This is a genomic window from Anaerorudis cellulosivorans (assembly GCF_025943985.1).
Lineage (GTDB): Bacteria > Bacteroidota > Bacteroidia > Bacteroidales > Dysgonomonadaceae > Anaerorudis > Anaerorudis cellulosivorans.
In genome coordinates this window covers 57,672-107,638 of sequence record NZ_JAPCWE010000011.1, presented here as the reverse complement: position 1 = coordinate 107,638, position 49,967 = coordinate 57,672, and the positions used below count along the sequence as shown (strand labels likewise).

The following is a 49,967-nucleotide window of genomic DNA, read 5'->3' as shown; positions in this document are numbered from 1 at the left end:
CTTCAGCATGCAGGATTTTCATAGTGGTGCGGGTTCTGTTTATGAAAATGAAACAGTCACCCATACGAACATCATATCCCATTTGGTTCTGTACAACTCCGCACAGCGAGTTTATCCCTTTGCGCATTTATCCTAACTTACTTTTAATCCTAACATTATAGTGTATACTACTATATATGATTTAAATAATATCCAATAAGTTAGGATTAAAAGTTGCCAATTCTGGATTTACTGTTTGAACATTTCTGAGAGTTTTCCATTATCGTGTTTCCATTTTTTCGGAAGATTTCTAATCCCGTCATCGACAATTGACAACATCGCTTTCTTTATTGCCTGTTCGGATATATCAAGATATTGCATCGTGGTTTCCACGCTTTCATGTCCCAATATTTTTGATAGTTGGACGATGTTCATACCATTGTCCAGCATATGGGTTGCAGCGGCATGACGAAACATATGGCTATGAAGACTTAACGGGACATCCGCACACGTCCTGTTTGCTATCAGGGCATATTGTTTCAAGCGTTTTCCTATTGCTTCTTGGGTAATTTTCTCATTTTTTCCTTTAATCTTGGAAAAGAATAAATACTCGTTGTTATCCGGGTTGTCTCCAAAGAATTTTCTTATATACTTACCAAGATTGTCTGCTAGTCTCTTAGTAATATACAAGGGTCTCATTTTGTTTCCCTTACCAATAATAACAACCTGCGGATTACGCGTGGTAAGTTTTAACTCACCTATTTTTATGGATAGTGCTTCATCAATCCTGCATGCCGTTACATAAAGAAAGGACATTAGTACTGAATCCCGGTATCCGGCTGGAGTTCCGGTATCCGGAGTATTAATGATTGCTTTCACTGCATCAAGACTCATACTCTTGACTTTCTTTTTTTTCGTTTTTCTCTTTTCTATATTTTTTGCATCATAAAGAATGGATTTATACCTTATGTTGTTATTACCAAGATAACCGAGAAAGGCACGTAAAGCGGATAAGCGTACATTGCAGCTTTGAGGCGAACATCCTCGTTTTAAGTTGAGATATTCCAACCAATCGTTAATGGTATTCGTTGAAAACACCTTTTCCGGACAAAACGTGAGGTGATTTATTTTCTTTACCTCCTCTATATATTTCATATATAAATTAATGGATGTTTCATAAGTCTTCACTGTTTCAGGACTCTTGGTCGAGTTTGCTATTCGAAGCCATGAAGTATAGGCCGATACAATCTCCCGGACTTCTTTCGTGTTGTTGTTATGATTCTTTTTCATGTCATTAATCTGGTAAGTTGGGGATTACGTTATCAAAACTTTTTCCATTGTGTTTTTCTATTATGTCTCCGAATGTATCTGCAATGGAGAAGTAATACATCGTGTGCCTTAGACTCGTATGACCCATGCTTCTGCTTAATGCCAATAGTTTATCGTGTACTTCATGCCCCGTGTTAACCCAGTTGTTGATGTTAGAAAAAGCATAGAAGTGACGAAAGTCACCGGCTCTGGTACTTGCTTTATTGTATTTATGCCATGCTTCATTAAATTGTCTGGATACCCATGATTTATGGTGGCACTTATCATCCACGGTGGGAAAAAAGATTTTTCTCGAAGGCATAATTTGCGAAACCGAGTTATCATACTCTATGAGCAGTCTCAGCATGGTATCGTGTAAAACTACACGATGTTCATTGTACCCCTTCGTGTAAATGATAGCAATAACCCCTGTTGACAGGTTTACATTTTCACGCCTGAGCAGCCTGGCTTCCATGGGCCTCATCCCGGTGCTATACAGGAGCCTGAAGAATACCGGAACTTCCATTTTTCTGAGCCAGGAACTTTTGTAACCCAATATATTGATTTCTATTTCCTCGCAGGCATTAAAAAAATTGAAAAGTTCCTCATCGGTAAAAGCATGGGGAATATATGGATCAGGGGAGATTCTTTTAGTGACAGGGATTACAAGATCAATCCATTCTTTTTCAAGAGCATGATGAAGAAAAGCAACTATTGGTCCTATCCTGGCCATATGGCTTGCCGGTCGTTCCGTATCGCGTTTTTCAATCCAGATATCAATCATTTCCTGTGTCAGGTAAGGATTATCAGGGTAGTTTCTCCGACAAGTATTAAAGAAAGTTTTCAGACTTGAAGTACTCCTTTCCTTAAACTTCGAGATCTTCCTGTTTTCAAGGTAGCTATTAAGCATATCCTCAAAGGATCTTTGTCCATTCATTGGAACACCCCCTTTCTGATGGGAAACTTCTCTATGCTGAGTCCGCATTCTTTCAGGCGTATGAGGTCAGAATCCAGATAAGTGTCCAGGGAGTTTGGTGAACTGTGACCCATGGCAGCGGTAATGACTGGTGCGGAAACTCCTTTATTGAGCAGCATGACGCCAAATCTATGGCGAAACAGGTGAAATCCCGTTTTTTCACGATCCGCTATACCGCCCTTGAACAAAATCTTCTCACAAATATGATTAATGTGACGGCTAATATGCCTTACCTTTCTATCATTAATAAGGAATACATGATCTTCTCCGGGTATTTTGGGTCTTTCGAGCAAGATGTAATCGTAAATAGTATTGCCAACTAGCGGGCTAAATGGAAGAATTAAAGGAACTCCCGTTTTCTGCTGCACCACGCTTATTGTTTCTTTCTCCCAGTTAATATCATCAAGCTTCAGAGCTGCAATATCACATGATCGGAGTCCACACAAAAGAGCGAGTAAGCCTATTGCACGGTTCCGGTAACTCAAACCGGAGAACTCGTCCTTAAGTACCGACATAATTTTGGAAGACTCATCCTCTGTAAGATACGGGTAATTTTTCTTTATATTTCTTATCGTTGGCATGTATAGAAGAATTTTCTTATATTCTCCATCAGGGAAATATGAGATACATTCTTTCATGATACGCTTTAAACGGCTGCAAGTTATATAACCTCTAATGTGTTCGTTACCGATAAAAAAATAGCTCATTACCATGTTTTCCGTAACATCTTCATAAGTTTTGGCACCGCAGGAGGATAAATGGCTAAGAAAAGAAACGAAAGTTTCCCTTTTTGTAGCGACAGAGGATTCTTTTAGCCCGGTTTCTTTTATGCACAATTCCCAATTATCCACAATACTCTTGAAATGGGCCGATAGTGTCTCGTAACGGTTTTTTTGAAATAATCTGCAAGGATGGGCTCCGGAAGGATATTTTCCTTGACAGTCGAATTGTTTGATAAGGCCAATGACCTGCCGCCTTTGAGCTAACGCTTTAGGGGATAACCCTTTTGTCAAATAGGAGTTATAATAGTCCTCATAGGACTTGATGTGAGGAATAGTTCCTGTTTCCAGGATTTTTTTAACTTCACTCTTAAAACTCCTGATGTATTTTTCTCTATACCCGTTCTCTTCTAAATATGAAATCAGGTAGGAGTAAACCTGTCTTAAATTATTTACATCCATTTTCTATGATTATTAGTTAAACGGACGCAAGATAAATAATAATCCTAACCTGTCAATAAGTATTAACCTGATTAACAAATGATTAATCGGGCAAGTTGGAATTAAAAGTAAGTTAGGATAAATGCGCTAACCCAAACGTTTGGGTTAGCGCATGTCGGTTTTCCCCGGACAGAGAAAATAGCGCATTGTATCATTTAGACAGAACATGTGAAGAGCAGATTTGAGCGAGTAAATTAATAGCGGCTTCTGTTTGAGTAATGCCTATAAAACTGACCTGGATACCACCCGGAAGTTTTATTCTGATCTCTCCTTTATTATTACCCGATGCAGCAGCTTTACGTGCAGGCTTATTTTCCGGAAGATTAAAGCTGATGGGTGTCAGTTTATCCACAGCAGTCTCACCTGCATGATTATTGTATGGACGGGTTAATCCAAATTTGCTTTTCCGGTAATGAAAACTTGAAACAGTGTACGATTCATTGGAACAAAAATCTTTGATGCTTAAACCACTGCTCTGCTGACGTTCCAGTATCACCATAAATTCTTCTTTACTTATCGGCGTCATATATTGTTATGTTTGCCGGCAAAGATCAAAAATTAAGATGAATACTAAAACGGGAACTTTATCGGGTTCTTACCATTATTCGATATCTCTAAAAATTTATTATAGCCTCGCCTGTTGAGATTTTCCTTTGTTATTTTCCCGCTTTTATAGGCTTTTTCAAGTCGTTTTATCCCTTTATCCCTGTTGTTTTTGTCTTTCACTGCTCTTTTTTGCGAATAGCCCACAATTAACCGTGCCTTTCCCTTTCTGCTTTCATTAAATTCTCCATCATGCTTTTCAAGCGATAAAATCCATCGTTTAACGGATTCCGGCTCATTCCTGATCCTTGCGCCGATAATGTATTTGTAGTTACCCGACTCTAACAGGGCTATGTTCTGTTTACTCATTAAACCCGAATCGGCTACAATTACAAAATCATCCAAATTAAATCGTTTGACAAAATCCTCTACAACCGGAAGCATCGTCCGCCCTTCATACTGCGAACCATTGAAAATTGAATATGAAAGCGGATACCCGTCTTTGCTTACCAATAACCCTAAAACTACCTGCGGTTGAGCGTGCTTGCCGTCCTTGGAGAATCCCCTCTCTCGAAGCTCGTCTCCATCGTCTGTTTCAAAATACAGGGTAGTAACATCGTAAAACATTAAACCGATCGTACCTCCCATGATCTTTTTTGTATGTTCTATGCTGATTCCTTGTATCTTTTCCTTCTGAGTATTGTACAATTTATCCAAATAGCGGTAAATCTTGTGTAAATGTACATCTTCATCAAAATAGGATTGAAGATATTCCACCGTAGCTGCTTTGCTCATTGGTTGACTTAAACGGGCTACTACCAAATGTCTCAAGATCTCATCTTCTATCGCATCAAATCCCACCGCCTGATATGCACGATCCAATATCAGGCGGTGCCCATTGAGCAGTATGTTTTCTATGTTTGTGAGTAGATATTCCGTAACCTGTTTCTCTTCAGCTTCCTTGTCATATTGCTCAAAAATATCCTGCTCTCCCAAACGTGTCGAAATCCATTTTTGCCCTTCTGAAACGAATTTTTCTATTTCATCTTTATCTGCACTTACGCCAATAGTTTTTATCTCCCTAAAAACTCCTTGCCTTTTTTCTGCCACTACGACACTCGTCGTACCTGAACGATTTTTCTTCTTGCGTATAAACATACGCAAATGTATCGTTTTTTTACTTGCGTCACCCATTTGGGTAATGCTGAAATTATAAATATCTTATTTCATGCATTTTATAAATATTGTCCCTAATATCTGTCGAAGTCAGGTGCGATGAGTATGTGTTAGATTGCAGAAGTTATTTTTCTGTTTACCTTTCCGTCCTTTTTTGCGAAATTAAGGTATAAAGGGAGCATTATTGCGGCCATTGTTGCCTGGGTGATGATGTACGGTTGTTTTGAGTTGGGTGCGCATACGGGAGTAAACGGATTCATTTATGCAGTTTTGCCATTTCATGGTTTCTGTTTCACATTTTTCTTTGTCAGTGGACAACTTTACGAAAACGAAAAGGCTCTAGCGAGATTGAGAAATTCGGCTCAAGGCCTCATATCCTTTGCTACTTACGGAGTAGGGAAATATTTAGGAATGTTGATTGCTGGTAATGTATTGGATCGTTATACCGTTCAAAATGCCCATAATTGGGTATCAGTGTGGATAGTACCGTTTGTTATGGCGGCAATCGTTTTGGTTGGCTTCTCGTTGCTTTTCCGTGAAAATGGGAAAACTTTGAAAATCGATATTCCTGTAGGAATCGAAGATAAAAATACAAATTTTTTTCTGTGAAATAAAGAAAAGAAAATGAATCAATGAGAAAGTATATAAATAAAATTTAACTATTCGTCCCTTAAATGATATTCAATCAGTTATCAACAAGATAAATTCATTTTTCGTTGTATATATCTGCAAGATTTTGTAAATTTGTGAAGTAAAACTTGCAAAAAAATATGTTGGAAAAGTCCGAAATCGATGTTCAAAGTTCACTGTTTTTTTCATTGGAAAGTACGCCGAATCATAAACACCCATTATTTATTTTAGTCCGCAAGATTGATTGAGAGCTGTTCGAGAAAGAGTTCCCACCTTTGTATTGCTCAGACAACGGTCGTCCGGCAAAACCAATCCGGCCTGATGGTTAGTCTGTTGCTATTGAAACATGTCCGCAATCTTTCAGACGAAAGCGTTGCAGAACAGTGGTGCGAAAACATGTTTATTTCACTTTATCTAAATGCACAACGGGTTAGATATAACCAAGAAATTTGTAATCTGTTTTGCTATATGATGATAAATTGATTTCTAAGGACTGAACAACCTGAATTATTTTTTCTTTTAATCAGGATGATTTATTTTTGATTGCTCTTTCACCAAAATTTTTCATAACTTGTTTGTTTAAAAACGGAGTTTTCAAGGATCAACTGAGAAAGCTTGTGGGTGATAAGATAGGTAATGTTGATTTTTGCAGGTTTCGGAGGCATTTCTTCGCTCCTTGTTCGCTCCTCCTTCGCTGTTTGTTCGCTTCAAGGCAGGAAGAGCGACTCCGGATTCCGCAGGTTGATGATGCGTGAAACCCGCATGCTCACTGCATAAACCACACGATTGTCGTGTAGACTTGGTGCAAGGCTGATGCAAGCATGGAGCGAGGAAGGTGCAGCCTTGGTACGGAGAAGGTACGGAGAAGGTGTGATTCGTTTTGCACTTGCTAGTGTCTCGTCCTGAAATAAATTCAGAGTAAATGTAAACAAAGATCAGGACGATACAGTGAATAATGTCATCGAGAAGTAAACAAAAGATGAGAAAGAACGGCTGTAATGCAGTAGGGAATAGCCGAAAGCCACCTCAGTCAGCATAGAACAACCACAAGGCGAAGAACAAGCAACTGCTTAGGGTAAAGGTAAAGCGAGTTTAGACTGCAAATGCAAGTCGAGGCAATACTGAGCATAAGAAACCGCTTACAAATCACTACAGGAAACATGGGTTACCTTTGTTGACGTTCCGTATAAAATTTGCAATGAGAGATGTGTATGATTAGGTCCAAAAAGTTTTTAACTTTGTTTTGTCATAAAAAAGATGATATATTTGTTGGGCCTATAAATGCGATACACATTGGATGATGCGGTTGGAAGAGGTTTTTAAAATATAAATCGATGAAATACAGCAAGAACAAAGCGCTTACTTTTTTGACAATGGGAGTAGCAGCCGTTTCCTGCACTTCGCAGTCGGCGAAACAGGAGGACAAACGACCCAACATTTTGTTTATCATGAGCGACGATCATGCCTATCAGGCCATCAGCGCTTACGGCTACGGCTTGAACGAAACACCCAACATCGACCGTTTGGCAAAAGAAGGCGCCATTTTCACCCGCGCCTGCGTGACCAATTCGATCAGTGCCCCCAGCCGGGCAGTACTGCTGACGGGAAAGCACAGTTTCGTAAACGGAAAGGTAGATAACGTCCAACCGTTCGACTGGGATCAGCCCAATTTTCCGAAACTGTTGCAATCCGATGGGTATCAAACCGGCATGATAGGCAAGATACACCTGGACGGCATTCCGCAGGGTTTCGATTATTCGATGGTTTTGCCGGGTCAGGGAGATTATTACAATCCCGATTTTTTGATCAATGGCGAAAGGGTTCGCAAAGAAGGGTACTGTACCGATATCATCACCGATGCCGTGCTCGACTGGCTGAAAAACAAACGCGATCCCGACAAGCCGTTTTGTTTGCTTTATCATCAAAAGGCACCCCACAGAGAATGGCTTCCTGCCGAAAAGTATTATAAGGAATATACCAAAAAGACATTCAAGGAACCGGCTATACTTTTCGATGATTATGAGGGCAGGGGAACAGCTGCCAAAACCCAGGAGATGAATATTTTGAAGAATCAGAATTGGGCAGGCGATTCGAAGCTATATCCCGAAGTGATGGAGAAATTGGGAATAAAGGAAACATCCGATTGGGGAATAAATGCCTTGAAGAATAATCTGGGACGAATGAACGCTGAACAGAGAGCAGCCTGGGATTCGGTGTATATGCCTATCAATGAGGAATTCAAGAAAATTTATCCGACCATAAAGTCAGATTCGGCCGCATTGATGCGTTGGCGTTATCAGCGTTACCTGCAGGATTATCTGGCCTGCATTGCATCTGTTGACGAAGGTGTCGGCAAAGTATTGGATTACCTGAAAGAAAACGGTCTGGACGAAAACACCATTGTTGTCTATACCTCAGATCAAGGCTTTTATTTGGGTGAACACGGCTGGTTCGACAAACGGTTCATGTACGAAGAATCTTTCCGTACGCCTTTGTTGGTAAGATATCCCAAAGAAATCAAAGAGGGGACCAGAATTGACAAGCTGGTGCAAAATCTGGATTTTGCGCCTACGCTCCTTGACTATGCAGGTGTGGAGATACCGGATGAGATGCAGGGAGAATCGTTTCGTGATTTGGCGAGCGGCAAAACCGACCAATGGCGCGATGCCGTTTATTATACCTACTATGAATATCCGGCGATACATATGGTAAAGAGACACTATGGAATTGCCACGGAGCGATATAAGCTGATCCATTTTTATTACGATATCGATGAATGGGAACTGTACGATTTGGAAAAAGATCCGCATGAGATGCATAATGTTTACAACGATCCCGCTTATGCCGAAGTGCGAGAGATGATGCATGATCGGTTGACTGCCTTGCGCCAAAAATACGGCGATTCCGACGAAAACGACCGGCGTTTTCTTAAAGAATACCTCGAAGCTATAAAAAGATAGAGACATTTTCCATTATGATCAGATTCAAATTTTTATTTGCAGGTTTAGGGTTGAGCACGCTTTCCATGTTGCATGTTGAAGCGCAGCAAAAGCCCAATGTCGTTTTTATTCTGGCCGACGATCTCGGTTATGGCGATCTGAGTTGTTTCGGACAGGAAAAGTTTCAGACGCCGCATATCGACCGGTTGGCGTTGAACGGGATGCGTTGCACGCATACCTATGCCGGCTCGACGGTGAGCGCACCCTCGCGTGCCTGTTTGCTGACGGGACTTCATACTGGTCATGCGCCGATCAGGGGGAACAAGGAGCTGGAGCCGGAAGGGCAATTTCCGTTGCCGGCGGATACTTATACGCTTTTTCGTCTGTTCAAGGATGCCGGCTATACGACGGGCGCTTTCGGCAAATGGGGACTGGGTCAACCCGGCTCTTCGGGAGATCCGAACCGGCAGGGTGTGGACGAATTTTTCGGATACAATTGTCAGCTTCTTGCGCACAATTATTACCCCGATCATCTTTGGCATAACCGGACTCGAGTGGAACTGCCGGAGAACGTCGATGGAAATTTCGGGACCTATTCCCAGGATCTGATTCAGCAACACACGTTGCGGTTTATCGAAGAAAACAAAAGCAGGCCGTTTTTTCTTTACGTGCCGTTGGTTCTTCCTCATGCCGAGTTGGTGGTACCGGAAGATTCCATCTTCGAAAACTTCAAAGGGAAATACCCCGAGATCCCTTATAAGGGGACGGATGCCGGACCGATGTTCAGGAAAGGGGGTTATGCATCGCAGGCCTATCCGAAGGCTGCCTATGCGGCAATGGTTACGCGGTTGGACAGATATGTGGGAGAGATTGTTGAAGAATTGAAGCGTCAGGGGATTTACGACAATACGCTGATCGTTTTTACGAGCGACAACGGCCCCCATCGTGAAGGGGGTAACGATCCCGATTATTTCAACAGCAACGGGATATATCGCGGATACAAGCGCGATCTTTATGAAGGCGGTATTCGGGTTCCGACGGTTGTCAGCTGGAAAGGACATGTACCTGCCGGTACGGAGAGTCCTTTCGCTTTTGCTTTTTGGGATTATCTTCCCACGTTCGCCGAGCTGCTGGGCAGGAAACTTCCGGCGAAGAGCGACGGCATCAGTGTGTTGCCCATGTGGACGGGTGAAAAAAGGCAGAAGGAGCACGATTTCTTTTATTTCGAATTTCACGAACTGAACGGTCGCCAGGCGGTTATCCGGAGGAATTGGAAACTGGTGCAGCTGAACATTCAGAAAGAACCGGTATATGAACTGTACAATATCGCTTCCGATCCTTCCGAAGCGCATAACGTGATTTCTTTGTATCCGCAGAAAGCGGAAGAGCTGAAAAAGATCATGCAGGAAGCTCACGCACCTGATCCCAATTGGCCGTTGTTCAATTGATTCTGTTTACGGGGAGCCCGATCGATGCAATGTTTTTGTAATTATGCGGTAGTGATAAACAAAAAAATCAAAATGGTGTTTTACTATTTTGGAGGCGGGTGTAAAAGCTTGTTTTATAAAAAACGGATATGAAAAAAATATATCTTTTTCCCCTCTTTTTTCTTATTACACTATTTTGGGGATGCCGTTCAGGAACAAAAGAGGGAAAAATGTTATCGGTTACCATTGAACCGCAGCGGTATTTTTTGGAGAACATCGTTGGGGACAGCTATAAAATAAATACGATTGTTCCTGCCGGTGTAAGCCCCGAAACTTACGAGCCTACACCGGCAATGATGATGAAACTAAGGGAAAGCGCCATTTATTTTAAGGTTGGTTTTTTGGGATTTGAAAATGCCTGGGCAGAAAATTTGACGAAAAACAATCCCGATGTGAAGATTGTGAACTGTTCAGAGGGAATCGAGTTGATTTATGGCGAACATCATCATGCCACAGGCAAGTCTGAAGGAGAGGATGAACATGTACTTTTACCTGATCCGCATGTATGGTCTTCACCAAAAACAGCCCGCATTTTTGCCGAGAATATGTATCGCGGTTTGATAACTTATGATCCTCAATATGAAGAAATCTATCGGGAAAATTTTTCGAAATTAATAATGCGGATCGATCGAACAGACAGTATAATTACCCGGTTATTGGCGGATATCCCTTCGCGAAGTTTTATTATTTATCATCCTGCTTTGAGTTATTTGGCACGCGATTATGGACTTAAGCAGTACAGTATTGAGTTTGAAGGGAAAAATCCTTCTCCGGCCCAGATGAAGGCATTAATCGATATAGCGAGAAAGGAAGGTATCAGCGTTGTTTTTGTGCAACAAGGTTTTGATACGAAAAATTCAGTTGTGGTAGCAAATGAAATCGGAGCCAAGGTATATCGGATCAATCCCTTGGCATATGAGTGGGATAAAGAAATGATACGCATTGCACGGATTTTGGCAGGAAAACAAGAATGAATAAACTCATCGAGATACAGCATCTTTGTGTTGGGTATGAGAACAAACCCAATGTACTTAAAAACGTCAATCTTACCGTTTATGACGATGATTTTTTGGGTATCATCGGTCCGAACGGAGGAGGAAAGACTACACTGGTGAAAGCAATATTGGGATTGATTAAACCGACAGAAGGGACAATTACTTTCTTTGAGGACGGTGAAAAGATAAATTCGCTTAACATCGGTTATTTGCCTCAGGTAAATCAAATCGATAAAAAATTTCCCATCACGGTTTTCGATGTTATTTTATCCGGACTAACCCCTAAAGGTAAAATTTTTAAGCGCTATTCGTCCGAAGATAAACAAAAAGTACGTTATGTTGCAGAGCAGATGGGTGTGGAAGATCTGTTGTCGAGATCGATAGGGGAACTTTCGGGTGGGCAGTTACAGCGTGTGCTTCTGGGTAGAGCCATCGCAGATAATCCCAAGTTGATCATTCTGGATGAACCCAACGCGTATGTGGATAAGCGTTTCGAAACGAACTTTTACCGACTGCTTGGCGATATCAACAAAAAGATGGCCATTATTCTTGTTTCTCACGATATCGGTACCATTATTTCGATGGTCAAAAATATTGCATGCGTAAATGGCGATCTGCATTATCATGCAGGCACGGAGATTTCTCCGGAATGGTTGCAAAAAGCTTACGATTCATGCCCGATTGAAATTCTGGGTCATGGTTCGTTGCCTCATCGGGTACTCCTGCAGCACAATCATGAAAGGCAATCCAACCCGGATAGCGAGTCTGATTTATGAAAAGTGCGAACATGAAAAAAGCCGACGATTTCCCGTCGGCCTTTTAGGTTACGTTTATGCGTTGGATTTATTGTTGTTTAAGCAAATACTCTGCTATTTGAATGGCGTTTAGTGCCGCTCCTTTTCTGATTTGATCCGATACTGTCCAGAATGTTAATCCTTTGTCGTTTGTCAAGTCTTTGCGGATTCGTCCTACATATACTTCATCTTTTCCGGTAACATCCAATGGCATGGGATATTCTTTTTTATCGGGATTGTCCATCAATACCACACCTTCGGCTTTGGCAAAAGCTTCACGGGCTTCTTCAACGGGAACAGACCTTTCCGTTTCGATCCAAGTGGCTTCGGAATGGGCGCGCATTACCGGAACGCGGACACAAGTGGCACTTACCTCGATATTGGAGTGCATGATTTTTCGTGTTTCGTTGTGCATCTTTAGCTCTTCTTTTGTATAACCGTTTTCGGTAAACACGTCCACTTGCGGAATCAGGTTAAATGCCAACTGATAGGGAAATTTTTCTATGGTGGGTTTTTCTCCGTTGACAATTTGTTTGTATTGGTTTTCCAATTCACGCATTGCAGCTGCTCCTGCTCCCGATGCAGCTTGATAAGTGGCTACATGCACTTTTCGGATATGGGTAATATCTTCGATTGCTTTCAAAGCCACTACCATTTGAATAGTGGTACAGTTTGGATTGGCAATAATTCCACGGGGTCGGTTTAGTGCATCTTCGGGGTTCACTTCCGGAACAACCAGCGGGACATCATCATACATGCGAAAAGCACTGGAATTATCGATCATGATTGTGCCATGTTTGGTGATGGTTTCGGAAAACTCGAGAGAGGTACTGCCTCCTGCCGATACAAATGCAATGTCAATTCCTTTGAAATCGTCGTTATGTTGCAGTTGTTTTACCTTTATCGAAGTTCCTCTAAAGGTGTAGGTTTTGCCTGCACTGCGCGATGACCCGAAAAGTGCGAGTTCCTCTACAGGAAAATTTCTTTCTTCCAATATCCGGAGTAATTCTTGTCCCACGGCTCCACTTATTCCCACTATAGCTACTTTCATCTGTATATATAAATAAAATGAGGTGAATATTTTGTAATCAGCAATTGAGAATGATTTTTTGATTGCTCAACTCGTGATTGCAAAGATAGGTATTCTTTGTGAAAAGTAAAAGCGTTGGTTAACTCTATTTTATAATGATTTGGCTATAAAATAATATCCATCCCCTCAAAAGTTAAATGAGTGTTGGGAAAAATGGCTTGGGCTTCGCGTAAGAGATCGTTCAATTCGGTATATCGAGCAGAAAAATGGCCTAGCAGCAATTTTTTTACACCGGCTGCTTGGGCAATTTCCGCGGCTTGACGTGCGGTGGAATGAAAGGTTTGTTGTGCTCGAACAGCTTCCGCTTCTGCGAATGTGGCTTCGTGGTAAAGCACATCCACTCCCTCGATATAAGGGATGATATCGGGGTAATAGGCAGTATCGGAACAATAGGCGTAACGGCGTGGAGGATTGGCAGGAGAAGTTAGCATGTCGTTTGGGATTACTTTCCCTTTATCGGTTACAAAATCGGCACCGGCTTTAATCGCTTTAATTTGGTGTATGGGGATTTGATGGAAGTCAATCATCTCCCGTTTAATGTGGCGTGGTTTTTCTTTTTCCTCGAATAGAAATCCGCATGTAGGGATGCGGTGTTTCAGAGGAAAAGAATAGATACGAAGGGATTTGTTTTCGTAAAGAAGATTAAATTCTTTGTCGTTCAAAGGGAAAAGATGTACTTGAAATTCCCGATGGGGACAGAAAAATTCCAGCGTAGCGGAAAATAAGGGTTCAATTTCTTTAGGGGCATAGATGTTGAGATCGCCTTTTCTTCCCAGCATGTTCAGGGTGGAAACAAGGCCGGGAATCCCCAAGACATGATCGCCGTGAAGATGTGAAATAAAAATGCTGTGCAGCTTACTTATTCGGGTTTTGAATTTTCGCATTTGCAACTGCGTTCCTTCACCACAATCGATCATGAATATTTTTTCGTTCGCATTTACCAATTGAGAAGAAGGATTATGCAACGTGGTGGGCATTGCCGATCCACAACCGAGTATTTTCACATCAAAACGTGTCATTCTTTTTGCCTAATCTTGAAATTTCAATTTCATCGGATACCGATGAGTTTATGGATTTGCAGACTTAAACCCCAAGTTGGATGAGCTTTGATGAGCTCGATGCAGTGGGAAACATTTTCGGGAACAAGAATGTTGCCGTTGAAGACGGGACTTAACAGATATTTTTCGGCTTTGGGCAACAGTGAAATGTCGGGTAATGGATCGCCTGCTTCCATAGGGAAACGCAATTCGTTTACTTCGGGAATACGTTTGCGGATAGTTTCGAAGTCTTCTTTAGGGCTGCAGGTAATGTAATCGATTCCGGACGGAACGCTGTGTGTTCCGTTGGTTTCGATTGCTTGCCAATATCCTTTTTCTTTAAAAAATGAAACGATTTCGTCGGTTAATTGCAAGGTAGGTTCGCCTCCTGTCCATAAGATGCGGTTGCAACCATAGGAGTTAATTTTGTCGAGAATTTCCTCGACTGACATGATGCTACCCGAAGAATAATCGGTATCGCAGAAACTGCAATTGAGATTACAACCGGAAAGGCGGATGAAAACAAAAGGCTCTCCTGTGCGGGCTCCCTCGCCTTGCAGCGAATAGAATATTTCATTCACTTTCAACTTCATAAATGGCAGAAGTTTTGGGTGTTTCGCTTACCTCGACAGCGTAAAGTTGCGGGAATGCCGGTTTAAAAATGTCGTAAAGCATTTTTGCCAGATTTTCTGCCGACGGATTCAATGGAGACATAATGTCGTTAAGATTTTTATGATCTAAATGGCTGTCGATGTATTCGTTGATTATTTCCAATTCTTTATAATCGCATACAAATCCGGTTTTGTTCAGCTGTTCCGATTTCAAATAAACGGTTACTACATAATTGTGGCCGTGCAATCGGGTGCAAGGATGTTCGGGTGAAAGTTCTTGCAGCGAATGTGCGGCAGAAAATGAAAATTGTTTGCTAATGCTGTACATAAGATTCAACTGTTTATCTTTATTTCAACAATCGACAAGCAAGAAAGTTGTCAGTTCTGCCTTTCCAGGAAAGTATATACCGGATAGTGGTCGGAATAGGTTACTTTATCAACCTTTGTACGATAGGCTTTCATGTTTTTACTGTGCATGATATAGTCGATGCGGAAGAGAAAAAAATCTTCGTGATACGTAATGCCCGGTCCTAAACCCGTAGAAGCATAAGCATCGACGAGATCCCCTTTCAATTGGTGATAGGCATACGAGATGGGGGTATCGTTGAAGTCGCCGCAAAGAATAATTCCGTTAGTTTTTTCCTTGGCAAGGGAATTGTTTATTTTTTGTACCTGATGTGCCCTTTTGCGGTATGCTCGTCCTAAACGACTGCGAATATTGGTTGTTACTTCCTCTAAATTGGCTGTCTCTTTATTTTGGAGAAAATCGCTGTAAAGTTTTTTGTCTTCGGTTGTTATTTGGTTCGATTCCAAGTGGACGTTAACCACCGTATAAGGTAAATTATCGATATCGACAGTATAAATTGCGGCACCATTATACGAATTATCGAAAATGATTTCGTGGGTCTTTACGATAGGGAATTTAGAGAAACATGCTAATCCATAAATATGATATTTACCTGATGATTCCAATCCGGTAACCGAACGATGAGGGTATTTGTTGAGAATTTTATTTACATCATGTTGCGATATCAACGATTGACCGGTTTTGCTGATCATGTATTCCTGAAGACAAACGATATCGGCATCGGTATTGGCAATATATTCGAGGATGGGATGGGTAGGAGCATTTTTTTGCATTTCATCTCTGAAACCTTCTACGTTGTATGTCAGCACTTTTATACTTTTTTGGGGCACCTCTTTCGGGAAAAGATGAAGGGGGAAAAAAGTTAGGATCGGTTTATGGCAAACCAGGAGGGCTATCAATGATATAAGAGCGAGTTTCCATTTCGAAAATAGTATCCACAAAAACAGATAAACGATATTGACAAGCCATATTATGCCGAAACCGAGTCCGATGTAGGAAAAGAAATTGGTTTTCAATGGTGAAACCTTCCAAGCAAGGGAGGAAGAGGCGAGCAATATGATGGCAATAATATTCGTTGCGAAGACGAGATATTGAATTATTTTACGAAAGGTTATTTTCTTATTTTTTGCCGACATCGAACAACTTCCTTTTTTCTTCTTCCGTTAATGCGCTGTATCCCGATTGTTTCAATTTATCGAGTATAGCATCGATTTCTTCTTGTTCTTTATGTTTACGATAATTGAAATCGCTGTCGCTTTCAAAACGGCGATGCGAGACTCTCATTTTCTTGTTGCTTATTTTCTTTTTTTTGAAAAGATTGGACAGTCCGTCGATTAATTTACTGATCCATGAAGTTATATCTTTGCCTTTTCGATATTGGATTGCAAAGATATATCCTGCAACAGCTCCGCCTATATGGGCAATATGACCTCCCGGATTGGCTATATCATCGAGAGAAAGAAAATCGAGAATAAATGCAAACAGTGCAATATAAATAATTTTGATTCTTCCCAAAAGGAATAAATTCAGGCGGACATCGGGTCTGTAAAATGCAGCAGCCATTACAATGGCCATTACTGCTGCAGATGCGCCTATCATCCAACCGCCCCCCATATCTATATAATAGGGAATGGTGTTGAATGCAATCATGTAGAGTAATGCGCCGGACAACCCTCCTAAAATGTACAAACTTCCCAGTGTGCGGCCGGTAAAATATTGCATGAAAATTTGTCCAAACCAATATAACCAAAGAAGATTGAACAATATATGCCAAAAACCTTCATGTACAAACATATAGGTTATCGGCGTCCAAAATCGCTTTATCCATTCGGTTGGTTCTGAGGGTACGGCAATATAGGGGAATATATCAAAATCACCGATTTTAAACAGGGTAAAAAAAATGCCGGTAATCTTGATAAGAAGAAAAACAAGAATGTTGATAAAAATCAATTTCATCAATACATTGCTTGTTTTATATCTGTATTTCAGGGTTTCAATAAAATCGGCCATTTTTCCAATCTTTTTTCTTCCAATAAAGTATGGCAAAGATACCAAAAATCATTCCTCCAAGATGTGCAAAATGTGCTACATTATCCCCCGAGAAATTGGAAATTCCAAAAAATAATTCGATAAATCCGTAACCCAATACAAACCATTTTGCTTTAATCGGGAAAGGAAACGGAATGATAAATAGCTCGGCATTAGGAAACAATACTCCGAAAGCCAGCAAAATTCCAAACACCGCTCCTGATGCTCCTATGGTAACCGTGTTCAGCAAAAGGTTGAGGTTAGCCTGTAATGGATCTATAAAATTCATATTTTGATGCAGCAGATTGACTCCATGAATATATACCTCGGAAATTGCTTCAGGAGACATTCCGCTCTTTACGAATCGGATACGCAAAAAAATCACCAGCATTTGTGTAAAAGCTGCACCAATGCCGGTGATGAAATAATATCCCAGAAAACGCTTAGACCCCCATATATGTTCTAATGTTCGCCCGAACATGAAAACGGCAAACATATTGGAAAATACATGCATGAAAGAGTAGGGATCGTGCATAAACATATAGGTAACGGGTTGCCAAATACGAAAAGAGGGCGATTCTATGTAGTGAAGGCCTAAAAAATCGGACAGATCTATGCCTCTTTGTCGCAAGACGACTTGAGTCAACCACATGAGAACATTTATGATGATAATATTTTTGGTAACGGGGGATGTAAATCCCATAAATCCCGGATACGAATTATTCATTCTATAAATCTCTTGAGTTAAAGTACAAAATTACGGATAATTTTTGTTCGAAAATGAATTTTTCCCTCAGAATGCTATTATTTTTAATAAAAACCGACATTTTTCACAATTTTTCTTGATTATTATTGAATTATCTTTTATATTTGGCGGCAAATAGGCTATAGGCCTCATCTTTATGTATGTTTAATTTTTTAAACGTTTTTCTCATGAATAAGTCGGAACTCATTGACGCTATTGCCCAAAAGTCGGGGCTTAGCAAGGTTGATTCAAAGAAAGCATTGGATGCAACTTTAGAAGCTATTGCAAATGAACTAAAGTCAGAAGGCAAAGTGGTATTGGTAGGCTTCGGCACTTTTTCCGTTGTGGAGAGAAGTGCTCGAAAAGGTATCAATCCGCGTACGAAGAAAGCAATTAATATTCCTGCTAAGAAAACTGTAAAGTTTAAAGCAGGTTCGGAATTGTCCAAATTATAATTGCTCTGATTTTACGGTGATTGGGAGAGGGTGTTCTGATAAACACTCTCTTTTTTTATTGTTTGCAAAATCTCACGAGAATGATTAATTTGCGGGAAATGGGTACTTGATAAATAAAATTCTATATATATTAACAATTAGGTGCATGTAATTTAAGAAATGGATAGATGAAATCAATGATATGCGAACATTGTGTATCTTTGTGAATTAAAAACAACAATTCATGCCGAACAGGAAAAAACAACTTCCTTTGTTGGAATCGGTTACGATTACCGATGTAGCTTCTGAGGGCAAGGCTATTGCTAAAGTTGACGGAATGGCTGTTTTTGTTCCTTATGCTGTTCCCGGTGATGTGGTGGACATTCAGTTGACTCGTAAAAAACATAACTATGCCGAAGGGAAAGTAGTGCGTTTTGTTACTTATTCTCCCGATCGCGTAGAGCCCTTTTGTGAACATTTTGGAATATGCGGCGGTTGTAAATGGCAGATGCTGCCTTACAATCTTCAGTTGAAATACAAACAGAAACAGGTTGAGGGTAATCTCACCCATATCGGGAAAGTGGAGTTGCCTGAGATTTCCCCTATTTTAGGTGCTCCCAAAACTACTTTCTATCGCAACAAACTGGAATTTACTTTTTCAAATAGAAGATGGCTTACCAAAAAAGAGGTAGAGAATGGGGAAATTTCCATTAATAGGGAAGCATTGGGATTTCATATCCCTCAAATGTTCGATAAAGTATTGGATATTCAGCGGTGTTGGTTGCAAGATGACATTTCAAATCAGATCAGAAACACTATTCGCCGGTTTTGCCTCCAGAACGATTATGAGTTTTTTGACCTTCGCAATCAGAAAGGTCTGATGCGAAACCTAATTATTCGCACTACTTCCACTGGCGAGATTATGTTGATCGTGGCTTTCTTTAATGAGGATAAAGAAAAACGCGAAAAACTGCTGAATTTTATTGCTGATGAATTTCCTCAGATAACGTCGTTGCTTTACGTTATTAATGAAAAGGCTAATGATACCATTACGGATCAGAAGATTGTTACATGGAGGGGAAACGATTGCATTTATGAAGAAATGGAGGGTCTGAAATTTAAAATCGGTCCAAAATCGTTTTATCAGACCAACAGCGAACAAGCCTATAATCTGTATACGATTGTGCGTGAATTTGCCCGGCTTTCAGGCGATGAATTGGTTTATGATTTATATACGGGAACAGGAACTATCGCTAATTTCCTGGCTCGAAGTGCAAAGAAGGTAATCGGGATAGAATATGTACCCGAAGCTATTGAGGACGCTATCGAGAATTCGAGACTGAATCGCATTGACAATACCTTTTTCTTTGCCGGCGATATCAAGGATATTCTCACACCTGATTTTATAGCTGAACACGGGTTCCCCGATGTGGTTGTTGCCGATCCGCCACGCGCGGGGATGCATGCTCATGTTATCCGGGCCCTTCTTTTTGCCCAACCTCGGCATATCGTATATGTAAGTTGTAACCCCACTACACAGGCTCGCGATGTGAATTTACTAGCCGGCAAGTATCGCGTAACTCGCGTTCAACCTGTAGATATGTTCCCGCATACTCATCATGTCGAGAATGTGGTTTTGTTGGAAAAACGATAATTTTATTTTACCGGCTCCACTTTATATCCCAATTTTCTCAACCCCTCAATCAGTCCGTCTTCCCCGGCCAGATGAGCGCAACCTACTGCTATAAATGACGGTTTTTCTTTCATTAGTGCAGGTAATTTTTCCAGCCATTGTTGGTTACGTTTTTTATTCAAGATATCTTTTTCTTCCGGAGTTGCAGGACAAGGATCGTCAGGATTATCTTCCTCGTAAAGTTTTCTTATACTTTCCAAATCGTATGCATGGTAAGCAGCTTGCAATTTATCCATTTGCTCTTTCAGGAGGTCGGGGTGTTTGACTACGCACATGAGTAATTCTGCTTGTCGAGTGAGCGACTGGGAATTAACTAGTATTTCTATTTGTTCGTCAACGGTTTCCAATCCTTTTACCGGCCGAAATCGTTTGCTCGCCTCTTCTTGAAAATATTCATCCATACTTTTTTCTCCCGAGAGGTTGGGATAATATTTTTTATAAAGTGTTACAGAGATGAGGTTGCTCAGCATGGACGGTTTCAAGTGCCCCAATTGATCTAATCCGACCCCCAACCATTCATGTAATGCACTGTCAAGCAAGACGATATCTTCCTTATGTAATAACGATTCATACGTAATATCTTCCGGCAGGAGTGCCTCGCTCATCAGTTTCAGTTGCATTTGGCCCATTTCGGTTAAATCGATTTCTCCAATGGTTTGTTCGGTAGATTCAACGGCTTCTTTTATTCCCTCAATATTATCAAGAAAAGAGATGGGGATAAGGTGATGAGTCCCAAAAAGGTAAGAAGGGTTTTCCAGTCCGTTGCCCGAGACTTTCCAGAGCAACGAACCGGAATCTTTGCTTGAAGCATTGTTGCATGACAATATAATCAGCCCTACAAATACAATGCCAATGGTTTTTTTCATTCTCATGAGAATTTCGGGCATGATCAACCCATTTATTTAGCGTCTGAGAGAGGGACATATGTGCGCCTACCGAGTTCTTTATCCATCATGTAGATGCCCATTCCGTTGTCCCCAATCAATTTGAGGGCATCAATGATGTTTTGTGCCGTTTCTTCTTCTTCTACTTGTTCATTCACAAACCACTGCAGCATATTTTCGGTGGCAAAATCTTTTTCTTCGCGAGCCATTGCCACAATTTCATGAATGCGTGCCGTGACTACTTTTTCGTGTTCCAACGTGTCAAGAAAAGCAGCCAGTAACGATTCCCATTTGGTCGATACTTTATCGATAGGAGCCAATTCCACTCTTCCTCCTTGCGAGATTACGTAATTTATGATTCTTAAGGCATGATCTTGCTCTTCTTTAAATTGGACTTTAAACCAGTTTGCTACACCATTCAGTCCTTCTGAAGCAAAGTGGGTTGACATGGACAAATAAAGATATGCCGACCAAAATTCGGCGTTAATCTGTTTGTTTAATGCAGTTTCTAAATGATTACTCAGCATAATCGACGTGTTTTTAAAATGATTTGATTATTCAACTATACCTGTAATAACATACAGATACGAAAAATGTTTGCATGTTTTTTGAAAAGCGTTTTATATAAGAGAAAAAACGATCGTTTGTAAAAGAATCGTACTGTTCTTTTGGCTGATGATGAGTACTCTTAATCCATAAATTAAAAATAATTGAAGGCGGAATATGAATTTATTATTATCTTTGCATGCTGCTTTTCAATGGAAATTCTATCCGTGCATGACAGATAATTTTTGGGATAGATAAAATGGGAAAAACATCTAATAATTATCGAATGAATCTGTTAAGAGAAAAAATGATGAAATACGATGCCCCGCAGAAATACAAAGCGGAAGGCATTTATCCCTATTTTCGGGTTATCGAAAGTGATCAGGATACTGAAGTTATCATAAACGGCAAAAAGGTCCTCATGTTTGGATCGAATGCTTATCTGGGATTGACTAATCATCCAAAAGTTAAGGAAGCAGCTATAGAAGCCACAAAAAAATACGGAACAGGAATGGCGGGTTCCCGTTTTTTGAATGGCACACTGGATATCCACGTGGAATTGGAGAAAAAACTTGCTGATTTTGTTCATAAGGAAGATGCGCTTGTGTTTTCAACGGGGTTTACTGTAAATGAGGGTGTTATTTCATGTATTACCGGCCGCGACGATTATATTTTGTGGGATGAAAGGGATCATGCTTCCATTATTGAAGGCGAAAGAGTCTCTTTTTCTACTAAATACAAATTTCGTCATAATGATATGATATCGCTCGAAAAGCAGCTGAAACGTTGTGACCCCACAAAGGTGAAATTAATTGTGGTGGATGGAGTATTTAGTATGGAAGGCGATTTGGCTAATATACCCGAAATCGTAAGGCTGGCAAAAAAATACAATGCCAACATCATGGTGGATGAGGCTCATGGAATTGGCGTATTGGGAGCCAATTATAGCGGGAAAGGAGTGTGTGATCATTTTGGTTTACTTGACGAGGTGGATCTGATAATGGGAACATTCAGTAAATCGCTGGCATCTATCGGAGGATTTGTTGCGGGGGAATATCCGGTAATTAATTATCTGAGACACAATGCCCGTCCCTATATTTTTAGTGCAAGTATCACACCCGCGGCTACTGCTGCCGCATCGGCTGCTTTAGATATTTTGAAGTCTGAGCCCGATCGGATAAAGCGTTTATGGGATTTAACCCATTATACGCTTGATCAGTTCAAAGAAAGAGGCTTTGAAGTTGGACCTACCGCCAGTCCTATTATCCCTTTATATATTAGGGATGACAAAAAAACATTCACCATTACAAAAATGCTTTTCGAGGAGGGCATTTTTGTGAATCCGGTAGTGCCCCCTGCTGTTTCTTCCAATGATACTTTGATTCGTTTTTCGCTCATGGCCACTCATACTTTTGAACAGATTGATTATGCAGTGGAACGTATTGAGAAAATATTTAAGGAAATGGAGGTCTTGAAATAGAACAACCTGTTTGTTCTGAATTTTTTCGAAAGAGTTAGATAATGGAAAAAGCCTGTTTTTGAGCAGGCTTTTAAATTGAGGTTTTGGTTAAAAATAGCATAGATAGAGAATTGTTTACTTTCCTTTTTTCTCTTTTTCCGAAAGATAACTAGCAATACCTTCATGGGTGGGCGTTAGTCCTTTTTCACCTTTATGCCAGTTGGCAGGGCATACTTCGCCATATTTTTCGGTAAACTGAAGCGCGTCAATCATGCGAAGTACTTCGTCCACACTCCGCCCTAGTGGCATATCGTTCACTATCTGATGGCGAACAATCCCCTCCTTGTCAATCAGGAACAATCCGCGATAGGCTTCAGGAGAGCCTTTGAAAACCGGATTTCCGAATTCATCCGCTTCATATTTCCCTGCAAGTACATCGTACTGCATCGAGATGGTTAACGCATGATCGGCTACCAAAGGATAGGTTACCCCTTTTATTCCCCCTTCATTTTGCGGTGTTTGTAGCCATTTCCAGTGAGTGGTGGCAGAATCGGTTGAAGCACCTACTACAACGGTGTTTCTTTTTTCAAATTCGGCTATTTTGTCCTGAAATGCGATGATTTCTGTAGGACATACAAAAGTGAAATCGGCAGGATAGAAAAAGAAAACTACATATTTTTTACCCACATACTGATTGAGAGAAAAATTTTCCTCTATTTCCGAGCCATTTATAACTGCCGGAGCCCAAAATACGGGGGCTTTTTTACCAACTAATACTGACATAATTCTTGATTTTTTTTATTTGTAATTCATTTTTGACACTCAAAAGTAGGGTTTTTCCGAATAATAAAAAAATTTATAACTAACTATCCTATATCGAAAATATCTATTAACTTTATAGCCAATTGAATTTCGCTTAGAAATAAAAATTAACGGCCTAAATGATGCCTATTTCCATAAAAACAATTACTTTTGCATGCAATAAATTAAGAAAGGCAAAAACTTATGTCATTTATTGCAGATAAAGTTATTATGGAAGGGCTGACTTTCGATGATCTTTTGTTAGTCCCCGCTTACTCCCAAGTGCTTCCGCGTGAAGTTGATTTAACCACCAAATTTTCCCGCAATATTTCATTGAATATTCCCATGGTTTCTGCAGCTATGGATACCGTTACAGAAACCATGATGGCTATTGCTATTGCACGTGAGGGTGGTATGGGTGTAATTCACAAGAATATGACCATTGAGGAACAAGCCAAACAGGTAAAAACCGTTAAGCGTGCCGAAAATGGGATGATTATTAACCCTATCACCATTACACGGGGAAAAACGGTTGGTGATGCGTTGGCTCTGATGGCTGAATTTAAGATTGGAGGAATTCCGGTGGTGGATGAGGAAAATCGGTTGGTTGGCATTGTCACAAATCGGGATCTTCGTTTTCAGCGCGAAATGAATAAATGCATCGACGAGGTAATGACGAAAGATAATCTTGTTACGACCGATCAGTCGACCGATTTAGAAGCTGCTGCCGATATTTTGCAGCAACATAAGATTGAAAAACTGCCGGTGGTAGATGCCGAAAATAAACTCATCGGGCTGATTACGTATAAGGATATTACGAAAGCCAAAGATAAACCTTTTTCCTGCAAAGATAAGCAAGGCAGATTGCGCGTTGCGGCAGCCATCGGTATCGCAGCAGATTCTCTCGAAAGAGCAACAGCTTTAATTGAAGCCGGGGTCGATGCTATTGTTATCGATACGGCACACGGGCATTCCAAAAGTGTGGTTGATATGTTGAGGCGCGTGAAAAATGCGTTTCCCGATATTGATGTCGTGGTCGGAAATATTGCGACAGCTGATGCTGCGAAGTTCCTGGCTGATGCCGGAGCCGATGCCGTGAAGGTAGGGATCGGACCCGGTTCCATTTGTACAACACGTATTATTGCGGGTGTAGGCGTGCCGCAGTTAACGGCCATTTATGATGTTGCAAAAGCATTGGAAGGGACGGATATTCCGGTAATTGCCGATGGTGGTTTGCGTTATTCGGGCGATATTGTGAAAGCATTGGCTGCGGGTGGTTCATCGGTAATGATGGGATCTCTATTGGCAGGGACGGAAGAATCTCCCGGTGAAACCATTATTTTCAACGGCCGTAAATTCAAACTTTACCGTGGTATGGGATCGCTACCTGCCATGCAAAAGGGGTCGAAAGATCGGTATTTTCAAGATATGGAAGACGATATAAAGAAGCTCGTTCCCGAAGGAATTGAGGCTCGAGTGCCGTTTAAAGGAACCTTACAGGAGGTTATTTATCAAATGGTTGGTGGGTTGCGTACCGGTATGGGATATTGTGGGGCTGAAAATATCGAAAAGCTTCACAAAGCCAAATTTACCCGAATTACTTCCGCAGGATATATCGAGAGTCATCCGCATAGTGTGATGATCACGCGTGAGGCGCCGAATTACAGTCGCGAGAGTGAATGATACGCTATTTACTAGAAAGAGTAAGGGAAATATGGCTAAAGTTAGGGTATTTCCCTTTTTTGTTGACCTGTATTGTATCTATTTCATATAGCTATATTTTTGTGGTAACCTGATTATGGCCGGTTTGCTTTTTTATTGAATTTGATTGATGAAGTTTTTTTATAACTTTGTGCGGTGTAAATAGACATTGTTGTCGAAAATTACCTTGAAATGAAGTTTACATTCACGTTTTTCATCGCTTGTATATATTCTTTTTCTCTGATAGGTTCCGAATGGTATAATGGGAATCGAGATGCCGGTGAAGTTGGCGTTTTGGATAGCCTTGACATTTTCAATACGATCACCGATATAGAAAAACAGATGAGAGGAACCGTGGAAAGTCAGGAACAAACCTCGGTTACTCCTATTTCTGTTCATTTGCGTGATAGTGTTCAGTTACAGGAAAGGGAAGTCTCGAAGGGAAATGCCGGTTTTAGCGATGCAACCGTTCGTCGTACGGATAGTAATCGGCTTAATTCAGCAAAAAAACAAAGGACCAATTATCTGGATTCGTTGTATGTGCGTAAAAAGAACGGGACGTTGGAGCTTCCGGACAGTTTATTTAGAAGTCCCGATTTGGGAGGGCTGACTTTTAAGGACACCATGATTATCAATCCCCTATTTCTGCCTGTTGTTTTTACGGGTAAAATACTTCCCGATGATCTTTCTTTTTATCCTCCCAAAGAAGAGGATCCTTATAAGGGAATACTGATATCCCCTGAAAATACGTTTGCACCGATGTTGGAGAAAATGGCGTTTATTGATGAAGTTCGCAGACAATATTGGCGGCAATATCCCGATAGGGTAAAGATATCGGTGTACCATTTCGATACGATACCTCGTATTGATACTCAAAAAGATGTTATTGAAAAATTTAATCCGTTTAAAGAACTTATCAAAGCGGAAAGGACTGCTCCTTTGGAGCCGCCGGCGGTAAAAACAGTGGAAATTGGACGTAAGTACTGGATACTTTTTGGTGAGCATTCGTTGCAATTTTCTCAAAACTATTTTTCAGCCAATTGGCACAAAGGAGGTACAAGTAACCTGAACTTCAATAATTATCATATGATTCAGGCAAATTATCAAAAGAATAATATTCGGTTCAACAATATGTTGGAATGGCGGTTTTCGATATACAATTCTCCCGAAGATACCATTCGTAATTATCGGATAGGAGAGGATTTGATTCGGTATTACGGTAATTTAGGTATCGATGCTTTTATTAAAAAGTGGTCCTATTCGATGAATACGGAAATTAAATCGCAATTGTTTAATAACTATCCTCCCAATACCACTACATTGAGATCGGCACTTCTCTCTCCTTTATATGTGAATGTCGGAATAGGAATGCGGTATGGGTTGGATAAAAAATCAAAAGAGATAAGGTATAGAAGATTGCGCCTGACGCTGGATCTTTCTCCTCTTTCAGTTAACTACCGGTATGTGGCAAATAGTAAGGTGGATGTTGGGAGGTATGGGATTCCTGAAGGGAAAAAGTCGATGTTGGATTTGGGATCTACCATCACATCCATCATGACGTATGATATAACGCGGTATATTTCTTGGAATTCGCGTTTTAAATATTTCACCGCCTATGATAATGTGGAAGCCGAATTTGAAAATACCCTGAATATGATGCTGAGTCAATATTTCTCAACGCGATTGTATTTGAATGTTCGGTATGACGATACCGTTGATCCGGATCCTACTTTTAAATATTTCCAAATTAATGAAGTTGTGAGTTTCGGATTGAATTACAAATGGTGAAGAATCATTTGAAAACAGCGTGATTCGGGATATGAAACCCATTGAGAAAATCACGAATTTTCATCCGTTTTTTCCCTGCGGGCTGAATGTCTGAAATACCGATAAAGCCGTCTTTCGTTGCCACATTAAGATAGGTTTTGTTGTCAGTGACAATGGTTCCCGGAAGCAAAGCATGATTTTCATTCATGACTGAACTCTCAAACAATTTCAGATGCAGTGTATTTTCCGGATCTATTTCAAGCACTGTCCACGCAGTAGGATAGGGAGACAATCCCCTTATAAAATTATAAATGTTTTTCGTTGGCTGATCCCAGTTGATTTTACACGTTTCCTTATATATTTTCGGGGCCGGTTTCAGTTCGGTTTGATTGGCAAGGTATTCATTTTGAGAAATGGTTTCAACCGTATCGTTCAAAATGGCATCGACTGTTTTAATCACCAAGCCTGCTCCTTCCTTCATCAGTTTATTGTGAAGGGTTTCTGCATTGTCGTTTTTTTCAATCGCGACTTTTTTCTGAAAAATGATTTTTCCGGTATCTATTTCATGGGAAAGGAAGAAGGTGGTCACGCCGGTTTCTTCTTCTCCATTGATGATAGCCCAATTGATGGGCGCCGCTCCGCGATATTGTGGAAGCAGAGATGCGTGTAGGTTAAAGGTGCCTTTCGGTGGCATGTTCCATACCACTTCGGGAAGCATTCTGAAGGCCACAACAATTTGTAAATCGGCTTTCAGTTTTCGGAGCTCATTCAAAAAAACTTCATTTTTCAATTTTTCGGGTTGTAATAAAAAAATATCATGTTCCAAGGCATATTTTTTCACCGGCGATTGCTGAATTTTATACCCCCTTCCTGCAGGTTTATCGGGTGAAGTGATTACACCTACCACGTTATAATTGTTTTCTACCAATGCTTTTAATGATTCCACAGCAAATTCGGGTGTTCCCATAAATACGATGCGTAAATCTTCTTTCTTCATAACCTCCTGTTTTTATTCGTCAATTTCAGAATAGTTTTCCAACAATACTTCTCTATACGCGTTAAACACGGTGGATTGAGAAATGATCCCTTTGTAGATTCCGTTGTCGTCTACAACCGGCAGATTCCAGGCTTTGGTATCTTCAAAGATATTCATTACTTTTTCCATCGGCATATTGATATTGATTTTGGCCGGGGGGCCAACCATGATTTTTTCGACTTTGAATCGATCATAAAGTTCAGGACGGAAAATGATATTTCGGATATCATTCAGATAGACAAGTCCGAGCAATACACCATTGTCGTTTACTACCGGGAAAATATTGCGTGTTGAATTGGAAATAATTTTTACCATATCTCCCAATGTCATATCGGGTTTCACAACAGGAATATCGGTTTCCAGGATATCTTCAACTTTTAGAAAAGTAAGCACGGCTTTGTCTTTGTGGTGGGTGATGAGTTCCCCTTTTTTTGCTAAACGGATGGCGTAGATATTATGTTTTTCAAAGGCAATAATAGTACCATATGAGCAGCTTGAAACGATCATCAGTGGCAGGAAAAGTTCGTATCCGCCGGTAAGTTCGGCTATAAGGAAGGTGCCCGTAAGAGGGGCGTGCATTACGCCAGCCATTACACCGGCCATACCCATCAATGCAAAATTTTCCTGAGGGAGGTATGTGCCATATCCCAGTTGATTCATTGTGTATGAAAAAATGAAGCCGAGAATACATCCCAGAAAAAGAGTGGGAGCAAAAACTCCACCCACACCCCCTCCTCCGTTGGTGGCACTTGTGGCAAATATTTTAAAGATCGTGATAAGAGAAAGAAAAACGATAATACCCCACCGATTATGTAAAGAGTAAAAGAAACTACCATTCATCAGTTCTTTGTATTTGTCTCCTCCGGCCAATAAGATATCGATAGAATTATATCCTTCGCCATAAAGAGGAGGGAAGAAAAAAATCAGCACACTTAAAATGACGCTTCCCATAAGAAATCTTTTTAAGGGACTGAGTTTATGGTAGATATTTTCATTCCATATCATGACGCGGGTTATGTAGAGGGATAAAAATCCGCAAAGGATTCCCAGTATGATGACATAAGGGATTCTGTTGAGCGTAAACTGCTCAACTTGTGAAAATGCAAACATGGCGTCCATTCCCGTGAGCAAATACGAAACCGTAGTGGCGGTTACAGACGTCACCAGCAGAGGCAGAATCGATGACATGGTGAGGTCGAGCAACAATACTTCAATTACGAACAAAATACCCGCAATGGGTGCTTTAAAAATGCCGGCAATGGCCCCGGCAGCCCCGCATCCCACCAACAACATGAGGTTTCGTTGATCCAATTTGAAAAATCGTCCCAAATTTGAACCGATAGCCGAACCTGTCAGTACGATAGGTGCTTCTGCTCCCACCGAGCCGCCAAAACCAATTGTGATAGAACTGGCGACAATGGAGGTGTACATGTTGTGTGGCTTTATCCGACTTTTACGTTGTGAAATTGCATAAAGCACTTTTGTTACCCCATGACTGATATCATCTTTTACGATGTATTTTACAAATAATCCGCATAGCAAAAGGCCGATAGGAGGGTAAAGCAAATAAAAATAGTTGGCACCGGTCGGAGTAAAGTTTTCTGTGAGAAATACTTGTATGAAATGGATCGAAGTTTTTACCATGTAAGAAGCCACTGCTGTAGCAATACCCACTAAAAAACATACAAATAACAACAAAGTACGTTCTTTTATGTGCTTATTCAGCCACAGTAAGAAATGTTGATACAACTCCTTAAATTTTGAAGTCATTTTTTACCGTTAAATTTTCTTTTCTCAAAGATAAAGCTCTTGTTTTATTTTCGTATGATTTGAATGGTGCCGTTTTTCCCCAATTTTATAATACTCGAAGGAGCCGATTTTATTTTCTCCTTTTGTCGGAATGTTACAATATAATCAACCGATTTTTTAATTTCTTCATCAATGTCTTTGAATGAAGCAGGAGAAGGTTTTCCGCTAATGTTTGCCGAAGTGGATACAATGGGTTTTTTGAATTGTTTACAGAGTTCTTTCGAAAAAATTTCGTTTGTGATGCGGATGCCGATGCTGCCGTCTTGTGCAATTAGATTGGGAGCAAGATTTTTTGCTCCATCATAGATGATGGTGAGCGGCTTTTCCGAAAGTTCAATCAAGTCCCATGCAATTTCGGGAACCTCTTTCACATAAAATTCCAGTTTAGCCGGATTGTCCAACAAAACCAGCATGGATTTGCTGTCGCTACGTTGTTTGATGCGATATACTTTCTCAACCGCTTCTTCGTTAGTTGCGTCACAACCGATACCCCAGATGGTGTCTGTAGGATAGAGGATAACTCCACCTTGATTCATTATTTCGCATGCTTTTTTTATATCGTTTTGCATAGGCTATTGATTTTTTCCCGTATTGAATTTTTGCATCACGAATACATTTACAAATACCTGTTGAAGCGACATCCAATCTTTCAATATTGCAGTGCATTCAAATTCTGCCTTTTTGAAAAGTCGAATGCTTGCCACGTTCGGTTCCGGAATAAATGCATATAATTGATGCAACTTAAGAAAATTGAAAGCGTATTCTTCCAACAGTTCGAGCGATTTGAAGCCATACCCTTGATTTCTGTACTTTTGATCGAGCAGGATTCCCACCCCTGCTCTTCCATGAAAGGGCTCAAAATCATACAAGTCTACCGTCCCGATTCGCCGGTTGCCTTCACGAAGAACAATCATAAGCCTAAGTTGTTTGGTTTGGTAGATATCTTGTTGTGCATATATCAGATACTGTCGGAGGGCAAAGCGGGAAAAAGGGGATAGTGATGAACCGTATTTCCATAAGTCCGTATCGTTTTCCCATTCATACAGAATATCAAGATCTTCAGGCTCAAGGGCACGAAGCAATATCTCATTGTTTTGAAGTAATTTACTCATTTGTTTTTTATTTACGTTATGGCGTTTCCCGCGTCTTTTTTCTCAATCAAATTTTCCAACTCGGGGAACGATGGTTTGCAGAACAATAAAACAATAAAAAGAATAATAATAAGCCAAGTGTAATTTCCATTAGGAGAGACAATCGAGGCCGAAATATTCCAAAGGATTATAAAACTAAGAAAGTAGAGTCTTTGTGAAAAGGCTTTCTTATATATTTTTGTCCCTATTTCTGCATTATAGGGGCGTGACTTTTTATTTGTTTTATTCGAAAACAATTTCAAAGCCAATGGTATACCCACAATCGTGAGTAGTATGGAGCATTGGTCGATGATGAGCTGTAGTGAAGAAGGTATTTCTCCCACTCGGATTACCTTAAATAAGGTTGATAAAAAAAGGATTCCCAGTACAATAAAATGGATAAGATAGTGATGGCGTAATTGCCGGATAGTTTTTTCTTCGATCGGTAGCGTCATTATTTTGAAGTTAATCTGTAAGTTTCGTCAAAAGGGGTTCGATTTAAAATGGAACGTCCAAGGGTTACCTCATCGGCATATTCGATTTCATCCCCGATAGATACGCCGCGGGCAATGATACTGACCTTTACGTCATAAGGTTGTAATTTTCGATAGATATAGAAGTTGGTGGTATCACCTTCCATTGTAGCGCTTAGGGCAAGAATTACCTCCTTGATATCGCCGGTTTTTACTCTTTCTACCAAACTGTCGATTTCTAAATCGGAAGGACCTATTCCATCGATGGGAGAAATGATTCCTCCCAATACATGATACAATCCCTTAAATTGCATTGTTCCCTCAATTGCCATTACTTCTTTTACATTCTCCACCACGCAGACCAATGATGCATCTCTGGTTTTGTCTGAACAAATGGAACAAACTTCGCTATCGGAAATATTGTGACAAAGGGAACAATATTTTACTTCGTGTTTGAGTGTCGCTATTGCCGAAAGGAAATTTTCAACATTGACAGAATTTTGACGCAATAAATGCAATACCAGTCGTAAGGCGGTTTTTTTCCCGATTCCCGGTAATTTTGCAAATTCATTTACCGCATTTTCGAGTAATATGGATGGATATTGAGCACTCATTCCTGTTGCATTTTAGTTGAACAAATGTACGTGATAATTTTCAATTTACACATAGATACATAAAAATTCCGTTTCTGCAAATTCCATTTGTTTTGTCGGGGTCGTGTATGGTTTTTTCGAAAATGATCGTACTGATTGTTTAATTGAACAAATATCTTTGGAATTGCGCAAATCTCTTGAGATATGATAAATACATTCCCTCTTCTCTAAAATTTTGTCATATTTATTGTACTTTTTATTAAATAAATTTGTAGCTTTGTCGGTGGAAAATTTTCAGTTATTTTTTACTCCACAATCTTGTCAAAACATTTATTAAAGAGCTATTTTTTATGAAAAAGTACAATTTTAATGCAGGTCCTTCCATACTTCCTCAGGTAGTAATAGAAAAAACAGCGGAGGCTGTTAAAGATTTCAATGGGAGTGGCCTTTCTATTATGGAGATCAGTCATCGTTCCAAAGATTTTCAGGCAGTAATGGACGAGGCTGTAGCCCTTTTTAAAGAACTGCTGCAGATTCCGGATGGTTATTCGGTTTTGTTTCTTGGAGGAGGTGCAAGTCTTCAGTTTTGTATGGTTCCTTACAACCTTTTGGAGAAAAAAGCTGCTTATTTGAATACAGGCACATGGGCTAATAAGGCATTAAAGGAAGCTAAATTTTTTGGAGAAGTGGTTGAGGTAGCTTCATCAAAAGATGCGCTCTATAGTTATATACCCAAAGACTATACGATACCTGCCGATGCAGATTATTTTCATATCACCACCAATAATACGATTTATGGAACGGAGATAAGAAAAGATATCGATAGCCCGATCCCTTTGGTAGCCGATATGTCGTCCGATATTTTTTCCCGACCCCTGGATGTTTCTAAATATGCCGTTATTTATGGTGGTGCCCAGAAAAATGTAGGACCTGCAGGAGTTGCTTTTGTAATTGTAAAAGAAGATGTGCTAGGGAAAGTATCTCGTCCGATTCCGACAATGCTCAATTACCGTACGCATGTAGAGAATGGGTCTATGTTTAATACACCTCCGGTATTGCCCATTTATGCTTGTTTGGAAACGTTGCGTTGGCTTAAAGCTCTTGGTGGCGTTGAGGTGATGGAAAAGATCAATATCGAAAAAGCAACGATGTTATATGAGGAAATCGATCGTAATCCTTTGTTTAAAGGGACAGCTGTACCTGAAGATCGTTCCATTATGAATGTATGTTTTGTAATGAGTGACGAATATAAGGATCTTGAACAGGAGTTTCTGAAATTTGCCACAGAAAGAGGGATGGTGGGAATCAAAGGTCACCGCTCTATCGGTGGTTTCAGGGCGTCAATTTATAATGCCATGCCAAAAGAAGGTGTACAGGCTTTGATTGATTGCATGCGCGAGTTCGAACGAATCAATTTAAGATAGAAAAAATGAAAGTACTTTTAGCTACAGAAAAACCGTTTGCTTCTAATGCGGTAAACGAAATACAACATATTATCGAATCGAATGGTTTTCAGTTCGATAAAATTGAAAAGTATACAGAAAAATCGCAATTGATCGATGCGATAAAAGATGCTGATGCCGTCATTATTCGAAGCGATATTATCGATAAAGAAGTAATCGATGCTGCTCCCCAACTTAAATTAATTGTGCGTGCGGGTGCAGGTTATGATAATGTGGATTTGAGCGCTGCAACAGAACATAATATTTGTGTGATGAACACACCGGGACAAAATGCCAATGCGGTTGCCGAACTTGTTTTTGGCATGCTCATTTATGTTTTGCGTAATTATTTCGATGGATCCACAGGCGAAGAACTTAGAGGCAGACGATTGGGCCTTTATGCTTTTGGGAATGTAGCTAAAATGGTAGCTAAGATCGCACGTGGATTTGATATGCCTGTTTATGCCTATTCACCGATTATGACTGAGGATGATCTTCGTAAGGAAGGTGAATACGGTGTTATTCCGGCAAACAGCGCAGAAGAGCTTTTCGATAATAGTGATATCGTTTCGTTGCATATGCCTCTGCTCGAAGAGACGCGTCAATGTGTAAACTATAATTTATTATCGCGCCTACCACAGGATGGTATTTTGGTTAATTCGGCACGAAAAGAGGTGGTAAACGAAGATGATTTGATGCGCATTATGGAAGAACGCCCGAATTTTAGGTACATTACCGATATCAAACCGGATAAACACGAAGAATTTGCGGCTAAATTTCCGAAACGTTATTTTGCAACTCCTAAAAAGTCAGGAGCACAAACATCGGAAGCGAATATTAATGCAGGATTGGCAGCAGCAAGACAAATTGTGGCATTTTTTAAAAAGGGAGATGAAACGTTTAGGGTAAATCCTAAATAAAGAATAATTATGCCCATAGGGTGCCCGGATTTTATAAATTAACTTTGTTATCTCGACAAAATCGGATAAATTTGTATTTAAACCTGAAAAAATTTTTGACAGTATGGAAAGTATAAAAGGGACCCAAACAGAAAAAAATCTCCTGATGACTTTTGCAGGGGAATCACAAGCAAGAATGCGGTACACTTATTTTTCGAAAGTGGCCGATAGGGAGGGTTACAAACAAATTGCCGCCATTTTTATGGAAACAGCGGAACAGGAAAAGGAACATGCCAAAAGAATGTTTAGCTATTTGGAGGGCGGAATGGTGGAAATAACCGGGACTTATCCTGCCGGTGTTATCGGAACTACAGCCGAAAACCTGGAAGCTGCGGCTGCAGGCGAGCATGAAGAATGGGCTGTTCTTTACCCGCATTGTGCCGATGTTGCGGAAAGCGAGGGATTTAAAGAAATTGCCGTCATGTATCGTATGATTGCTAAAGCTGAAAGCATCCACGAAGAACGATATCGCAAATTGTTGGAACGGGTAAAAAGTGGCACCGTTTTTTCGCGTAACGAAGAAATTGAATGGCAGTGCCGCAACTGTGGTTATGTATATGTGGGTAAGAACGCTCCAAAAACGTGTCCGTCTTGCTTACATCCTCAAGCCTATTTCGAGCCGAGATATACGAATTATTGAAAATATCGAAACAACCGCGTTTCATTCGAAATGTGTAATGAAGCATTTCGAATGATCTCAGAAAAACGTATCCCTAATTAGGGTGCGTTTTTTTGTTTGGCTCGGCAAATCCTTTTATTTTTGCAAAAACAACCCAAAAACAATGGAATACGAGGAACTTTTTGCTCGGACTGAACTGTTGGTAGGAAAAGAATCCATGAAGGCAATTGCTTCCAAACGGATGATCCTTTTCGGTTTAGGAGGTGTTGGTAGCTGGTGTGCCGAAGGATTAATTCGGAGTGGCGTTATGCATCTAACTATGGTAGATCCGGATAGGGTAGCTCCTTCGAATATTAATCGGCAATTGCCTGCGACTACCCAAACCATTGGACAACTCAAAGTGGAAGTGATGAAAAATCGACTGCTCGAAATTAATCCCTTTGTCGAAATAAAAGCCGTTCCACAGATGTACAGCGAAGAAACATCAACCTCTTTTCATTTGGAAACGTACGATTATGTTATCGATGCCATTGATACGCTTCAACAGAAAGCGCATCTGCTTTTAATGGCATCGAAAACGCCTGCAACAGTTTTTTCGTCGATGGGAGCGGCTCTAAAAATTGATCCGCAACAAATTCGTGTAGCCGAGTTTCAAAAAGTAAAAGGTTGCAAACTGGCAGCGGCACTTCGTCGGCACCTTCGCGATAAGGGAAAGCCGGTAAAGCCCATTTTATGTGTTTATAGTGAAGAGCACTATCCTAACAAAGGGACAACAATCGAAAAGAACAAAAACGATTTTTTTCGTCGAGAAAAAACCAATGGAACAGTAGTACATGTGACCGCAGTTTTTGGTTTCACGCTAACCGCGTTGGTTATTCAGGATATCCTTTCCAAATGCGACACCCCTCCCTTCAATGCCAAGCAATGAAAAATATTCATGTTTCGATTTATTATTGTGCCCACATTTCTCTATCGAGATTGCGATAATTGATGGCTTCTGCCAGATGAGCTGTTTTGATATTTTCGCTCCCTTCCAGATCGGCAATAGTGCGTGAAACCTTAAGAATGCGGTTATAAGCACGAGCAGATAATCCGAGCTTTTCCATTGCAGTTTTTAATAACCGGCGTCCGGATTCATCAACCGAAACAAATCTGTGGAGCAATTGGGAAGTCATTTGAGCATTACAATAAACTCCGGCGGTTTTCGTAAATCTCTCCTCTTGAATTTGTCGTGCCCTGATCACGCGTTTTCTAATTTCGGTACTGCTTTCGGAAGGAGTTTTGTCAGCAATCTTTTCAAAAGGAACGGGTACGATTTCAATTTGAATATCTATCCGGTCGAGCAATGGTCCCGATATTTTATTCAGATACTTTTGAACAGCTCCGGGCGCACAAACACACTTTTTATCGGGATGATTGTAATAACCACAAGGACAGGGATTCATGGCTGCCACCAGCATAAAACCGGCCGGATATTCTATTGAAAATTTTGCCCTCGAAATGGTAATTGCCCGATCTTCGAGTGGTTGTCGCATCACTTCGAGTACACTGCGATTAAATTCGGGCAACTCATCGAGAAACAACACCCCATTATGAGCCAAACTGATTTCTCCCGGTTGAGGGAATGCCCCTCCACCCACCATTGCTACATCGCTGATAGTATGATGGGGTGAACGAAACGGCCGACGTGACATGAGCGATGCATTGCTACTCATTTTACCCGCTACGCTGTGAATTTTGGTTGTTTCCAATGCTTCTTGTATGGTAAGAGGCGGAAGAATCGAGGGCATGCGCTTAGCCATCATCGATTTTCCGGAACCCGGAGGTCCTATCATCAGGATATTGTGTCCGCCGGCTGCTGCAACCTCCAAAGCCCGCTTCACATTTTCCTGTCCTTTTACCTCGGAAAAATCAAATTCAAACTCCGATTGATTGATCATGAACTCCCGATAGATATCCACTTCAGTGCTTTTGAGTTTGCGCTTGTCGTTAAAAAACTCGATGACTTCACAAATGTTTTTTACGCCGTAAACTTCAAGATGATCCACTACAGCAGCTTCCCGCGCATTTTCGAAAGGGAGGATAAGTCCTTTAAAGCCGTTTTCTTTCGCCATTACGGCAATAGGTAAAGCTCCCTTTATTGGCAAGATGGTCCCATCGAGTGAGAGTTCACCCATAATGAGGTAATCGTTAAATTTTGTGGATTGAATGGCTCCTGATGCCCCCAATATTCCTATAGCCAAAGGAAGATCGTAGGCCGAGCCCTCTTTTCGGATGTCGGCGGGCGACATGTTTACAACTACCTGCTGTCGCGGGAATTTATATCCGTTAACTTCTATAGCCGATACAATGCGTTCGTGACTCTCTTTTACAGATGCATCGGGGAGTCCTACGAGCATAAATTTTATCCCTCTGCGGATATTGACTTCAATGGTTATAAGGGTGGCATCAATACCGTGAACGGCTGCCCCAAAAACTTTAACTAACATGTAAACGGGATTCTTTTATTTCTTCATCAACTCCATTTGGCGCCATTTGCTATTGCTTTCTTCACCTCATGAGCAGGGATATTCCTTCTTTTAATGGTGCCATCGGGAGAAATAAGAATATTATACGGAACATAATGGATATTGTAAGTCTTCACAATATCGGATGCCCAGCTTTTTTTCTCTGCCACGGTAATCCATGGAATAGAATCGTTGGAAATGGTTGTAATGGGATATTTTTCCGAATCGATATAGATCGATATAAATTGAACGGAATCTTTATTGAGGTTATTATATTCGTTTTTCAGGACATTGATCTCTTCTTTCGATTCTTTATCAGAAGCGGAAAGAAAAGACAACACCACATATTTGCCGGAAAAATCGATAGAACGAATGGTGTCGTTTTTTGTATCTACCAATTGAAAATAAGGAAGATGAGCTCCTTCTGCAGATAATTTTACTTTATTGCAATGCATCCTCAAATCTTCAGTCAAGGGGAAATTCGATGCTTCTCCTTCCAAATATTTCAACACACGTTCCAGCGTGGTTGGATTTTCCGTATCTCTGAATAAGTTGTTAATAAGAATGACACTGGCAATTTTAGATGGATTTTTTCTGACAAAATCTTCTGCTTTTTGGGTAAGTTCGTGATTGAGAGAGTTTAAACGTACGATTTTTTCATTCTCGGACAGAATTCCCTGATTCGTATTTTCCATTCGATCGATTTTCATGTTATTCAATAGTTCCGCACGCTGCTTCAACAATGCTTCGTTTTCTTTCTTAAAAAGAGTCAGATCATCGTTGATCTCGTTACCATTTACCTGAATAAGGTCGGGTAAGGTAGCATCTCCTTTGATTGATATTTTCTCACCTTTATCGGCAAAAACAATAGCTGATGAGTTATAATTGTTAAAATAAAAGGTAAAGATTGTCAATGTATCAATGGATGTGCGATAGTTGAATTGTCCTTTGTTACCTATCTTCAAGGTATCAACGGTCAAAACATCGGTTGAAAAATGGGTCACTATAACATAAGGGTAATCAAGATTTGAAATTTCGCCTTTTATAGTAACCTTATTCTCATCTTTACATGAATTGAAAGATGAAATGATGAGACAAATGGCAATTATAATTCGAAACTTACTCATATACTTACTTGCGACAAACGTATTTAAATTGTTAAGGATCAATCGTTTATCTTCTTTAAAAAAATTCTTTTTTCACCTGTATATATTGGTTTGACAAAGATAAGTTGATTTTTCAAATATTCAAATATTTTTTACATTTATTTAGCAGGATTTTTAGTTTTAATTACTTAAAATGCGCCAACATTGCTGCATATAAAATTTATTTCGTTAGTTTTGCATTGAAAAGTTTGAGAGTGGTATGCAATTTTCTGTCATTATTCCTGTTTTCAATCGTCCCGCCGAATTGGATGAGCTGCTGGATAGCCTTAGCCGGCAAACCAACCGGCAATTTGAAGTGATTATCGTAGAAGATGGCTCCAATCAAAAAAGTGACGCAATAGTGAGGAAATATAAAGACTGCTTGCCGATAACTTACCTTGAAAAGACAAACTCCGGACCGGGCTTATCTCGAAATGCAGGTGCTCAAAAAGCACGATACGATTATTTGATTTTTTTCGACTCAGACTGCATAATTCCTAATGATTACATTCACATCGTAAACGATTTTCTCACGCGGCAGTATTATGACGCCTATGGCGGTCCGGACAAAGCACTCCCCACCTTTACGACAGTGCAAAAGGCAATAAATTATGGCATGACCTCCTTTTTCACAACCGGGGGCATTCGTGGCCGTAAAAAATCGATGGAAAAATTTCATCCGCGCAGCTTCAACCTTGGGGTTTCAAAACACGCATTCAATACTGTCGGTGGATTTCGTGACATGCGTTTTGGCGAAGATATCGACTTCAGCCTTCGTCTCATTGAAAACGGATTTACTACTACTCTTATTCCCGAGGCTTATGTGTATCATAAACGCAGAACAAATTTCAGAAAATTTTTCAAGCAGGTGTACAACTCGGGAATTGCCCGCATCAATTTATATTTGCTTCATCCTCATTCGTTGAAACCGGTACATCTGTTACCCGCGGTTTTTGTAATGGGCATGATCGTGTTATTGGTGCTTTCCGTTTTTTATCCCATTTTTCTGGCAATTCCTCTTGCTTACTGTTTGTTGATTTTTATGGATTCGACCATCAAAAACCGCTCAGTAAAAGTAGGACTTTACAGCGTTGCTGCTTCGTGGATTCAGCTCGTTGGCTATGGAACAGGCTTTTTATCGGCCTTTTGGAACCGACTCATTCTGAAAAGGGAGGTGGCAAGCGCTTTTGAGAAAAATTTTTATGACTAAAGTTTATTCCAATTTGAAGATACGGGTCATTAATTGCCACTTTTCGTTTGATTTCTTTCCTTCGCCTGCATCCTGAAACCGATCCATGTAAGCCTCCCATTCGGCTTGACGCGGTAGCGTTGCCAATCGGTTCATATCACGTTCCCAATCGAAATCGTCAACGGTATCGACAATCATAAAAAGTTGATTCTCGTGGATATATATCTGCATATCCAAAATTCCCACTTCCTTTATTCCGGCCTGCACTTCAGGCCAAACATGAGCATGTTCACGCATATAAGCCTCAATGAGTTGAGGATCGTTCTTTAGCGATAATGTTTGACAATAACGTTTCATTGTATGATTATTTTTAACTTCGGGTAATTTGCAGTCCTGTCTGTGAAACACCCATTTCCACAAATCGGGCCTTGTCGTTGGGCGGATTTTCACGAAGTACACGTTTAATGTTGACAGCCGCTTCGGGATCTTTGGCAATGAGGTAAAGATATCCTCCGCCGCCGGCTCCCGGAAGCTCAAGTCCCAACGTATAATCTTTTACCGGCGCAATTATTTTTTCAATGGCAGGAGGATTGGTACCTATATCGAGGCGTTGCTTTTGTTCCCATGTTTTGTTGACGCACCAACCTAAATCATCGAATTTTCCAAGCTGAATGGTTTCGGCAGTATCCAATGCATGAAGCTTCATGTCGGTCAAAAGGGCAAGCGTTTCCGATTTATTGAGCAGCATGCCGGCAACAATATCCTGCAGAATATGTTTGGCCGTGCGGGTTATACCCGTATAGTAAAGTAAATGACAATCGCGATATTGAGGCAATGTAAACAAATCATCGGGGAGCCAACCCGCAACCGGTTCCTGATCGAATCCTTCATATGTATGCAGCAATTTTACTCCGTGCAACACGCCGCCGTACTGGTCTTGCCATCCACCGCCTGTGGTAAGCAACTGTTCGAGTACAAGAGTTTGTTTGCCTATGTCGGTTTTTGACCATTGCAGACCAAAAAAATCGGACAGTGCACCCAAAACGGTTGCTGCCAGGATGCTGCTTGTTCCCAGACCCGATCCGGCAGGAATGGCCGAGAGCAGGGTGAGTTCAATGCCGCAGCCTAACTGCTGTAGCTGTTCATGAAGTGAAGAATAGGTTTTTTCTGAAAAATGAGGAGAAAACCCGCATAGTGCCAGTGCCGCTTTGGGAATGGAAAAAGGGGATCCCACCGTATAGAACTGCTCCAACGAAGCGTAATCGGTAACTACTTCGGTAGCCCCGAGGTCAATGGAACGCAGGGTTATGGTAAATTTCTCCGAAGGTTTTACATATACCTGAATAGGTGGTTGTCCATTGAGCTCGACAGCGACATTCACCACATTGCCTCCCTCCATCAAGCAATACGGAGGTGTGTCTGTCCACCCTCCTGCCAGATCGATGCGGACAGGACTTCTTGCCCAAACAATTTGATCGGGATGGACATTGAGGCATGGATTCATTTTTTTTAAACCCGATGCTTCAATAAATCCTTTACGCAGTAAGGAAAAAGCTTTTTCGCGTTCTTCTCGAAACGAAAGCCCCGAGAGTTCTAGTGTCCGGCTGCGGAACATCCTGTTGTGCATTTGCATTAACAGATCGCTTTCCGGAGGAAGAGGAGGAGGAAGGGGTAAACGATTCTTTGCAAAAGCATGCGCTTGTTCTTCGAGATCGGTTTGATAAAAGACGCTCTTGGCATAATTTTTCGACAAAGTCACGCGATTTTCGTTCAATAATGCTTCGCGCAAATCCATGATTTTTTGGATATCGGCTTGCGATAAAATTTCATCAGCAGATAGACGCTTGTTTTTTAGCCATATCTCTCTGGCAGTCTCATCCGCGTTTTCAAGTATCATCCATTTTAATACCGAAATCATTTCTTCGGAACCGCTACATACCGGGAAAAGACGGGAAAACTGAATATCGTCTGTTCGGAACAAAAGTTCGTCCGAGACGGGTATTCTTCTTTTTGCAAACCATTCTTTTACCGGTTTTCCCATCCAATACGTGCCGGAATCGTGAATACTACCACTGAATGTGTCTTCGAACCCATAAGGCCGGATCACGTATTTATTCCGGCCGATAGGTACCCCATCGATGCAAATGCCTTCGGGAACGGTGAGCGACCAATCGTTCGGCGGAATGCCCGTGAGAACATGTTTTTTGTTTATTTGCCAACGGTTGCCGATATAGCTGTTTTCGATCCATATATCTGAATTTTCAGCCGTCAAGGGATAATCGATCCGGCTGTTTTGTACAAAGATTGCCGGATGCGGTTTTATCTTTTTGTGAAGAATAAACTTCTGATTGTAGGTTTGGTTTTGAAGGGACAAGGTGGATGAAACCAATTCTTTGGATGTTCCGTAATGATAAAAGCGAGCATCGTGTAGCGGCAAAATGGCCACTTTTAACGCGTTGATTTCCGGATCGATGATGGTGGGATGGTTGCCCATTGCCGGACCAAACTGTGAATACAGATCGTAGAATTGAATCTCGTCACCTTCCTTTTCATAACCTGATTTTTTCATTAACAAGGTTACCGCTTTGTCGCTCAACAACCATAAACCGATATCCAACATAAAATAGTGCGTCTGCGAAAGTTGTTGCAACGTTTCCGTATCGGGCTTCTGCAGCATGAAGTCAAGCGCAAACGAAGATTTTCGATCAAAAAAGAATACACCATGCCGACTTGCTATTTCACCGTCTACCCAAATGCCGCAGCAAACAATATCGGCCTGAGGAATCTTGGGAATTTTTCCGGCATTATGGATGTATACGTCGCCACTGGTAATGAGAGTATGCAGGTTTGCCGGAATATCTTCCATTATTTTTTCGTACAACGGCAGTTGCAGCGACAACAACGTTTGGTTGATTTTTTGCCCCCTTGCCCAACGAAAAACCGGAATCGGGATGAATACTTTTCCCGTTGGTGCATAAGCCGGCAAGCGTCGGCTTTGTCCTCCCGCATGAATCAGTATACGTTTTTCCCTGCCAATCCATTCAAGAAAGTCGCATCGATGGGCTTCATTCTCTTTGCTCTCTTTAAGCAGCCAGGCCGTCCCTCCTCCCGATCCCAGTTTTTTATTTACAGGATCGGAGGTAAAAAAATAATCCGAAAAAGCAGGATCATTTTTTCTTCTTAAATAAGTCACCATATGCGGCGGTAATGAAATTAGTTTTTTCATGTTCTCGTTCTTTAATCCCAAAGGTAATAGTTTTGTCGAGATGATTAATCATTATTCAAGGTTTGTGTAGTTGCTTATCTAGTGGTTTATTCGTTTTTTGTACGCTTAAAGAAGGGAAAAGGGTAATTATGGAATTTTTTCTTTAATTGTTTTCTTTATTCAAATAAAATAATTATTTTTGCATGTTGTTTTTGGGTTAAAAATCAACGAACAATACTAGTATACATTTTAACAATTAATACGCTAATAAAATGGCTAATTTAGATTTAAGCAAGTATGGCATTACGGATGTAAAAGAGATCGTATATAATCCCTCATACGATCAATTATTCGAAGAAGAAACCAAACCCGGGTTGGAAGGTTTGGAAAAAGGACAAGTTACAGAACTGGGTGCTGTAAATGTGATGACCGGTATATACACAGGACGTTCTCCTAAAGACAAGTTCTTCATTATGGATGATGTATCCCGTGATACCCTTTGGTGGACGTCTCCTGAATATCCAAACGACAACAAACCTCTTCCCGAATCGACATGGGTTGAACTGAAAAAAATTGCAACGAAACAACTCTCGGGCAAAAGATTGTTTGTTATGGATACTTTTTTGGGTGCAAACGAAGCTACCCGTTTGAAAGTTAGGTTTGTAATGGAAGTAGCTTGGCAAGCTCACTTCGTTAAAAATATGTTTATCCGTCCTACGGAAGAAGAATTGGCCAATTATGGCGAACCCGATTTTGTAGTACTTAACGCTTCTAAAACCGATGCCGGTGATCGTTGGAAAGAACTTGGTTTGAATTCGAAGACATTTGTTGTTTTCAATTTAACCGAAAAAATGCAGCTGATTGGCGGTACATGGTATGGCGGTGAAATGAAAAAAGGTATGTTCTCTTACATGAACTACTTACTGCCGTTAAAAGGAATCGCATCGATGCACTGTTCGGCAAATACCGATATGAACGGCGAAAATACGGCTATTTTCTTCGGTTTGTCAGGAACAGGGAAAACTACCTTGTCGACCGATCCTAAACGTTTGCTGATTGGCGACGACGAGCATGGCTGGGATGATGACGGAGTATTCAACTTTGAAGGTGGTTGCTATGCTAAGGTTTATAACTTGAGCAAAGAAAGCGAACCCGACATTTACAATGCCATCAAGCGAGATGCCCTTTTGGAAAACGTCACAGTAGACGAGAACGGGAAAATTGATTTCAGCGACAAATCCGTGACGGAAAATACGCGGGTGTCTTATCCCATTTACCATATTAAAAATATCGTTAAACCGGTTTCAAAAGGTCCTCATGCTAAACGCGTGATTTTCTTATCGGCCGATGCATTTGGAGTGCTTCCTCCGGTATCGATTTTGACACCCGAACAAGCAAAATATTATTTTCTTTCGGGATTTACAGCCAAGTTGGCCGGAACAGAACGTGGCATAACAGAGCCGACACCTACTTTCTCGGCATGTTTTGGAGCTGCATTTCTTTCGCTTCATCCTGTAAAATATGCTCAAGAATTGAACAAAAGGATGGAACATGTTGGAGCCACTGCCTATCTCGTTAACACGGGATGGAACGGTACCGGAAAACGTATTTCCATTAAAGATACGAGAGGAATCATCGATGCCATTCTCGACGGATCGATCGATAATGCTCCTACTAAAACGATTCCTTATTTTGGTTTGGCTATTCCTACCGAGCTGAAAGGGGTGGACACGAAAGTGCTCGATCCACGTGATACCTATGCCGATCCTTCGGAATGGGAGAGAAAGGCCAAAGATTTGGCTGCCCGCTTCATTAAGAACTTCACCAAATTTTCGGGACACGAAGAAGGAGTAGCATTGGTTGAAGCAGGTCCTCATCTCGATTAATAACGTTTGATATTAACCCGTAGAAGATCCCGCCCTAAAAATGCGGGATTTTCTTTTACCCCTTAAAATTTAATTCATATTTTAAACGCTAAAGATTAAACATATAGAGACTAATTTAGTCTATGTTTAAAAATTAGACCGATTTAGTAGCAAATCATTAATTTAATATTACTTTTGCAAATAGACAGCAGGTCGGTTTGTCGCCACGTATCAAGGTACGGGGAGGAAAGTCCGGGCAACATAGAGCACCATACTTCCTAACGGGAAGCTGTTCGTGAGAGCAGAGTAACGTAACAGAAAATAACCGTCTGCTTTCGGGCAGATAAGGGTGAAAAGGTGAGGTAAGAGCTCACCGGATGTTGCAGCAATGCAGCATGCCGTACGTCTTATGGGTTGCAAGGCCAAGTATATCGGATGTAGTAGGGTTGCTCGCCCGATGCCGAGGGGTAGGCCGCTAAAGAACGATGGTGACATCGTTCGCAGATAGATGACAAACATCCCTTTACAAGGGATACAGAACCCGGCTTACAGACCTGCTGTTTATTTTTGCAAAAGGAATGATTCCTGAAAAAGATAAAAATAATACGGCAGAAAAAAAGGAATACAAACCGGGGAGAATCACCCGATGGAAGGTAAAAATTGCAGACCTGATCGAATTCCTTACTTATGGTATTTGGCGTATCGATTACAAATCGTTGTCCAAAAATACCAGTGTTTTTTATAACCTCATCAAAACAATTATATTAACCGTAAGAAATACGCTGGATCTCGAATTAGGAGTGAAAGCGGCATCACTTACTTACCGGACGGTGTTGGCTATTGTTCCCTTTCTGGCTGTCTTGTTTGCTATAGGTCGTGGTTTCGGATTCGAAAACATTCTTCAGAGCGAGATTCTGGACTATTTGGGGATGACGCCTATTGGGAATGTACCGCAAGGGGAATCGAACCTAACCATGGAAATCATTACGCTGATTAACAATTCGTTGGAATATGCCAAAGGGAGTGGTGTTTTTGCCGGTGTGGGTGTTGTTTTGTTGCTGTATACTGTCTTTACCTTGTTTAGGGATATCGAAAATAATTTTAATCGGATTTGGCAAGTCAAAAAAGGACGAAGCATGCATCGGCGGGCTATTGATTATTTCGCCTTAATTCTTTTCTTGCCCATACTGATTATTCTGAATTACGGATTATCCATTGTGCTGAATTCATTTACAAAATACATCTATATTCTGTATCCCGCAACGCAATACCTCAATATCTTGCCTTATGTTATTACGGTACTTGTTTTTACGCTTTTGTATAAATTAATGCCTAATGCAAAAGTAAAATTTTTGAATGCTTTTATAGCCGGACTTATCGCCGGTGCAGCCTATCAAATTGTTCAGACTCTTTATCTCAATGGACAAATATGGATTACCAAATACAATGCCATTTACGGAACTTTTGCCGCCATCCCGTTGTTGCTGTTGTGGTTGCAATTATCTTGGTACATTGTTTTGATTGGAGCAACCTTGTCTTTTGCTGCACAAAATGTAAGAAAATTTTCTTTTGAAAGAGAAACCAAGAACATCAGTCGCCGTTACCGCGATTTTTTTACATTGATCATTACTTCAGTAATCGTGAAACGATTTGCTGAAGGGAAGATGCCTCTCAACAACGACGAGATCTCGGAAAGCTGTGAAATCCCGATCGGACTCACCAATGAAATTCTGGATGATTTGCTGAATATGCAGATCATTTCTGCCATCCCTTTACCCAAAAACGAGCCATTGCTGGCTTATCAACCTGCATTGGATATTAACCTGATAACGATAAATTTTTTGATGAAACGCATCGATCAGTTCGGCTCGGAAGATTTCAATATCGATACTGAGGTAAAATATGCCAATCACTGGGACGCTTTCATGGAATCGCGGATGTGTTTCTATGAGAACAATAAAGATAAGTTGTTGAAAGACCTATAATAATTATCTTTATTTCTAAATAGGGCTTCCTCATTTTCATTCTATTGCAAAGGTAACTAAAAATGACTCATCATCCTTTTGGCTAACTATCAAAAAAAGAAAAACAATAGTTATCTTTGCATGAATAAATTCGAAATTATTATATCGATATGTCTCTCTCCGGATTATTGGAAAGCATAGGTGAATATGCAGTAATGATGAAACAAGTACTGATGCCTCCTGACAGATTGAGAGAGTTCTTCAAAGAATTTCTTAAAGAACTTCATAAACTGGGGGTTACGTCCATATGGCTTGTTGTTCTCATTTCTCTTTTTATCGGTGCTGTCATCGTAATGCAGCTGGCATTAAACCTGACTTATCCGTTTCTTCCGTCCTATACAGTAGGGGTAGTGTCGCGTGAAATCATCCTTCTGGAGTTTTCATCGACGATTATGTGCCTTATCCTTTCCGGGAAAGTGGGATCGAATATTGCATCCGAAATAGGAACTATGCGCATTACCGAGCAAATAGATGCACTTGAAATCATGGGGGTTAACTCAGCGAATTATCTTATTCTTCCCAAAATATTGGCTTTTGTGGTTTTCATGCCTGTTTTGGTTGTTTTCAGTATTTTCGTTGGTTTGCTTGGGGGCTACATTATTTGTGCTTTCACCGGAAATCCACCGGTAGCAACATATGTGTATGGCCTACGCGCTTTCTTTCGGGAATTTTTTATTTGGTACTCCATTGCCAAATCGATGATTTTCGGATTTATTATTTCTTCTGTGTCTGCCTATTTTGGTTACAATGTACACGGGGGAGCATTGGAAGTGGGAAAAGCAAGTACGGATTCAGTAGTAATAAACAGTGTTTTGATTTTGATGACCGATTTGGTTTTCACACAGTTGGTAATGGGATAAAAGGGGAGAATAAATGATTGAAGTCAAAAATTTATCTAAAGAATTTGAAGGACATCTTGTGCTGAATGATATATCGGCAACTTTTCGTAAAGGGATCGTTAACATGATAATCGGGAAAAGCGGATCAGGTAAAACGGTATTTCTTAAATGTATGGTAGGGCTTATTCGTGCCACTTCGGGTGAAATTCTTTACGAAGGGCGCAATTTACTTACCATGAAACCTAAGGAGATTAAACAATTGCGACGCGAAATGGGTATGCTTTTCCAGGGATCGGCATTGTTCGATTCTAAAACCGTGCTCGAAAATGTCATGTTTCCATTGGATATGTTTTCCCGGCTAAGTAAAAAGGAACGACGTCAAAGGGCTGAATTTTGTTTGGAAAGAGTAAATTTGTTGCAAGCAGCCCATCTTTATCCTTCTGAAATAAGCGGGGGAATGATGAAAAGAGCAGCCATAGCTCGTGCAATTGCTTTAAATCCCAAATATTTGTTTTGCGATGAGCCCAACTCGGGTCTCGATCCTCAAACTTCGCAATTGATTGACGGGCTTCTTGCCAGCATTATCAAAGATTTCCAAATAACTTCCGTTATAGTTACTCACGACATGAATTCGGTTATGAATATTGGGGATCATATTGTCTTTCTTAACGAAGGAGTTAAAGAATGGGAAGGTCCAAAAGAAAAACTCAACGATTCCGAAAGCGAAGCATTAAAGAAGTTTGTTTTCGCTTCTGATGTCTTCAAAAAAAACATGGAATCTCAAGATGAGTCGGAACAGGCTAAAGAAGAGGAATTGATCTATAAAATGCAGAGAGAAAACCCTAAAAAGGAATAATTTTTAGTTAATAATGAAAAGATGGAAAATTTACTCGAAATAAAAAACTTACACGTTTCCGTAGAGGGAAAAGAAATACTCAAAGGCATTGATTTGGCAATTAAAAAAGGAGAAATTCATGCCATTATGGGACCGAATGGATCCGGCAAAAGTACGTTAGCATCGGTTATTGTGGGAAACTCACGTTTTAATGTTACACAGGGGAGCATCTTCTTTAACGGGAAGAACTTGTTGGAAATGAAACCGGAAGATCGGGCACGAGAAGGCATTTTTCTGAGTTTTCAATATCCGGTAGAAATTCCCGGCGTCAGTATGGTCAATTTCATGCGAGCAGCCGTTAATGAACATCGAAAATACAGAGGGGAAGATCCCATTTCTGCAAGCGATTTTCTGAAGCTCATGCGCGATAAACGAGAGATGCTGGGAATAGACAGCCAACTGGTAAATCGTTCGGTAAACGAAGGTTTCTCCGGAGGTGAAAAGAAAAAGAACGAAATATTCCAAATGGCGATGCTCAATCCCAAACTTTCTATTTTGGACGAAACGGATTCGGGTCTCGACATTGATGCATTGCGAATTGTAGCCACCGGAGTCAATAAACTTCATACAAAGGATGATGCAGTGATCGTGATCACTCACTATCAGCGTCTGCTCGATTATATCAAACCCGATGTAGTTCATGTGTTGTATAACGGGAAAATCATCAAAACCGCAGGTCCTGAATTGGCTTTGGAACTTGAGGAAAATGGTTACGAAAGCCTCATCAACAATGCAATGGAATAACCAATAGCTTTAAAAATGATTGAACAACAATATATTGACCTGTTTGAAACTTATCGGGAGGTAATTGACCAAAATGCTACGGAAGGGCTTAATAAAGAACGCGATGCAGCTTTCGAGGCATTCAAAAAATGGGGCTTTCCGACTTCAAAACTGGAAGATTACAAACAATCGGATATTTCACGTGCTTTTGATGCAGATTTAGGGCTTAATCTTCGAAATATCCCCATTCCGGTAAATCCTTACGATGCCTTTAAATGCGACGTACCTCATCTGAATGCTCATG

General features: G+C 40.6%; 47 protein-coding genes, 1 other RNA gene and 1 pseudogene (1 of these 49 only partly in view). 23 read left to right on the top strand and 26 right to left on the bottom strand.

Going from position 1 to position 49,967, the window contains the following annotated elements:
• From tnpB to OLM34_RS07725, 6 genes are all read right to left on the bottom strand, one after another.
• On the bottom strand, positions 1-127 hold a 127-nt coding region (gene tnpB, locus OLM34_RS07750), incomplete at its 3' end, for an IS66 family insertion sequence element accessory protein TnpB (protein WP_264406412.1).
• 101 nt (positions 128-228) lie between these two features.
• Entirely contained in the window at positions 229-1,269 is a 1,041-nt protein-coding gene (locus OLM34_RS07745) for a tyrosine-type recombinase/integrase (protein ID WP_264406400.1), read from the bottom strand.
• Between the two features lie 4 nt (positions 1,270-1,273).
• Entirely contained in the window at positions 1,274-2,224 is a 951-nt protein-coding gene (locus tag OLM34_RS07740) for a tyrosine-type recombinase/integrase (protein ID WP_264406399.1), read from the bottom strand.
• Positions 2,221-3,444, bottom strand: coding sequence for a tyrosine-type recombinase/integrase (locus OLM34_RS07735; protein ID WP_264406398.1), 1,224 nt, complete (start codon positions 3,442-3,444; stop codon positions 2,221-2,223). The genes OLM34_RS07740 and OLM34_RS07735 overlap by 4 nt, the downstream gene beginning before the upstream one ends.
• Positions 3,445-3,634: 190 nt before the next feature.
• On the bottom strand, positions 3,635-4,009 hold the full coding sequence (tnpA, locus tag OLM34_RS07730) for an IS66 family insertion sequence element accessory protein TnpA (RefSeq protein ID WP_264406397.1): 375 nt from the start codon (positions 4,007-4,009) through the stop codon (positions 3,635-3,637).
• Between the two features lie 44 nt (positions 4,010-4,053).
• Positions 4,054-5,184 carry an IS1634 family transposase gene (locus OLM34_RS07725; protein WP_264406396.1) on the bottom strand — a complete coding sequence of 377 codons (1,131 nt, stop codon included), beginning with the start codon at positions 5,182-5,184 and terminating at the stop codon, positions 4,054-4,056.
• 132 nt (positions 5,185-5,316) lie between these two features.
• Here OLM34_RS07725 and OLM34_RS07720 point away from each other — a divergent pair, with 132 nt between their 5' ends.
• From OLM34_RS07720 to OLM34_RS07695, 6 genes and pseudogenes are all read left to right on the top strand, one after another.
• Entirely contained in the window at positions 5,317-5,811 is a 495-nt protein-coding gene (locus OLM34_RS07720) for an MFS transporter (RefSeq protein ID WP_320051507.1), read from the top strand.
• A 161-nt stretch (positions 5,812-5,972) separates the two neighbouring features.
• A pseudogene (locus OLM34_RS07715) lies at positions 5,973-6,246 on the top strand (transposase); the annotation flags it as partial.
• A gap of 920 nt (positions 6,247-7,166) precedes the next feature.
• On the top strand, positions 7,167-8,792 hold the full coding sequence (locus tag OLM34_RS07710; RefSeq protein ID WP_264406395.1) for a sulfatase family protein: 1,626 nt from the start codon (positions 7,167-7,169) through the stop codon (positions 8,790-8,792).
• A 65-nt stretch (positions 8,793-8,857) separates the two neighbouring features.
• Complete coding sequence (locus OLM34_RS07705) at positions 8,858-10,219, top strand: arylsulfatase (protein ID WP_264406409.1); 1,362 nt, start codon at positions 8,858-8,860, stop codon at positions 10,217-10,219.
• 128 nt (positions 10,220-10,347) lie between these two features.
• On the top strand, positions 10,348-11,232 hold the full coding sequence (locus OLM34_RS07700; RefSeq protein WP_264406394.1) for a metal ABC transporter solute-binding protein, Zn/Mn family: 885 nt from the start codon (positions 10,348-10,350) through the stop codon (positions 11,230-11,232).
• Entirely contained in the window at positions 11,229-12,029 is an 801-nt protein-coding gene (locus tag OLM34_RS07695; protein ID WP_264406393.1) for a metal ABC transporter ATP-binding protein, read from the top strand. Before OLM34_RS07700 ends, OLM34_RS07695 begins: the two co-directional genes overlap by 4 nt.
• A 67-nt stretch (positions 12,030-12,096) precedes the next feature.
• On the opposite strand, the gene OLM34_RS07690 is transcribed toward OLM34_RS07695, so the two are convergent.
• The 7 genes from OLM34_RS07690 to OLM34_RS07660 form a co-directional block, all read right to left on the bottom strand.
• Positions 12,097-13,098, bottom strand: coding sequence for an aspartate-semialdehyde dehydrogenase (locus OLM34_RS07690; RefSeq protein ID WP_264406392.1), 1,002 nt, complete (start codon positions 13,096-13,098; stop codon positions 12,097-12,099).
• 143 nt (positions 13,099-13,241) lie between these two features.
• Positions 13,242-14,156, bottom strand: coding sequence for a ribonuclease Z (locus OLM34_RS07685; protein ID WP_264406391.1), 915 nt, complete (start codon positions 14,154-14,156; stop codon positions 13,242-13,244).
• Positions 14,157-14,185: 29 nt separating this feature from the next.
• A complete protein-coding gene (locus tag OLM34_RS07680; protein WP_264406390.1) occupies positions 14,186-14,767 on the bottom strand; it encodes a 7-carboxy-7-deazaguanine synthase QueE in 582 nt (193 codons plus the stop codon).
• Positions 14,748-15,113, bottom strand: coding sequence for a 6-carboxytetrahydropterin synthase QueD (gene queD, locus OLM34_RS07675; protein ID WP_264406388.1), 366 nt, complete (start codon positions 15,111-15,113; stop codon positions 14,748-14,750). Before queD ends, OLM34_RS07680 begins: the two co-directional genes overlap by 20 nt.
• A gap of 50 nt (positions 15,114-15,163) precedes the next feature.
• The gene (locus tag OLM34_RS07670) at positions 15,164-16,288 is read right to left on the bottom strand and encodes an endonuclease/exonuclease/phosphatase family protein (protein WP_264406385.1); all 1,125 of its coding nucleotides are present in this window, start codon (positions 16,286-16,288) and stop codon (positions 15,164-15,166) included.
• Positions 16,272-17,162, bottom strand: coding sequence for a rhomboid family intramembrane serine protease (locus tag OLM34_RS07665; RefSeq protein WP_264406383.1), 891 nt, complete (start codon positions 17,160-17,162; stop codon positions 16,272-16,274). Before OLM34_RS07665 ends, OLM34_RS07670 begins: the two co-directional genes overlap by 17 nt.
• The gene (locus OLM34_RS07660; protein ID WP_264406381.1) at positions 17,146-17,907 is read right to left on the bottom strand and encodes a rhomboid family intramembrane serine protease; all 762 of its coding nucleotides are present in this window, start codon (positions 17,905-17,907) and stop codon (positions 17,146-17,148) included. Before OLM34_RS07660 ends, OLM34_RS07665 begins: the two co-directional genes overlap by 17 nt.
• A 206-nt stretch (positions 17,908-18,113) precedes the next feature.
• Between OLM34_RS07660 and OLM34_RS07655 the strand changes: the two genes are divergently transcribed.
• Together OLM34_RS07655 and rlmD are read left to right on the top strand one after the other, a co-directional pair.
• Positions 18,114-18,380 carry an HU family DNA-binding protein gene (locus OLM34_RS07655; protein ID WP_264406380.1) on the top strand — a complete coding sequence of 89 codons (267 nt, stop codon included), beginning with the start codon at positions 18,114-18,116 and terminating at the stop codon, positions 18,378-18,380.
• A 223-nt stretch (positions 18,381-18,603) separates the two neighbouring features.
• Positions 18,604-20,013 (top strand): 23S rRNA (uracil(1939)-C(5))-methyltransferase RlmD, encoded by a 1,410-nt coding sequence (gene rlmD / locus OLM34_RS07650; RefSeq protein ID WP_264406378.1) that lies wholly within the window; start codon positions 18,604-18,606, stop codon positions 20,011-20,013.
• A 2-nt stretch (positions 20,014-20,015) separates the two neighbouring features.
• On the opposite strand, the gene OLM34_RS07645 is transcribed toward rlmD, so the two are convergent.
• On the bottom strand, positions 20,016-20,939 hold the full coding sequence (locus tag OLM34_RS07645) for a TraB/GumN family protein (RefSeq protein ID WP_264406377.1): 924 nt from the start codon (positions 20,937-20,939) through the stop codon (positions 20,016-20,018).
• A gap of 11 nt (positions 20,940-20,950) precedes the next feature.
• Positions 20,951-21,463: a ferritin gene (locus OLM34_RS07640; protein ID WP_264406376.1), complete on the bottom strand. Its 513-nt coding sequence runs from the start codon at positions 21,461-21,463 to the stop codon at positions 20,951-20,953.
• A gap of 305 nt (positions 21,464-21,768) precedes the next feature.
• Here OLM34_RS07640 and spt point away from each other — a divergent pair, with 305 nt between their 5' ends.
• Positions 21,769-22,962 carry a serine palmitoyltransferase gene (gene spt / locus OLM34_RS07635; protein WP_264406408.1) on the top strand — a complete coding sequence of 398 codons (1,194 nt, stop codon included), beginning with the start codon at positions 21,769-21,771 and terminating at the stop codon, positions 22,960-22,962.
• A gap of 114 nt (positions 22,963-23,076) precedes the next feature.
• Here the strand turns inward: spt and OLM34_RS07630 are convergent, their stop codons facing one another.
• A complete protein-coding gene (locus OLM34_RS07630; protein ID WP_264406375.1) occupies positions 23,077-23,724 on the bottom strand; it encodes a peroxiredoxin in 648 nt (215 codons plus the stop codon).
• A gap of 222 nt (positions 23,725-23,946) precedes the next feature.
• On the opposite strand from OLM34_RS07630, the gene guaB reads away from it, so the two are divergent.
• Positions 23,947-25,425 carry an IMP dehydrogenase gene (guaB, locus tag OLM34_RS07625; protein WP_264406373.1) on the top strand — a complete coding sequence of 493 codons (1,479 nt, stop codon included), beginning with the start codon at positions 23,947-23,949 and terminating at the stop codon, positions 25,423-25,425.
• Between the two features lie 210 nt (positions 25,426-25,635).
• Positions 25,636-27,231: a DUF3078 domain-containing protein gene (locus OLM34_RS07620; RefSeq protein WP_264406372.1), complete on the top strand. Its 1,596-nt coding sequence runs from the start codon at positions 25,636-25,638 to the stop codon at positions 27,229-27,231.
• 4 nt (positions 27,232-27,235) lie between these two features.
• On the opposite strand, the gene fmt is transcribed toward OLM34_RS07620, so the two are convergent.
• From fmt to recR, 6 genes are read right to left on the bottom strand one after another with little or no spacing between them, the layout of a single operon-like run.
• Complete coding sequence (gene fmt / locus OLM34_RS07615; protein WP_264406370.1) at positions 27,236-28,207, bottom strand: methionyl-tRNA formyltransferase; 972 nt, start codon at positions 28,205-28,207, stop codon at positions 27,236-27,238.
• Between the two features lie 12 nt (positions 28,208-28,219).
• Positions 28,220-30,016, bottom strand: a complete 1,797-nt coding sequence (locus OLM34_RS07610; RefSeq protein WP_264406369.1) for a chloride channel protein — start codon at positions 30,014-30,016, stop codon at positions 28,220-28,222.
• A 44-nt stretch (positions 30,017-30,060) separates the two neighbouring features.
• A complete protein-coding gene (locus tag OLM34_RS07605; protein WP_264406368.1) occupies positions 30,061-30,624 on the bottom strand; it encodes an L-threonylcarbamoyladenylate synthase in 564 nt (187 codons plus the stop codon).
• Between the two features lie 3 nt (positions 30,625-30,627).
• Complete coding sequence (locus tag OLM34_RS07600; protein WP_264406366.1) at positions 30,628-31,167, bottom strand: GNAT family N-acetyltransferase; 540 nt, start codon at positions 31,165-31,167, stop codon at positions 30,628-30,630.
• Positions 31,168-31,178: 11 nt separating this feature from the next.
• A complete protein-coding gene (locus OLM34_RS07595; protein WP_264406364.1) occupies positions 31,179-31,640 on the bottom strand; it encodes a hypothetical protein in 462 nt (153 codons plus the stop codon).
• Complete coding sequence (recR, locus tag OLM34_RS07590; protein WP_264406363.1) at positions 31,640-32,272, bottom strand: recombination mediator RecR; 633 nt, start codon at positions 32,270-32,272, stop codon at positions 31,640-31,642. Before recR ends, OLM34_RS07595 begins: the two co-directional genes overlap by 1 nt.
• A gap of 329 nt (positions 32,273-32,601) precedes the next feature.
• Here recR and serC point away from each other — a divergent pair, with 329 nt between their 5' ends.
• The 4 genes from serC to OLM34_RS07570 all read left to right on the top strand — a co-directional run bounded on the left by serC (position 32,602) and on the right by OLM34_RS07570 (position 36,199).
• Entirely contained in the window at positions 32,602-33,675 is a 1,074-nt protein-coding gene (serC, locus tag OLM34_RS07585) for a 3-phosphoserine/phosphohydroxythreonine transaminase (RefSeq protein ID WP_264406361.1), read from the top strand.
• Between the two features lie 5 nt (positions 33,676-33,680).
• Positions 33,681-34,613, top strand: a complete 933-nt coding sequence (locus tag OLM34_RS07580) for an NAD(P)-dependent oxidoreductase (protein ID WP_264406359.1) — start codon at positions 33,681-33,683, stop codon at positions 34,611-34,613.
• 103 nt (positions 34,614-34,716) lie between these two features.
• A complete protein-coding gene (rbr, locus tag OLM34_RS07575; RefSeq protein WP_264406357.1) occupies positions 34,717-35,292 on the top strand; it encodes a rubrerythrin in 576 nt (191 codons plus the stop codon).
• Positions 35,293-35,434: 142 nt separating this feature from the next.
• Positions 35,435-36,199: a tRNA threonylcarbamoyladenosine dehydratase gene (locus tag OLM34_RS07570; RefSeq protein ID WP_264406356.1), complete on the top strand. Its 765-nt coding sequence runs from the start codon at positions 35,435-35,437 to the stop codon at positions 36,197-36,199.
• Positions 36,200-36,221: 22 nt separating this feature from the next.
• Here the strand turns inward: OLM34_RS07570 and OLM34_RS07565 are convergent, their stop codons facing one another.
• Positions 36,222-37,760 (bottom strand): YifB family Mg chelatase-like AAA ATPase, encoded by a 1,539-nt coding sequence (locus OLM34_RS07565; RefSeq protein ID WP_264406354.1) that lies wholly within the window; start codon positions 37,758-37,760, stop codon positions 36,222-36,224.
• 26 nt (positions 37,761-37,786) lie between these two features.
• Positions 37,787-38,905 (bottom strand): DUF4369 domain-containing protein, encoded by a 1,119-nt coding sequence (locus OLM34_RS07560; RefSeq protein WP_264406352.1) that lies wholly within the window; start codon positions 38,903-38,905, stop codon positions 37,787-37,789.
• A 238-nt stretch (positions 38,906-39,143) separates the two neighbouring features.
• On the opposite strand from OLM34_RS07560, the gene OLM34_RS07555 reads away from it, so the two are divergent.
• Positions 39,144-40,133, top strand: a complete 990-nt coding sequence (locus tag OLM34_RS07555; RefSeq protein ID WP_264406350.1) for a glycosyltransferase family 2 protein — start codon at positions 39,144-39,146, stop codon at positions 40,131-40,133.
• 3 nt (positions 40,134-40,136) lie between these two features.
• On the opposite strand, the gene OLM34_RS07550 is transcribed toward OLM34_RS07555, so the two are convergent.
• Both OLM34_RS07550 and OLM34_RS07545 read right to left on the bottom strand, forming a co-directional pair.
• The gene (locus OLM34_RS07550) at positions 40,137-40,469 is read right to left on the bottom strand and encodes an L-rhamnose mutarotase (protein WP_264406349.1); all 333 of its coding nucleotides are present in this window, start codon (positions 40,467-40,469) and stop codon (positions 40,137-40,139) included.
• A gap of 13 nt (positions 40,470-40,482) precedes the next feature.
• Positions 40,483-43,338, bottom strand: coding sequence for a bifunctional fucokinase/fucose-1-phosphate guanylyltransferase (locus OLM34_RS07545; RefSeq protein WP_264406348.1), 2,856 nt, complete (start codon positions 43,336-43,338; stop codon positions 40,483-40,485).
• A gap of 251 nt (positions 43,339-43,589) precedes the next feature.
• Between OLM34_RS07545 and pckA the strand changes: the two genes are divergently transcribed.
• From pckA to sufD, 7 genes are all read left to right on the top strand, one after another.
• Positions 43,590-45,203: a phosphoenolpyruvate carboxykinase (ATP) gene (pckA, locus tag OLM34_RS07540; RefSeq protein ID WP_264406347.1), complete on the top strand. Its 1,614-nt coding sequence runs from the start codon at positions 43,590-43,592 to the stop codon at positions 45,201-45,203.
• A 184-nt stretch (positions 45,204-45,387) separates the two neighbouring features.
• Positions 45,388-45,747, top strand: an RNA gene (gene rnpB, locus OLM34_RS07535) — RNase P RNA component class A.
• 13 nt (positions 45,748-45,760) lie between these two features.
• Positions 45,761-47,167, top strand: a complete 1,407-nt coding sequence (locus OLM34_RS07530) for a YihY/virulence factor BrkB family protein (RefSeq protein ID WP_264406346.1) — start codon at positions 45,761-45,763, stop codon at positions 47,165-47,167.
• Positions 47,168-47,316: 149 nt separating this feature from the next.
• Positions 47,317-48,066, top strand: a complete 750-nt coding sequence (locus OLM34_RS07525; protein WP_264406345.1) for an MlaE family ABC transporter permease — start codon at positions 47,317-47,319, stop codon at positions 48,064-48,066.
• Between the two features lie 13 nt (positions 48,067-48,079).
• Positions 48,080-48,901 (top strand): ABC transporter ATP-binding protein, encoded by an 822-nt coding sequence (locus OLM34_RS07520; protein ID WP_264406344.1) that lies wholly within the window; start codon positions 48,080-48,082, stop codon positions 48,899-48,901.
• 21 nt (positions 48,902-48,922) lie between these two features.
• Positions 48,923-49,684: a Fe-S cluster assembly ATPase SufC gene (gene sufC / locus OLM34_RS07515; RefSeq protein ID WP_264406343.1), complete on the top strand. Its 762-nt coding sequence runs from the start codon at positions 48,923-48,925 to the stop codon at positions 49,682-49,684.
• Between the two features lie 15 nt (positions 49,685-49,699).
• On the top strand, positions 49,700-49,967 hold the 5' portion of the coding sequence (sufD, locus tag OLM34_RS07510; RefSeq protein ID WP_264406342.1) for a Fe-S cluster assembly protein SufD. 1,070 nt of this gene lie beyond the right edge of the window; 268 of the gene's 1,338 nt are visible here — the first part of the coding sequence; it begins with the start codon at positions 49,700-49,702; its stop codon lies off the right edge, out of view.

Bases quoted from the DNA above. Each gene is read 5' to 3' on its own strand.
- OLM34_RS07745 (WP_264406400.1), bottom strand. From the start codon at position 1,269: ATGAAAAAGAATCATAACAACAACACGAAAGAAGTCCGGGAGATTGTA.
- OLM34_RS07740 (WP_264406399.1), bottom strand. From the start codon at position 2,224: ATGAATGGACAAAGATCCTTTGAGGATATGCTTAATAGCTACCTTGAA.
- OLM34_RS07735 (WP_264406398.1), bottom strand. From the start codon at position 3,444: ATGGATGTAAATAATTTAAGACAGGTTTACTCCTACCTGATTTCATAT.
- tnpA (WP_264406397.1), bottom strand. From the start codon at position 4,009: ATGACGCCGATAAGTAAAGAAGAATTTATGGTGATACTGGAACGTCAG.
- OLM34_RS07725 (WP_264406396.1), bottom strand. From the start codon at position 5,184: ATGTTTATACGCAAGAAGAAAAATCGTTCAGGTACGACGAGTGTCGTA.
- OLM34_RS07710 (WP_264406395.1), top strand. From the start codon at position 7,167: ATGAAATACAGCAAGAACAAAGCGCTTACTTTTTTGACAATGGGAGTA.
- OLM34_RS07705 (WP_264406409.1), top strand. From the start codon at position 8,858: ATGTTGCATGTTGAAGCGCAGCAAAAGCCCAATGTCGTTTTTATTCTG.
- OLM34_RS07700 (WP_264406394.1), top strand. From the start codon at position 10,348: ATGAAAAAAATATATCTTTTTCCCCTCTTTTTTCTTATTACACTATTT.
- OLM34_RS07695 (WP_264406393.1), top strand. From the start codon at position 11,229: ATGAATAAACTCATCGAGATACAGCATCTTTGTGTTGGGTATGAGAAC.
- OLM34_RS07690 (WP_264406392.1), bottom strand. From the start codon at position 13,098: ATGAAAGTAGCTATAGTGGGAATAAGTGGAGCCGTGGGACAAGAATTA.
- OLM34_RS07685 (WP_264406391.1), bottom strand. From the start codon at position 14,156: ATGACACGTTTTGATGTGAAAATACTCGGTTGTGGATCGGCAATGCCC.
- OLM34_RS07680 (WP_264406390.1), bottom strand. From the start codon at position 14,767: ATGAAGTTGAAAGTGAATGAAATATTCTATTCGCTGCAAGGCGAGGGA.
- queD (WP_264406388.1), bottom strand. From the start codon at position 15,113: ATGTACAGCATTAGCAAACAATTTTCATTTTCTGCCGCACATTCGCTG.
- OLM34_RS07670 (WP_264406385.1), bottom strand. From the start codon at position 16,288: ATGTCGGCAAAAAATAAGAAAATAACCTTTCGTAAAATAATTCAATAT.
- OLM34_RS07665 (WP_264406383.1), bottom strand. From the start codon at position 17,162: ATGGCCGATTTTATTGAAACCCTGAAATACAGATATAAAACAAGCAAT.
- OLM34_RS07660 (WP_264406381.1), bottom strand. From the start codon at position 17,907: ATGAATAATTCGTATCCGGGATTTATGGGATTTACATCCCCCGTTACC.
- OLM34_RS07655 (WP_264406380.1), top strand. From the start codon at position 18,114: ATGAATAAGTCGGAACTCATTGACGCTATTGCCCAAAAGTCGGGGCTT.
- rlmD (WP_264406378.1), top strand. From the start codon at position 18,604: ATGCCGAACAGGAAAAAACAACTTCCTTTGTTGGAATCGGTTACGATT.
- OLM34_RS07645 (WP_264406377.1), bottom strand. From the start codon at position 20,939: ATGCCCGAAATTCTCATGAGAATGAAAAAAACCATTGGCATTGTATTT.
- OLM34_RS07640 (WP_264406376.1), bottom strand. From the start codon at position 21,463: ATGCTGAGTAATCATTTAGAAACTGCATTAAACAAACAGATTAACGCC.
- spt (WP_264406408.1), top strand. From the start codon at position 21,769: ATGAATCTGTTAAGAGAAAAAATGATGAAATACGATGCCCCGCAGAAA.
- OLM34_RS07630 (WP_264406375.1), bottom strand. From the start codon at position 23,724: ATGTCAGTATTAGTTGGTAAAAAAGCCCCCGTATTTTGGGCTCCGGCA.
- guaB (WP_264406373.1), top strand. From the start codon at position 23,947: ATGTCATTTATTGCAGATAAAGTTATTATGGAAGGGCTGACTTTCGAT.
- OLM34_RS07620 (WP_264406372.1), top strand. From the start codon at position 25,636: ATGAAGTTTACATTCACGTTTTTCATCGCTTGTATATATTCTTTTTCT.
- fmt (WP_264406370.1), bottom strand. From the start codon at position 28,207: ATGAAGAAAGAAGATTTACGCATCGTATTTATGGGAACACCCGAATTT.
- OLM34_RS07610 (WP_264406369.1), bottom strand. From the start codon at position 30,016: ATGACTTCAAAATTTAAGGAGTTGTATCAACATTTCTTACTGTGGCTG.
- OLM34_RS07605 (WP_264406368.1), bottom strand. From the start codon at position 30,624: ATGCAAAACGATATAAAAAAAGCATGCGAAATAATGAATCAAGGTGGA.
- OLM34_RS07600 (WP_264406366.1), bottom strand. From the start codon at position 31,167: ATGAGTAAATTACTTCAAAACAATGAGATATTGCTTCGTGCCCTTGAG.
- OLM34_RS07595 (WP_264406364.1), bottom strand. From the start codon at position 31,640: ATGACGCTACCGATCGAAGAAAAAACTATCCGGCAATTACGCCATCAC.
- recR (WP_264406363.1), bottom strand. From the start codon at position 32,272: ATGAGTGCTCAATATCCATCCATATTACTCGAAAATGCGGTAAATGAA.
- serC (WP_264406361.1), top strand. From the start codon at position 32,602: ATGAAAAAGTACAATTTTAATGCAGGTCCTTCCATACTTCCTCAGGTA.
- OLM34_RS07580 (WP_264406359.1), top strand. From the start codon at position 33,681: ATGAAAGTACTTTTAGCTACAGAAAAACCGTTTGCTTCTAATGCGGTA.
- rbr (WP_264406357.1), top strand. From the start codon at position 34,717: ATGGAAAGTATAAAAGGGACCCAAACAGAAAAAAATCTCCTGATGACT.
- OLM34_RS07570 (WP_264406356.1), top strand. From the start codon at position 35,435: ATGGAATACGAGGAACTTTTTGCTCGGACTGAACTGTTGGTAGGAAAA.
- OLM34_RS07565 (WP_264406354.1), bottom strand. From the start codon at position 37,760: ATGTTAGTTAAAGTTTTTGGGGCAGCCGTTCACGGTATTGATGCCACC.
- OLM34_RS07560 (WP_264406352.1), bottom strand. From the start codon at position 38,905: ATGAGTAAGTTTCGAATTATAATTGCCATTTGTCTCATCATTTCATCT.
- OLM34_RS07555 (WP_264406350.1), top strand. From the start codon at position 39,144: ATGCAATTTTCTGTCATTATTCCTGTTTTCAATCGTCCCGCCGAATTG.
- OLM34_RS07550 (WP_264406349.1), bottom strand. From the start codon at position 40,469: ATGAAACGTTATTGTCAAACATTATCGCTAAAGAACGATCCTCAACTC.
- OLM34_RS07545 (WP_264406348.1), bottom strand. From the start codon at position 43,338: ATGAAAAAACTAATTTCATTACCGCCGCATATGGTGACTTATTTAAGA.
- pckA (WP_264406347.1), top strand. From the start codon at position 43,590: ATGGCTAATTTAGATTTAAGCAAGTATGGCATTACGGATGTAAAAGAG.
- OLM34_RS07530 (WP_264406346.1), top strand. From the start codon at position 45,761: ATGATTCCTGAAAAAGATAAAAATAATACGGCAGAAAAAAAGGAATAC.
- OLM34_RS07525 (WP_264406345.1), top strand. From the start codon at position 47,317: ATGTCTCTCTCCGGATTATTGGAAAGCATAGGTGAATATGCAGTAATG.
- OLM34_RS07520 (WP_264406344.1), top strand. From the start codon at position 48,080: ATGATTGAAGTCAAAAATTTATCTAAAGAATTTGAAGGACATCTTGTG.
- sufC (WP_264406343.1), top strand. From the start codon at position 48,923: ATGGAAAATTTACTCGAAATAAAAAACTTACACGTTTCCGTAGAGGGA.